General features: G+C 71.2%; 50 protein-coding genes. 21 read left to right on the top strand and 29 right to left on the bottom strand.

Going from position 1 to position 55551, the window contains the following annotated elements; all coding sequences use genetic code 11:
- Positions 1 to 118 precede the first annotated feature (118 nt).
- Positions 119 to 1141, bottom strand: coding sequence for a hypothetical protein (locus ACWD3I_RS39500; protein ID WP_365404860.1), 1023 nt, complete (start codon positions 1139 to 1141; stop codon positions 119 to 121).
- 266 nt (positions 1142 to 1407) lie between these two features.
- Here ACWD3I_RS39500 and ACWD3I_RS39495 point away from each other — a divergent pair, with 266 nt between their 5' ends.
- The 3 genes from ACWD3I_RS39495 (at position 1408) to tgmB (ending at position 3044) form a co-directional block, all read left to right on the top strand.
- Positions 1408 to 1683 carry a YkvA family protein gene (locus tag ACWD3I_RS39495; protein ID WP_365404857.1) on the top strand — a complete coding sequence of 92 codons (276 nt, stop codon included), beginning with the start codon at positions 1408 to 1410 and terminating at the stop codon, positions 1681 to 1683.
- 178 nt (positions 1684 to 1861) lie between these two features.
- Positions 1862 to 2053: a putative ATP-grasp-modified RiPP gene (tgmA, locus tag ACWD3I_RS39490; protein ID WP_046258248.1), complete on the top strand. Its 192-nt coding sequence runs from the start codon at positions 1862 to 1864 to the stop codon at positions 2051 to 2053.
- Positions 2054 to 2069: 16 nt separating this feature from the next.
- Complete coding sequence (tgmB, locus tag ACWD3I_RS39485; RefSeq protein ID WP_365404854.1) at positions 2070 to 3044, top strand: ATP-grasp ribosomal peptide maturase; 975 nt, start codon at positions 2070 to 2072, stop codon at positions 3042 to 3044.
- Between the two features lie 3 nt (positions 3045 to 3047).
- Here the strand turns inward: tgmB and ACWD3I_RS39480 are convergent, their stop codons facing one another.
- Together ACWD3I_RS39480 and ACWD3I_RS39475 are read right to left on the bottom strand one after the other, a co-directional pair.
- The gene (locus ACWD3I_RS39480) at positions 3048 to 3263 is read right to left on the bottom strand and encodes a hypothetical protein (protein ID WP_046258246.1); all 216 of its coding nucleotides are present in this window, start codon (positions 3261 to 3263) and stop codon (positions 3048 to 3050) included.
- A gap of 102 nt (positions 3264 to 3365) precedes the next feature.
- Positions 3366 to 3821, bottom strand: a complete 456-nt coding sequence (locus tag ACWD3I_RS39475) for a hypothetical protein (RefSeq protein ID WP_365404850.1) — start codon at positions 3819 to 3821, stop codon at positions 3366 to 3368.
- Positions 3822 to 4000: 179 nt separating this feature from the next.
- On the opposite strand from ACWD3I_RS39475, the gene ACWD3I_RS39470 reads away from it, so the two are divergent.
- A complete protein-coding gene (locus tag ACWD3I_RS39470) occupies positions 4001 to 4972 on the top strand; it encodes a GlxA family transcriptional regulator (protein WP_365404847.1) in 972 nt (323 codons plus the stop codon).
- Between the two features lie 27 nt (positions 4973 to 4999).
- Here the strand turns inward: ACWD3I_RS39470 and ACWD3I_RS39465 are convergent, their stop codons facing one another.
- A complete protein-coding gene (locus tag ACWD3I_RS39465) occupies positions 5000 to 5254 on the bottom strand; it encodes a DUF5133 domain-containing protein (RefSeq protein ID WP_365404844.1) in 255 nt (84 codons plus the stop codon).
- A gap of 249 nt (positions 5255 to 5503) precedes the next feature.
- On the opposite strand from ACWD3I_RS39465, the gene ACWD3I_RS39460 reads away from it, so the two are divergent.
- Positions 5504 to 5836 carry a hypothetical protein gene (locus ACWD3I_RS39460; protein WP_365404841.1) on the top strand — a complete coding sequence of 111 codons (333 nt, stop codon included), beginning with the start codon at positions 5504 to 5506 and terminating at the stop codon, positions 5834 to 5836.
- 14 nt (positions 5837 to 5850) lie between these two features.
- Here ACWD3I_RS39460 and ACWD3I_RS39455 read toward each other — a convergent pair whose 3' ends face one another.
- The 3 genes from ACWD3I_RS39455 to mftR form a co-directional block, all read right to left on the bottom strand.
- Positions 5851 to 7623 (bottom strand): ABC transporter ATP-binding protein, encoded by a 1773-nt coding sequence (locus ACWD3I_RS39455; protein WP_365404838.1) that lies wholly within the window; start codon positions 7621 to 7623, stop codon positions 5851 to 5853.
- Between the two features lie 72 nt (positions 7624 to 7695).
- Positions 7696 to 8553, bottom strand: a complete 858-nt coding sequence (locus ACWD3I_RS39450) for an aldo/keto reductase (protein WP_365404835.1) — start codon at positions 8551 to 8553, stop codon at positions 7696 to 7698.
- Positions 8554 to 8698: 145 nt separating this feature from the next.
- The gene (mftR, locus tag ACWD3I_RS39445) at positions 8699 to 9346 is read right to left on the bottom strand and encodes a mycofactocin system transcriptional regulator (RefSeq protein WP_365404832.1); all 648 of its coding nucleotides are present in this window, start codon (positions 9344 to 9346) and stop codon (positions 8699 to 8701) included.
- Between the two features lie 223 nt (positions 9347 to 9569).
- On the opposite strand from mftR, the gene ACWD3I_RS39440 reads away from it, so the two are divergent.
- Positions 9570 to 10448 (top strand): Gfo/Idh/MocA family protein, encoded by an 879-nt coding sequence (locus ACWD3I_RS39440; RefSeq protein WP_365404829.1) that lies wholly within the window; start codon positions 9570 to 9572, stop codon positions 10446 to 10448.
- Between the two features lie 6 nt (positions 10449 to 10454).
- On the opposite strand, the gene ACWD3I_RS39435 is transcribed toward ACWD3I_RS39440, so the two are convergent.
- The 3 genes from ACWD3I_RS39435 to ACWD3I_RS39425 form a co-directional block, all read right to left on the bottom strand.
- Entirely contained in the window at positions 10455 to 11423 is a 969-nt protein-coding gene (locus ACWD3I_RS39435) for a phosphotransferase enzyme family protein (protein WP_365404826.1), read from the bottom strand.
- A gap of 49 nt (positions 11424 to 11472) precedes the next feature.
- On the bottom strand, positions 11473 to 11787 hold the full coding sequence (locus tag ACWD3I_RS39430; protein ID WP_365404823.1) for a hypothetical protein: 315 nt from the start codon (positions 11785 to 11787) through the stop codon (positions 11473 to 11475).
- Between the two features lie 70 nt (positions 11788 to 11857).
- Positions 11858 to 12757 (bottom strand): GNAT family N-acetyltransferase, encoded by a 900-nt coding sequence (locus ACWD3I_RS39425; protein ID WP_365404820.1) that lies wholly within the window; start codon positions 12755 to 12757, stop codon positions 11858 to 11860.
- A gap of 218 nt (positions 12758 to 12975) precedes the next feature.
- Between ACWD3I_RS39425 and ACWD3I_RS39420 the strand changes: the two genes are divergently transcribed.
- Positions 12976 to 14061: a PP2C family protein-serine/threonine phosphatase gene (locus ACWD3I_RS39420; RefSeq protein ID WP_365404817.1), complete on the top strand. Its 1086-nt coding sequence runs from the start codon at positions 12976 to 12978 to the stop codon at positions 14059 to 14061.
- On the opposite strand, the gene ACWD3I_RS39415 is transcribed toward ACWD3I_RS39420, so the two are convergent.
- Positions 14048 to 16279, bottom strand: coding sequence for an MMPL family transporter (locus tag ACWD3I_RS39415; protein WP_365404814.1), 2232 nt, complete (start codon positions 16277 to 16279; stop codon positions 14048 to 14050). The two genes, ACWD3I_RS39420 and ACWD3I_RS39415, sit on opposite strands and share 14 nt — an antisense overlap.
- 141 nt (positions 16280 to 16420) lie before the next feature.
- On the opposite strand from ACWD3I_RS39415, the gene ACWD3I_RS39410 reads away from it, so the two are divergent.
- Positions 16421 to 16627 carry a hypothetical protein gene (locus tag ACWD3I_RS39410; protein ID WP_365404811.1) on the top strand — a complete coding sequence of 69 codons (207 nt, stop codon included), beginning with the start codon at positions 16421 to 16423 and terminating at the stop codon, positions 16625 to 16627.
- A gap of 66 nt (positions 16628 to 16693) precedes the next feature.
- Here ACWD3I_RS39410 and ACWD3I_RS39405 read toward each other — a convergent pair whose 3' ends face one another.
- Positions 16694 to 17824 carry a sulfite oxidase gene (locus ACWD3I_RS39405; RefSeq protein WP_365404808.1) on the bottom strand — a complete coding sequence of 377 codons (1131 nt, stop codon included), beginning with the start codon at positions 17822 to 17824 and terminating at the stop codon, positions 16694 to 16696.
- A gap of 91 nt (positions 17825 to 17915) precedes the next feature.
- Here ACWD3I_RS39405 and sthA point away from each other — a divergent pair, with 91 nt between their 5' ends.
- The 3 genes from sthA (at position 17916) to ACWD3I_RS39390 (ending at position 22143) form a co-directional block, all read left to right on the top strand.
- Positions 17916 to 19319 (top strand): Si-specific NAD(P)(+) transhydrogenase, encoded by a 1404-nt coding sequence (sthA, locus tag ACWD3I_RS39400; protein ID WP_365404805.1) that lies wholly within the window; start codon positions 17916 to 17918, stop codon positions 19317 to 19319.
- A gap of 380 nt (positions 19320 to 19699) precedes the next feature.
- Positions 19700 to 21172: an APC family permease gene (locus ACWD3I_RS39395; protein WP_365404802.1), complete on the top strand. Its 1473-nt coding sequence runs from the start codon at positions 19700 to 19702 to the stop codon at positions 21170 to 21172.
- An 11-nt stretch (positions 21173 to 21183) separates the two neighbouring features.
- Positions 21184 to 22143, top strand: coding sequence for a hypothetical protein (locus ACWD3I_RS39390; RefSeq protein ID WP_365404800.1), 960 nt, complete (start codon positions 21184 to 21186; stop codon positions 22141 to 22143).
- A 33-nt stretch (positions 22144 to 22176) separates the two neighbouring features.
- Here the strand turns inward: ACWD3I_RS39390 and prcB are convergent, their stop codons facing one another.
- The 4 genes from prcB to ACWD3I_RS39370 all read right to left on the bottom strand — a co-directional run bounded on the left by prcB (position 22177) and on the right by ACWD3I_RS39370 (position 26109).
- Positions 22177 to 23031 carry a proteasome subunit beta gene (prcB, locus tag ACWD3I_RS39385; protein WP_365404797.1) on the bottom strand — a complete coding sequence of 285 codons (855 nt, stop codon included), beginning with the start codon at positions 23029 to 23031 and terminating at the stop codon, positions 22177 to 22179.
- Positions 23032 to 23140: 109 nt separating this feature from the next.
- On the bottom strand, positions 23141 to 24076 hold the full coding sequence (locus ACWD3I_RS39380; RefSeq protein WP_451084310.1) for a lysylphosphatidylglycerol synthase domain-containing protein: 936 nt from the start codon (positions 24074 to 24076) through the stop codon (positions 23141 to 23143).
- Positions 24073 to 25548: a hypothetical protein gene (locus tag ACWD3I_RS39375; RefSeq protein WP_365413287.1), complete on the bottom strand. Its 1476-nt coding sequence runs from the start codon at positions 25546 to 25548 to the stop codon at positions 24073 to 24075. The genes ACWD3I_RS39380 and ACWD3I_RS39375 overlap by 4 nt, the downstream gene beginning before the upstream one ends.
- Positions 25549 to 25713: 165 nt before the next feature.
- Positions 25714 to 26109 (bottom strand): YybH family protein, encoded by a 396-nt coding sequence (locus ACWD3I_RS39370; protein WP_365413285.1) that lies wholly within the window; start codon positions 26107 to 26109, stop codon positions 25714 to 25716.
- Between the two features lie 84 nt (positions 26110 to 26193).
- Between ACWD3I_RS39370 and ACWD3I_RS39365 the strand changes: the two genes are divergently transcribed.
- Positions 26194 to 26862, top strand: a complete 669-nt coding sequence (locus ACWD3I_RS39365) for a nucleoside/nucleotide kinase family protein (protein WP_365413283.1) — start codon at positions 26194 to 26196, stop codon at positions 26860 to 26862.
- Here ACWD3I_RS39365 and ACWD3I_RS39360 read toward each other — a convergent pair.
- Positions 26847 to 27218 (bottom strand): winged helix-turn-helix transcriptional regulator, encoded by a 372-nt coding sequence (locus ACWD3I_RS39360; RefSeq protein WP_365413281.1) that lies wholly within the window; start codon positions 27216 to 27218, stop codon positions 26847 to 26849. The genes ACWD3I_RS39365 and ACWD3I_RS39360 overlap by 16 nt on opposite strands.
- 97 nt (positions 27219 to 27315) lie before the next feature.
- Here ACWD3I_RS39360 and ACWD3I_RS39355 point away from each other — a divergent pair, with 97 nt between their 5' ends.
- Together ACWD3I_RS39355 and ACWD3I_RS39350 are read left to right on the top strand one after the other, a co-directional pair.
- A complete protein-coding gene (locus tag ACWD3I_RS39355) occupies positions 27316 to 28161 on the top strand; it encodes an NAD(P)H-binding protein (RefSeq protein WP_365413279.1) in 846 nt (281 codons plus the stop codon).
- Positions 28162 to 28171: 10 nt separating this feature from the next.
- Entirely contained in the window at positions 28172 to 28762 is a 591-nt protein-coding gene (locus tag ACWD3I_RS39350) for a hypothetical protein (protein ID WP_365413277.1), read from the top strand.
- A gap of 1 nt (position 28763) precedes the next feature.
- On the opposite strand, the gene ACWD3I_RS39345 is transcribed toward ACWD3I_RS39350, so the two are convergent.
- From ACWD3I_RS39345 to ACWD3I_RS39320, 6 genes are all read right to left on the bottom strand, one after another.
- Complete coding sequence (locus tag ACWD3I_RS39345; protein WP_365413275.1) at positions 28764 to 30593, bottom strand: hypothetical protein; 1830 nt, start codon at positions 30591 to 30593, stop codon at positions 28764 to 28766.
- Between the two features lie 15 nt (positions 30594 to 30608).
- A complete protein-coding gene (locus ACWD3I_RS39340) occupies positions 30609 to 32333 on the bottom strand; it encodes a hypothetical protein (protein WP_365413273.1) in 1725 nt (574 codons plus the stop codon).
- Between the two features lie 2 nt (positions 32334 to 32335).
- Entirely contained in the window at positions 32336 to 33238 is a 903-nt protein-coding gene (locus tag ACWD3I_RS39335) for a carbohydrate ABC transporter permease (protein WP_365413271.1), read from the bottom strand.
- Positions 33235 to 34146 (bottom strand): carbohydrate ABC transporter permease, encoded by a 912-nt coding sequence (locus ACWD3I_RS39330; protein ID WP_365413269.1) that lies wholly within the window; start codon positions 34144 to 34146, stop codon positions 33235 to 33237. Before ACWD3I_RS39330 ends, ACWD3I_RS39335 begins: the two co-directional genes overlap by 4 nt.
- A 120-nt stretch (positions 34147 to 34266) precedes the next feature.
- Positions 34267 to 35586, bottom strand: coding sequence for an ABC transporter substrate-binding protein (locus tag ACWD3I_RS39325; RefSeq protein ID WP_365409668.1), 1320 nt, complete (start codon positions 35584 to 35586; stop codon positions 34267 to 34269).
- A gap of 276 nt (positions 35587 to 35862) precedes the next feature.
- The gene (locus tag ACWD3I_RS39320) at positions 35863 to 36993 is read right to left on the bottom strand and encodes an ROK family transcriptional regulator (RefSeq protein ID WP_365409671.1); all 1131 of its coding nucleotides are present in this window, start codon (positions 36991 to 36993) and stop codon (positions 35863 to 35865) included.
- 279 nt (positions 36994 to 37272) lie between these two features.
- Here ACWD3I_RS39320 and ACWD3I_RS39315 point away from each other — a divergent pair, with 279 nt between their 5' ends.
- The 6 genes from ACWD3I_RS39315 (at position 37273) to ACWD3I_RS39290 (ending at position 46355) form a co-directional block, all read left to right on the top strand.
- Complete coding sequence (locus ACWD3I_RS39315) at positions 37273 to 38211, top strand: N-acetylglucosamine kinase (RefSeq protein ID WP_451084309.1); 939 nt, start codon at positions 37273 to 37275, stop codon at positions 38209 to 38211.
- Positions 38212 to 38379: 168 nt separating this feature from the next.
- Positions 38380 to 40314: a phosphatase PAP2 family protein gene (locus ACWD3I_RS39310; RefSeq protein ID WP_365409677.1), complete on the top strand. Its 1935-nt coding sequence runs from the start codon at positions 38380 to 38382 to the stop codon at positions 40312 to 40314.
- A gap of 92 nt (positions 40315 to 40406) precedes the next feature.
- Positions 40407 to 42080 (top strand): phospholipid carrier-dependent glycosyltransferase, encoded by a 1674-nt coding sequence (locus ACWD3I_RS39305; protein WP_365409720.1) that lies wholly within the window; start codon positions 40407 to 40409, stop codon positions 42078 to 42080.
- 71 nt (positions 42081 to 42151) lie between these two features.
- Complete coding sequence (locus ACWD3I_RS39300) at positions 42152 to 43075, top strand: MurR/RpiR family transcriptional regulator (RefSeq protein ID WP_266819376.1); 924 nt, start codon at positions 42152 to 42154, stop codon at positions 43073 to 43075.
- A gap of 456 nt (positions 43076 to 43531) precedes the next feature.
- Positions 43532 to 43906 carry a hypothetical protein gene (locus tag ACWD3I_RS39295; protein ID WP_266829624.1) on the top strand — a complete coding sequence of 125 codons (375 nt, stop codon included), beginning with the start codon at positions 43532 to 43534 and terminating at the stop codon, positions 43904 to 43906.
- Positions 43907 to 43982: 76 nt separating this feature from the next.
- Positions 43983 to 46355, top strand: coding sequence for a SpoIIE family protein phosphatase (locus ACWD3I_RS39290; RefSeq protein ID WP_365409681.1), 2373 nt, complete (start codon positions 43983 to 43985; stop codon positions 46353 to 46355).
- Positions 46356 to 46597: 242 nt separating this feature from the next.
- Here the strand turns inward: ACWD3I_RS39290 and ACWD3I_RS39285 are convergent, their stop codons facing one another.
- Positions 46598 to 47227 (bottom strand): peptidoglycan-binding domain-containing protein, encoded by a 630-nt coding sequence (locus tag ACWD3I_RS39285; RefSeq protein WP_365409684.1) that lies wholly within the window; start codon positions 47225 to 47227, stop codon positions 46598 to 46600.
- 170 nt (positions 47228 to 47397) lie between these two features.
- Between ACWD3I_RS39285 and ACWD3I_RS39280 the strand changes: the two genes are divergently transcribed.
- Positions 47398 to 49842, top strand: a complete 2445-nt coding sequence (locus tag ACWD3I_RS39280) for a polysaccharide lyase 8 family protein (RefSeq protein WP_365409687.1) — start codon at positions 47398 to 47400, stop codon at positions 49840 to 49842.
- Positions 49843 to 49846: 4 nt separating this feature from the next.
- Here the strand turns inward: ACWD3I_RS39280 and ACWD3I_RS39275 are convergent, their stop codons facing one another.
- From ACWD3I_RS39275 to ACWD3I_RS39255, 5 genes are all read right to left on the bottom strand, one after another.
- Positions 49847 to 50662: an ATP-grasp domain-containing protein gene (locus tag ACWD3I_RS39275; RefSeq protein ID WP_365409690.1), complete on the bottom strand. Its 816-nt coding sequence runs from the start codon at positions 50660 to 50662 to the stop codon at positions 49847 to 49849.
- A gap of 116 nt (positions 50663 to 50778) precedes the next feature.
- Entirely contained in the window at positions 50779 to 52224 is a 1446-nt protein-coding gene (locus ACWD3I_RS39270; RefSeq protein WP_365409693.1) for an HAD-IA family hydrolase, read from the bottom strand.
- 26 nt (positions 52225 to 52250) lie between these two features.
- A complete protein-coding gene (locus tag ACWD3I_RS39265) occupies positions 52251 to 53228 on the bottom strand; it encodes a hydroxyacid dehydrogenase (protein WP_365409724.1) in 978 nt (325 codons plus the stop codon).
- An 80-nt stretch (positions 53229 to 53308) separates the two neighbouring features.
- Positions 53309 to 54232 (bottom strand): carbohydrate ABC transporter permease, encoded by a 924-nt coding sequence (locus ACWD3I_RS39260; RefSeq protein WP_365409696.1) that lies wholly within the window; start codon positions 54230 to 54232, stop codon positions 53309 to 53311.
- A complete protein-coding gene (locus ACWD3I_RS39255) occupies positions 54229 to 55053 on the bottom strand; it encodes a carbohydrate ABC transporter permease (protein WP_451084311.1) in 825 nt (274 codons plus the stop codon). Before ACWD3I_RS39255 ends, ACWD3I_RS39260 begins: the two co-directional genes overlap by 4 nt.
- Between the last annotated feature and the right edge of the window lie 498 nt (positions 55054 to 55551).

The raw sequence follows: 55551 nt of genomic DNA, 5'->3' as shown, positions 1-55551 counted from the left end.
AAGCTCTTCTCTTCGAGCTGAAGTCTTATGAGAAGACTGTATATCGGACTGATACTGAGTATCAAGTCGAGGGTCGACGGCGGTCTGATCACCGTCGGCCGCAGCGCCCGCCGCGCGATCACTCCGCCAGCAGGCGGTCCGCCGCGCTCCGCCTCGGTGTGTGCGAGGCCAGCCGGACAACCAGGGCGGTCAGCGCCGCGAGTGCCGCGCAGACGGCGGCGAGCCCGGCGAGCCAGGCCGGTGCGAGCGTGAGGTCGAGGGCTGCGGACAGCCGGCCCGAGTCGAACCGGCTCGCGTACAGCTGGCCCGCGGCCAGGGCCGCCGGCACCAGGACCGCTCCGGCCAGTACCGGCACCACCGGGCGCACGGTCACCAGCAGACCGAGCAGCAGGCACAGACCGGCCAGGCCGAGGACGAGGCCGTAGCGGCGCAGGGACACCCCGTCCTGGTGCACCGGGAAATGGGCGGCGGCGCACAGGAGTAGGGCCACCGCGGTGAGGCGGGCGGGCCGGCCGGGAGGTCCGGCGGGCCGGCGGCGCACGAGGCCGCGGAGGTCCGCCGGGTTCCGGTCCTGGTCGGCGTCGTCCACGTCGTTCGCCGGCGGGGCCGCTTCCGTGGTCTGCGGCGGAGGGGCTCCCTTGCGCTCCTCGGCCAGTCGGCCGATCAGCTCCACGAGTTCCTCGACGGACCGGCCGGTGGCGGCCGCCCTGACCGCCTCCTGCCCGCAGTGCGGCTCGAGCGGTGCCTGTTGCAGCAGGGCCATCAGCCGGGTCACGTCCTCGACCGGGCGGGTCTCGGCCGCGGCACGGATCGCCTCGTCCGCGCTCGCCACGTCCCGCGGCGGCCGGGTGAGCAGCACGACCAGCCGGGTGACGTCGTCCACGGACCGGTTCCCGCCGACCGCACGGAGCGCGTCGACCGTGGCGCGTGCGTACAGGGGAGACTGTTCGAGCAGCGTGATGAGCTGGGCCACCTCTTCCAGCGGCCGGTCGGCCACGGCGGCACGCACCAGGCCGTCCACCGGATCGCCGTAAGCCGAACCGCTCCCCGCGACGACGGGCGCCGGGCTCAGGGAGCCGGTGATCTCCGTCGCGGGTATGGCGGGATCGTTCGACTGCGGGGTTGACGAGCTAGTGGTCATGCGCGGCTCTCCAAGCGAGGGGATGCGGCCGCTGTTGCGTCCCCGACGCGCGACACGCGACCTTACGGTGACCATTACCGGGCGTCCGCGCCGTGGGCGCCACTCGGGTGCGCCACAGGTATGACTCCCGCTTCGACGCCCCCACCCCGCCACTCCCACTGGTGTTCGAGTGCACCGGTTTGGCCCTGACAGGCAATACCGGCGCCCCGAGCGGGAATCCGATTATTCGCGCGCGTTTCGCGTGCGCACCGGACCGAGGAGGGCCGTTGGACACCACCACCCGATGGATCGCTGTCGCCGTGCTCCTCGCGGCGGTCGTCCTCGCCGTTGCCGTCGCGGTGTTCGTCCGGCTGGTCCGGGCCCGGCGAGGTCTGCGGCAGGCCGGACTTCCGACCGGCCCGCGCTGGGTCTTCTGGGGAGCTCTCGCGTACTTCTTCCTGCCGGCCGACCTGGTGCCCGACCCCGTGTACCTCGACGACATCGGCGTCCTGCTGCTCGCGTTGCGCACAATGCGCAGGCACTCGGGCAGTGAACCTGTCTGAGTTCACCCACGTCTCCCCCATTGTCCGGACCATGAACCGCCAATAACTACGCAGCGTAAGGAAACCAATCACCCGTTCGATTCGTATAAGTCTCAGGAAGCCGACGGGAGTCGGCGGCCCGAGCGACGGCGCAAGGTGACCATCGCTGGATCGGCGCAGGACCCACGAGGGAGAGACGATGCAACCGTTCGCGCTCAACTACGCACGTCCGGCAGCGGAGTCGGAGGTCACCGCTCCGTACGCCTACGACACCGGACTGCAGTTGAACGTGCTCTCGGACGGGCGGATCGCCGCCCACGACCACGCGCTGCTGAGAGAGTTCGGGACCACGACCTCGACCGCGGGGTCGAAGACGCACTTCGACGACTGAACACGGGCAGGCTCTTATGACCGTGTTGATTCTGACCTGTGAGGAGGACGTCACCGCCGACATGGTGGTCGTCCACCTCAATACGACGGGGGTTCCGGTGGTCCGTCTCGACCCCGCCGACCTGACCGAGGGGGTCGCGCTGTCGGGCGAGTACGTGCACGGCGCCTTTAGGGGCCATCTGTCGTCGGGGGGCCGGCTGGTGAGCATCAACGGGCTGCGGTCCGTCTGGGTGCGCCGGCCGGGCACCGCGGCCACCCGGGCTGCCGAGCCGTCCGGATGGCTGACCGAGGAGTCGTCACAGGCGCTGTACGGGATGCTCCGCAGTTCGGGGGCGCGCTGGATGAACCACCCCGACGCCTCTCGCCGGGCCCGGCACAAGCCCTGGCAGCTGCGGCACGCCCAGCGCTGCGGGCTGCCCGTGCCGGCCACGCTGATCACGACCTTTCCGCAGGCCGCCCGCGAGTTCTCCGCGCGCTATCCGGACCTGGTGGTCAAACCGGTCTCCGGGGCGCATCCGCAGGACCCGCCGAGGGCGGTACCGACCAGCCGGGTCACACCGGACACGGACTTCGCCGCCGTCGCCTTCGGTCCCACGCTGCTTCAGCGGCGGGTCGCCAAGCGGGCGGACATACGGCTCACGGTGGTGGGCGACCGGATGCTGGCCGCACGCAAGACGACCGCGGAGGACGACGAGGTGGACGTCCGTTTCGCCTCCCCCGCCTCTCCGTGGCGCCCCACCGACGTGCCGCCACGGGTCGCCGAGGGGGTGCGTGCGTACATCCGCGACGCCGAACTGGCTTACGGCGCCTTCGACTTCGCCGAGGACGCCGACGGGACGTGGTGGTTCCTGGAGTGCAATCAGTCGGGCCAGTTCGGCTTCGTCGAGGTGGAGACGGGTCAGCCGATCGCCCGCTCGATCGCCGAGTGGCTGGCCCGGCCCGTGCCGGACGATGCGGGGCGTGTCAATGGCAGGAACACCGTGGTCCCCTGAGCCTCACCGCTGCCCGGGTCCGGGCAGGGCCGCCCGCTGCCACTGCGGGGCGGGCGGCGCGGAGGGCAGTTCTCCGTAGTGGGAGCGGTCCATGGAGCGGAGGGGCTGCATGACGAACTCCAGTTCCCTGCTGACTCGCTCGGCCTCCCTGCGAACCTGAGTGGGAACGTCGCCGCGCTCCGCGATGAGTCGGTCATAGATGGGGGAATCCTGGAACACCCGTCAACGTGCCTTTCGTGACATGGCCCATATGTATGGGCGCAGCTGCCGAGTCTAGGCGCCCCTGCACCCTGCGGGGTGAATTCCACCGTTCGGCTTGACTCAGGCTCCCGTCGTGGAACCGGGGCGGACGATCATCAGAACGGTGACCGTGGCCCACAGCAGGTTGAAGATCCCGGTGAACATGGCGAGTTGGACGGTGTGGGCGCGCTCGACCGTCTGCCGGACGCCCAGCTCCTCGAGAAGCTCCTCCTGACGGGGCAGCACGAAGGCGACCAGGATCCCGGCGGCCACGGCGGTCAGGGTGATGGAGGTGATGAGCCAGGCGTCGCCCAGGACACCCATCGCGACGGCGGTGGCGAGGCCGAACACGGGCACGGCCACACCGAAGCGGGCGTAGACCCGGCAGATGCGGTGCAGGAGGGCGACGGTGTCCGCCGCCGTCCCGGAGGGGTCCGCGCGGCGCACGGCGGGCGGGAACATGCTGGCCGCGACGGTCACGGGGCCGATGGCGACGATGGCGGCCAGGACATGGAGGGACAGCAGGAACTTCGTCATGGGGTGGCGTCCAGGGTGGTTCGGAGGTGTTCGGCCGCCCACGCTAGGGATCTCCGTACCGCGTCGCCCAGAGGCTGAAACGACAGCTTCCGACGGATTCCCGCCAACCGCCCCGACCTGCTCTCCTTCTCTCGGGCCGCTCTGGTGGGGCTGGCGGGAATCCGCCTATCGTGTCGTTCATGCACACCGTGGCGATCCTGGCTCTCGACCAGGTGGTGCCGTTCGACATGGCGGCGCCCATGCAGGTCTTCGACTGGACACGGCTGCCCGACGGCCGCCCCGCGTACCGGATCCGGCTGTGCTCCGCGTCGCCGGAGGTACGGGCCGACGGCGGCTTCTCGCTGCGCGTCGAGCGCGGGCTGGAGGCGCTGGCGGACGCGGACACCGTCGTCGTGCCGGGCTGCTCCCCGGCGGCCGGACCGACGCCCGCGCCTGTTCTGGAGGCGCTGCGCCAGGCGGCCGCGGCGGGCACCCGGATCGCCTCGGTGTGCGTGGGCGCCTTCGTGCTGGCCGAGGCCGGGCTGCTGGACGGGCTGCGCGCCACCACGCACTGGGTGGCCGCGCAGGAGCTGGCGCGCCGCTTTCCGGACGTACGGGTGGAGCCGGACGTCCTCTATGTCGACAACGGGCAGATCCTCACCTCGGCCGGTGCCGCCGCGGGCCTCGACATGTGTCTGCACATGATCCGCCGCGACTTCGGCTCGGCGGTCGCCGCGGACGCGGCCCGGATGTCCGTCATGCCTCTCGAACGGGAGGGCGGACAGGCCCAGTTCATCGTCCACGACCATCCGCCCGTGCCGCGCGGCTCGACGCTCGAACCGGTCCTGGAGTGGATCGAGGACAATCTGGCCCGGGAGATCACCCTGGGCGCGCTGGCGTCCCGGTCGGGGATGAGCGAGCGGACCTTCAGCCGCCGGTTCCGCGAGCAGACGGGCACCACACCGCTGCAGTGGCTGCTGCGGGCGCGGGTGCGGCGCGCCCAGTACCTGCTGGAGAGCAGCGACCACCCGATCGAACGGATCGCGCAGCAGGCGGGGTTCGGTTCACCGACCGCGTTCCGCGAGCGGTTCCGCCGGGTGGTCGGCACCAGTCCGCAGGGCTATCGCTCGGCCTTCCACGGGAAGTCGGGTTCCCCGGCAGCGCGCGTCTGAGCCTGCGGACCTGGTGCCGACGAGGTCTCACACGGCCAACAGGTCGCCGCGTCCCGCCGGTTCCTCCACCGTGGACGCCGTCCGGCCCACGCCGAGGAGCAGGGCGTCCGCCTTCGCGACCGCGTCGCGGATGCCGGTGGTGCCCATCATGACGCAGAGTGTGTAGCTGACATCTTCCAACTCCCTTGTCGTCACCGGGTTGCCCCGCTCCGCGTCGGCGATCCGCAGCGATGCGTACCGCGTCAGCAGCCTTCTGACGACCTTCGGATCCGGAACGAGCACGGAGAGCCCCTCTCTCGATTTTCCGCTGCGTATGCCCGGGCAGGGGGAGGCCAATCTCATCTCCCGCTCTCCGGCTCGCGATTGACGAGATCCTGTCGCCGGGCACCCGACTGACGCTCGAATCCCACCAGTACGAAACCCACAGGAGTGACGTTTCGGCGGGTACGGCACCGACCCGCTTCCCCCGGGGCCGAGGGCAGTTGAACAGGGGGCAGCCCCTCAGCACGGACGCACGAACGGTGTACGCCCATGAACTGCCCCCAGCGCCTGCTCTGCGCGCTCTACGTCAGCACAAGCTCCGGAGTCGCCCTGACCACGGTCCACGAGTTCCGCCACGGCCCCTGGTGGGCCGCGGGTCTCTTCGCCGCCGCGAGCCTCGTCCCCCTGGTCGCCGTCGTCCGCGAGGCCGAACCCCGTGCGCCGGCGGCCGTACGGCGACTTCGGGGCGTCGGGCCCGGTACGGACGACGAGGTCGTGCGCACCGAGCTCGACGCCGCGTGCTGCGAACGCTGGTGGACGAGCTGCGGCACCGAGCACGACGCGGCCTGCCCGCACCGCGTCCCACGGAGCAGCGCCGCCTGACGGGTGCGGTGCCGTCAGGCGACCTGCCCGCTGTGCAGCGCCGTGTACGCCCCTCCGCGGCGCAGGAGTTCGTCGTGCGTGCCGATCTCCTGGACGCGGCCGTCGCCCATGACCACGATCCGGTCGGCGCCCCGCACGGTGGACAGCCGGTGCGCCACCACGAACGTGGTCCGTCCGCGCAGCAGCCGGGCGAGCGCCTGCTGCACCAGGGCCTCGGAGCGGGTGTCGAGGGCGGAGGTCGCCTCGTCGAGCACCAGCACCCTGGGGTTCCTGATCAGGGCGCGGGCGATGGCGAGGCGCTGGCGCTGCCCGCCGGACAGCCGGGCGCCACGCTCGCCGACGAGGGTGTCCAGGCCCTGCGGCAGCTGCTCCACGAACTCCAGCGCGTTGGCGTCCCGCAGCGCCGTGCGCACCGCACCCTCGTCGGCCTCGTCCTCCATGCCGTAGGCGACGTTCTCCCGGATCGTACCGTCGAAGAGGATCGACTCCTGCGGCACGACCGAGACGAACCGCCGGTAGGTGCGCAGGTCGAGGGTGTTCATGTCGGTGCCGTCGAGCAGCAGCCGGCCCGAGGTCGGGCGGATGAAGCCGATGACGAGGTTGAGGACAGTGGACTTGCCCGCCCCGGACGCGCCGACGAGGGCGATGGTCTCCCCCGGCCGCACGGAGAGGCTGAAGTCGTGCACGGCGGGCCGCTCGCCGTCCCCGTAGACGTGGCCGACCTGCTCGAAGGCCACGGCCCCGCGCACCTCGGAAACCTCCGACTTGCCCTCGTTGTCCTCCAGTTCGGGCGCCTGGAGCACCTCGCCGACCGAGCGGACGGACTCCAGGCCCTTGGTGATGACCGGGGCGAGACCCGCCAACGTGGTCGTGGAGTTGGTGAGCGTGGTCAGGAACGCGCTGAGCATGACGACGTCGCCGGCGGTGACACCCCAGACGTCGTAGTACGACACCAGCGCCGCACCGGCGAGGACCAGCACGCCGACCACGTTGAGCACCACCCAGGCCAGCGAGCCGAAGCGGCCGTTGACGAGGTCGAGGCGCATCCCGGAGGTGAGCAGCCGGTGCAGGGTGCCGTCCATGCGGCGCAGCGCCTTGCCCTCCAGGCCGTGGGCGCGGGTGACCGGGATGAGACGGGTCATCTCGGTCACACGGGAGGACAGGGTCTCGACCTCGTGCCGGAAGTGCTCGTTGTGGGTGCGCAGCCGGGCGCGGAGGCGGGCCACTACGAGGGCGGCGGCGGGGACGACGACGAGGAAGACCGGCAGGAACTCCGGTGTGCGGATGCCGATGATGACGAGGCCGCCGATGAGCACGGTGCCCGCCCCGAGCCCGGTCTCCGCGGTCTGCTGCACCATCTGCTCGACGGTCTCCACGTCCCGCACCACCTTGGCCTGCAGCACTCCGGCGCTGACGCGGGAGTGGTAGCCGATGGACAGCTGCTGCATACGGATGCAGAGCGCGGAGCGCAGCGAGGTGCCCATACGGCGCACGCTGCCGTACAGGAGACGGACGTAGAGGATGTGCAGCGGGTAGTTGACGAGCAGGATCAGCAGGATGATCCCGGTGCTGAGCCAGAGTTCGGTGATCGCCCGGTGCTCGACGACGGTGTCGATGATGGTCGCGGTGATCAGCGGCAGCAGCCAGACGGGGCTGTGCTTGACGGCGAAGATGCCGACCGCCGCGGCGAGGCGGCGGCGGTCGGCACGGAACAGGTAGGCGAGGGTACGGACGGGATGCTCGCCCCGGTAGCGGTGGTCGAGCGGTCTCTCCAACGGCGAGGCCATTGGTGGCGGTTCCTTCCGGGCGTTCGGATCATGGGGCTTTCAGCAAGCGCTTACTCCCCGGGGTGTGCCGGATTACACCGCATCCAGCACGGCGATCTCGTCCGCCGTCAGGACCAGGTCGGCCGCGGCGACCGAGTCGAGGATCGTCTCCGGGCGGCTCGCGCCCGGGATCGGTACGACGACCGGCGACTTGGCGAGCATCCAGGCCAGGCACACACGCTGCGGGCTCACCCCGTACTCCTCGGCGATCCGGGCGAACGGCGCGTAGGCGGAGCCCAGTTCACGGGCCCGGGAGATGCCGCCGAGGGGGCTCCAGGGCAGGAACGCGATGCCGAGCTCGTCGCACAGGCGCAGCTCGGGCTCGCTGGAGCGGAAGGCCGGGGAGAACTGGTTCTGCACGGAGACGAGCCGTCCGCCGAGGATGTCCTGGGCCTGCCGGATCTGCTCCGGGTTCGCGTTGGAGATGCCCGCCAGGCGGATCTTGCCCTCGTCCAGCAGGTCCCGCACGGCGCCGACCGAGTCCGCGTACGGCACCCGCGGATCGGGGCGGTGGAACTGGTAGAGCCCGATGGCCTCCACACCGAGCCGGCGCAGGGACGCCTCGCAGGCCTCCTTGAGGTACCGCGGGCTGCCGTCCAGGGTCCAGCTCCCGTCACCGGGGCGCAGATGGCCGCCCTTGGTGGCGACCAGGACATCGGCGCCCCGGTCGTGGGAGGAGAGCGCCTTGGCGATCAGGGACTCGTTGTGGCCGACCTCGTCGGCGTCGCGGTGGTAGGCGTCCGCGGTGTCGATCAGCGTCACGCCCGCGTCGAGGGCGGCGTGCAGCGTGGCGAGCGAACGGACCTCGTCCGGCCGCCCCTCGATCGACATGGGCATACCGCCCAGACCGATCGCACTGACCTCGACATCACCGATGCGTCGCGTGTGCATGGGCTCGTGACCTCTTCCGGGCTGTCGCGGGACGATGGGCGCCGGCAAGCGGTTGCACCGCACCGGTCGCACACCAGCCTGAACCCGCCTCGGCCCGCAGGTCCAATAGAAGAACGCGAACGTATTCAGCAGCGCGAGGACTGAATCACCGGGGGTGTTCTCCCTGCCCGGCGCCGCCCCGGAGCACGGCGGGGTCGGGCTTGTCGAAGCCCGCGGCGAGCTGTCGCACGGCCTGGTCCAGGAGGTCGCTCAGGTTCGCCGTCTCCTGAGTCAGCCAGTGCTCGTACGCGGTCACGCATGCGGCCAGCGCCGCGTGCCCGATCAGCCGGGGCAGCAGGTCCGAGGGCGCCAGTCCGGTACGTCGTGCGGCGAACTCCGTGACCAGCGCCCGCCACGAGGTGTAGCGCACCGCCGAGTCGGCCTGGAGCGCGGGCACCCGCAGGATGAGGGCCATGCGCTGCCGGTGCCAGGGCACCACCGCCGGGTCGAACCGGTTGAACTCGACGACGGCGCCGCGCAGCGCGTCCATCATCGGGACGGCCGGATCGGTGGCCGCCAACAGCTCCTCCAGTCTGACCAGTTGCTCCTCGAAGTCGCCCCACACGAGGTCGTTCTTGGACGCGAAGTAGCGGAAGTAGGTGCGGCGCCCGATGCCGGCGGCGGCCGCGATGTCGTCGACCGTCGTGGCGTCGAAGCCCTGCCGGTCGAACAACTCGAAGCCGAGGCGCTCCAGTGCGGCCCGTGAGGTCGCTCGCGGGCGCCCCGCCCGGACTCCCGCCGTTCTGCCCGTCACCGACTGCCCCGTTCTGTGTCCGCACCCACGCCCACGTCCCCATCATGCATCGGGCGGACCCTGGCCACGCCACTGCTCGCAACCGGGCGGTCTGCGACGTTTCCGGACGCTCCGGCGCCAGGCCCGGGCATGTCATCGATCTTTCCCCGCATTCCGGTTGCGCGGCCCTCAGGTGCGTGTGGCACTCTCGGGCTGGACCTTCGGGGTGTGGAAAGGCGGGGGCATGCGCATCGGACTGCTCGGCACGGGCTCATGGGCCGAGGGGGCGCACGCGCCCGCCCTGAGCCGGCACCGCGAGCTGGATTTCGTCGGGGTGTGGGGCCGTCGACCGGAGGCCGCCAAGGAATTGGCGGGCCGCTTCGGCACCCGTGCCTACGACGACGTCGACGCGCTGTTCGCCGACGTGGACGCCGTCGCGGTGGCGCTGCCGCCCGACGTCCAGGCCGGTCTGGCGGTGCGGGCGGCGCGGGCGGGCTGCCATCTGCTGCTGGACAAGCCGCTCGCGCCGACGGTCGACGAGGGCCGGGCCGTGGTGGCGGCGGTCCAGGAGGCGGGAGTCGCCTCGGTCGTCTTCTTCACGACCCGTTTCCAGAGCGTGACCGAGGAGTGGATCACCGAACAGGCCGCCGTCGAGGGCTGGTTCACCGCGCGGGCCGAGTGGCTCGGCGCGGTCTTCACCACGGACAGTCCGTTCGGGGCCTCGCCGTGGCGGCGGGAGAAGGGCGCCCTGTGGGACGTGGGACCGCACGCCCTGTCGGTACTGCTGCCGGTCCTGGGCGACGTACGGGAGGTGGCCGCGGCCGTGCACGGTCCCGCGGACACCGTGCACCTGGTCCTCCACCACACCGGTGGCGCGTCCAGCACGCTGACGCTGAGCCTGACGGCGCCGCCCGCGGCGGCGGGTGCGGCGGTCGAACTGCGCGGCGAGAGCGGGGTGACGCTCCTCCCGCGCAGCCCGGACGGTGCGGTTCCCGCGCTCGAACGGGCCGCGGACGCGCTGCTCGCCGCCGCGCGCGGCGGCCGTCCGCATCCCTGCGACGCCACGTTCGGGCTGCGGGTCACGGAGATCCTGGCGACGGCGGAGGCTCTGCTGGGCGGCTGACACCGCTCACCACTCGCTCTCGACCGCCTCCGTCAGCCGGGAAACGGCGGCCGGATCCGGCAGGCTCGCCAGCGTGTCGACGACCTTCCTGCTCGCGAACTCGCGTTGTGCGGTGGTCGCGTTCGGCTCGATCGCGCCCTCGGCCTGCACCTTGACGAAGTTCAGATCCGTCGCGAACAGCATCGAGAACGATTCCAGGCCCTTGACCGTCGCACGGCCGCCGGCCTCCACGTACGCCCGCACGAGCCGACGCGCGGATCCGGCGGTGAAGTCGTTGCCGCCCGCCCAGACGTACAGGACACGGGCGAGTTCGCGGTCCGCCGCGATCGGCCCGGCGTTGTCCCAGTCCAGGAGGGTCGGGCCGGCCGGGCCGACCAGGACGTTCTGCGGCTGCATGTCGAGATGCGACACCACCAGCTCACCGGGGCCGGACCGGGAGACGTACCGTGCGAGTTCGGGCGCCCTGGTGTCGATGAACCGGCCGAGCTCGTCGGCCCACGGCATCCCGGCCCGGCGGACCTCCTTGTGGAGCACCTCCCAGTCGGTGTCCTGGGGGCACTCCTCGTACCAGAGGTGCGGGGTGCCCGTCGCGCCCCGGCCCGCCCGGTGGAGGAGGGCAAGGGTCCGGCCGCACCAGCTCAGGATGTCCGGGTCGGCGGGGTCCGCCTGGGGTCCGGTGACCCAGTCGTAGAGCTTCACGGCGGACCCGTCGAGCTGCGAGACGTGCAGGCCGTCGCGGTTGGGCAGGAGCCGTGGTGCGGAGATCCCCAGATCTTGCGTGGCGTCACGCAGGGCGATCTCGTACTGGAACTTCTCCTCGCTGCCGCCGAAGATCAGTTCCTTCACCGCCCACGAGGTGCCGTTCCCGGTCAGCTTCCAGATCTGCCCCAGGGCGCCGCGGGCGACCGGCGTCGTCGTCCAGGGCCCGGCACCCAGTTCGTAGGTGTCTGCGATCAAGTCCGCGGCGCTCTGCATACAGGTCTCCTCCATGGGGCTCGGCCACCCAAGATCGCAGGGAGGGCACCTATTCGTCGAAGGGTTTGTCACTCCAGCGGAACCAGGCCCGGTCGCCCTCGATGTGCAGCAGGAATTCGGGGACCGGGCCTTCCGGCGAGGTCAGGGACACGCGTCGCCGGACCTCGTCGTAGACCCGCTCCCATTCCTCCCCCAGGTCCTCGGTCAGGGCGAGTTCGCGGGCGAACAGCTCCCGCAGGGTGTCGAAGGCCGGAGCGGCCGTGAAGCGGCCCGACAGCCAGGGGAAGTCGGCCTCGTCGATCAGGATCTCCCCGACCGGGACGTCGCCGCTGTGCAGATGCCACACCTGGCCGTCGAACCCCACTACGCCTCCGTCACCCGGTGCCGACTCTCGTGGACACCTTGCCATCCGGCACTGACAGCGGCGCCCGGGCCTACCGCGCGTCCGCCGGCAGATGGAAGTTGACGCGTTCGCGTGTGACCGGATAGCCGGCCTTGGCGAAGTGCGCGGCCATCGGGACATTGCCCTGGTCCGTAGCGGCGACGATGAACTCGGCGCCCTGCGCGACGAGGTGGTGGGTGCACTCGGTCAGAAGGTCGTAGGCGTAGCCGTGTCCGCGCTGTTCGGGCACGACGCCGATGAAGCCGACGATCGGGGCCTGGTGGTTGCGGGCCGGGATGTGGATCCCCGCCAGCTCTCCTTCCGGCGTGTGCGCGACCTGCCACCACTCGCGCGGCGACGGGCACCAGCGGAAGAAGTCGAGCTCCTCCTGTGCCGCCTTGTCGACGCCGCCCTCCTCGAGGGCCTTGAGCGCGTGGGCGTCCAGGGTGGCGGAGTGGATGCGGCGCAGCGCGTCGAAGAAGACGGCGTCGTCGGGTTCGGCACTGAAGACCAGACGTCCGGGCCGTTCGGGCAACCCGCATGCGGGGGTCCAGCGGTAGTTGAAGCGTTTGACCAGAAGCTCGTACCCGGCCGCCCGTGCGGCGGTGAAGCGGGCCTCGACGGCGCTGCGCAGGGCCGGGTCCTCGCGCCAGCCGGGCGGCAGGCTGAAGTCGATGTCGACCTGCCAGGGCGCCGAGCGCAGGAGTTCCGCGGCCGCCTCCGTCTCGCCGTCGGCCATGTCGAGCCGGTCGACGCAGAGCGGTGCGGTGTCGTCGGGGCCACCCCACCAGGCGGCCCTGGCGACGATCCGGCCGTCGCGCAGCGCCACGCGCTGCCAGTCGGGGCGGTGCCGGGTCAGCGGGTGCGCGGCGCGCACACCGAGCGGGTCGGGCAGGGAGTCGAACTCATGGGCGGTGCTGTCGTCGAGCTGGCGTATGACCGTTCCGGTCATGGATTCCTCCGGGATGCTGCGTGGAGCGCTCCCGGGAAGCTCAAAGACGCACGCCGGGGGCGACGGGAAGGGAGCGCGGGATGTCGGTGTACTGCACGGCACTCGCCTCCTTCCGTCGGTCTCGGGGCGTGACGCGCTCACGCTAGAAGCTCCTGCGGGCGGGCGTCCAGCGAATTTCCCGGCGTGCGCGGCGCACCGGGTCGGAGGACCGTAGAGGCGTGGGAAAGGCGCAGGTCATACGGGACCACCGGGACCGGCGCGGCTGGTTGCACGGCGCGCCGCCGCCCGGCTGGGTGCGAGTGCTGCCCCCCGCCCTGCTCGCGGGGGTGTGCGCGGCGACCCTGGCCAGCCCCGACCCCCTCGACATCGGCTTCCTGCTGGGCGCCATCCCCCCGCTGGCCGTACTGTCCTACGGCCCCGTCGGCACCGCGCTGCTCGGCGCCCTCGTCGTGGGCGTGCTGGTCATCCCGGCGTTCCGGCTCAACGATCCCGGCACCACCGATCTGCTGACCGTCGCCTTCGTCGCCGCGCTGAGCGTGCTGGTGTCCTACGTTCGGAGCCGGCGGGACGCCCAGCTGGTCACCGAACGGGCGGTCGCCGAGGCCGCCCAGCGGGCCGTGGTGCCGCCGCTGCCGGAGCGGGTGGGGCCGGTGGGGTGTGCGGGGCTGTACCGGGCGGCGCAGCGGGGCACGCTCGTCGGTGGTGACTTCTTCGACGTGCGGCTGGGCCCGCACGGTGTGCGTGCGGTGATGGGCGATGTGCAGGGGCACGGGCTGTCGGCCGTCGCGACGGTCGCCTCACTGCTGGGCGCGTTCCGCGAGGCGGTGCTGGACGAGCCGGACCCGGAATCGGTGGCGGCGCGGCTCGACCGCAGGCTGGTGGTGGACTCCGCGGACGTGCCGCACGCCGAGCTGTTCGCCACGGCCGTGGTGCTGGAGTTCTCCGCCGACGCGCGGGCCGTGCGGATCGTGGTGTGCGGGCATCCGGCGCCGCTGCTGTTGCGCGACGGGCGGGTGGCGGAGCTGGAGGTGACGGCGGGCGTGCCGCTGGGGCTGGGTCTTTCCGGGGCCGGCCCGGCGGTGGGGGTCACGGTGCCGTTGCGCGCGGGTGACCGGCTCTTTCTCGCGTCCGACGGTGTCTCCGAGGCACGGGGCACCGACGGTGCCTTCTATCCGCTGCTCGACCGGCTCCCCGGGTTCGCCGATGACGATCCCGCGGTCATGGTGCGTCACGTGTGGCGCGACCTGAGGGGGTACGGGACCGTCCTGGACGATGTGACGATGCTCGTCCTCAGCCCTGCCTGACCTGTTCGTGCTCCCCTTCGGCGTCGATGTGCGGCAGGATCCGGTCCAGCCACCTCGGCGTCCACCAGGCGTGCCGGCCCAGCAGCGTCATGACCGCCGGCACCATGAGCAGTCGGACGACGGTCGCGTCGATCAGCACGCTCACGGCGAGCCCCAGGCCGAGCATCTTGACCACGATGTTGTCGCTGACGATGAACGCCGCGAAGACGCTCACCATGATCAGCGCCGCGCAGGTGATGACCCTCGCGGTGATCTCCAGCGCATGGGCGACCGACGCCTTGGCGTCCCCGGTACGCAGCCAGGCCTCGTGCACCCGGGACAGCAGGAAGATCTCGTAGTCCATGCTCAGCCCGAAGATGATCGCGAACATCATCATCGGGACATAGCTCTCGATGGGCACCTTGCCGGCCACTCCCAGCGCCGGACCGCCCCAGCCCCACTGGAAGACGGCGACGACGACACCGTAGGAAGCGGCGATCGACAGGACGTTGAGGACGGCCGCCTTGATCGCGACGAGCAGACCGCGGAAGACCGCGAGGATGATCAGGAAGGCCAGCGCGACCACGACGCCGATGATCAGGGGCAGTCGGCTGGAGACGATGTCGCGGAAGTCGACCTGGGCCGCGGTCGTGCCGGTGACATAGCCCTGGGCATCGGTGCCGGAGACCGCGGCGGGCAGGGTGTCGTCGATCAGGCGGTTGGTCAGGTCCGTGGTGGCGGCGCTCTGCGGGGACGTCTTGGAGTAGACCGTGCCGATCAGGACGTCGCCGTCCTCGGTGGGCGTCAGCGGGGTGACGGTGGCCGCGCCGGCGACGCCGTCGAGGGTCTTCTGGGCCTGTGAGGTGAGATCGGAGCGGCTGGAGTCCGGTACGGAGGTCTGGTCGATGACGACGGTGAGCGGGCCGTTGGAGCCGGGGCCGAACGCGTCGGTCATCAGGTCGTAGGCGCGCCGGTCGGTGAAGGAGGTGGGGTCCGCGCCGTCGCCGATGTGGCCGAGCTGGATGGAGAACAGCGGGATGGCGAGGACGGCGACGGTTGCCACGCCCGCGGCCAGATAGCGCAGCGGGTGGTGCTCCACGCGGAGCGCGTAACGGTGCCAGGTGCCGTGCGGCTCGGCACCCTCCTCGGCGTCGGTCTCGGCGACGGGGCGGCGCACCCGGTAGCGGTCGATACGGGTGCCGATCAGCCCGAGCATGGCCGGGACCAGGGTGAGCGCGCCGAGCACGGCGGAGACGACCGTCACGGCGGCGGCGACACCGAGTTTGCTGATGAACCCCACACCGGAGGCGGACAGGCCCGCGAGCGCGACGATGACGGTGCAGCCGGAGACGAGCACGGCACGGCCGCTGGTCGCGGTGGCCCGGCCCGCGGCGGTGACCGGGTCGGCGCCGTTCATCAGGAGCTGGCGATGACGGGTGATCAGGAACAGCGCGTAGTCGATGCCGACGCCCAGTCCGATCATCGTGGCCAGGGTCGGCGAGACGGTCGCGAAGGTGAACGCGGCGGCGAGCAGTCCGAGGCAGGCGAGCCCACCGATCACACTGATCAACGCGGTCAGCAGAGGCAGACCCGCGGCGATCACACTGCCGAAGCCGACGAGCAGGACGACGATCGCCACCGCGAAACCGATCAACTCGCTCACCCGGTCGTCGGCGGCGGGCCGCGCCAGCTCGCCGAGCGGTCCGCCGTACTCGACGTCGGCGCCGGCCGACCGCAGCGGCTGCACCGATGTGTCCACCCCGTGCAGGTAGTCGTCACCCAGGGTGGAGGGCTGTACGTCGAAGCGGACCGTGATGTACGCCGTCTTCGCGTCGGAGGACAGCGGCCCGACGGGCGAGGCGGTGGCGGTCAGCGGGTTCTGGACGGCCAGGACGTGCGGGAGCTTCTGCAGGTCACCCACCGTCGTCGACATCTGGGAGTCCAGCGAGGTGAGGGCCTTGCCGCCGTCGTGCACGACGATCTGGCTGCTGTAGCCGCCCGCCGCCGGATCGTGCTTCTTCAGGACGTCCAGGCCCTGTTGGGACTGCACGTCGGGCAGCGAGAAGTTGTCCTCGTACTCCCCGCCGACGGACCGGTTCAGGACCTGCAGAGCGACCAGGGCGACCAGCCAGGCCACGATGACGATCACGAAGTGCCGGGCGCACCACTGGCCCAGCCGTCGCAGTGCCCCCAGGGCTGCGGTCCCCTCGTCCCCTGCGGTACCTCGGGTGGGTGACATGTCCTGGACCTTTGTTCGCTACCCCCATTACACGCCCGCACGATCACCTCGGCATCCCGGGCGCGGCCGCTCCGGATGCACGCGGCGCTCCCCGGGTGAATGGTGATATCGGACCCGATGACGACCCGAGGAGCAGAGATCATGCCGACGTCACAGCCCGACGCGTCCGGGCCGTCCGAGGACCGCACCACCCCGGACGCCCTGCTCCACACCCGCACCGGCACCGAGGTGTCACCCGAGGACCTGGTGCTTGCCACAGGCAGGGACCTCACCCCACGCAACCTGGAGTGGGCCAAGCGCAAGCTGGAGGCCGAGGGACCGGCCGCCATGGAGAAGCTGCTGCCGTAGCGCCTGTCCGGCGGAGCGGCTCTGGCTCCGTCCTTGTCCGGGCCCGGTGCTTTTCGGCCGGGCCCGTCAGTCCGGTGCGTCCTCGTCCAGGCAGAGCACCGGAACCCGCTGTACGAGGTTGTTGGCGAACCCGCCCCGGTTCCAAGGCTGGTCCAGTGGCTGGGTGTGTCCCGCGGCGTCGGTGGCCCGCGCGCTCAGCAGGTGCTCGCCGGGCGTCGCCGTCCAGGTGAGACACCAGCGGCGCCACGCCCAGCGGTGCCCGCCGTCCGGCTCCAGTGCGGTCTCGTGCCAGGTGCGTCCGGCGTCCGCGCTCACCTCGACCCGGGTCACCGGCGCCCGCCCGGACCAGGCGCGCCCCTCCAGCGGGACCTCGCCCGGCCGCACCACCCGGGTCCGTGACATGAAGTCCGGGAAGCCCGGCGGCACCAGCAGGGCGCGCGGCGCGATGCGCGTGACGGGTTCGCCCGGGTCCTCGGGGCGCTCCCGCAGGCGGTAGGCGACGGCCTGCTGGAACCCGGTGAACGGCTCGTCGACGACGGTCACGTCGCGCAGCCACTTCACCTGGGCCATGCCGTACCAGCCGGGCACCACCAGCCGCAGCGGACGGCCGTGCTGCGGCGGCAGCGGGGCACCGTTCATCGCGTACGCCACCAGCACCTCGGGCTCGCTGCCCGTGGCGGCCTCGACGGGCAGGGAGCGCTGGTAGTCCTGCTCGACCCCGCGCTCCACCCCGTGATCGGCGCCGGTGAAGACCACGTCGACGGCGCCGGGCTCGAGGCCGGCCTCCGCCAGCAGCAGCCGCAGCGGCACACCGGTCCACTCGGCGGTGCCGACCGCTTCGACGAGCCAGGGCTGGCTCACCGGCCGGGGCGTCAGCAGGGCCCGCCCGTTGCCGGCGCACTCCAGCGTCACCCGGGTGGTGACCTGGGGGAACGCCCGCAGGTCGGCCAGGTCCAGGCGCAGCGGGCGGCGGACCAGGCCGCCGACGGTGAGCTGCCAGGCGGTGTCGTCGGGGACGTAGGGGATGTCGTAGTGCGTCAGCACGTAGTGCAGGCCCGGCGGGGTGAGGTCGTGGCGCAGGGCTTCGAGCGGCAGTCCGTGGTTGCGGGTGGCGAGGGCGAGTTCGTCCGGGCCGATGCCCTCGTCGGGGCCGGCCAGCCGGGCGGGTGCGCTCGCGTCACCGAGTCGATGACCCATGACACCAGTGTCGCGCGGCGAGCCAACCCTTGCACGGTGTCTGCCGGTTCACCCTTTCGAATCGGGCCCTCGTACTGCCAGACTGCGGAAGGTGCCCGACTTCGACATGCTTGTCATCGGATCCGGTCCGGGTGGCCAGAAGGCCGCCATCGCAGCGGCCAAGCTGGGCCGCCGAGTGGCCATCATCGACCGCCCCGACATGGTCGGCGGGGTCTCCATCCACACCGGCACCATTCCCTCCAAGACGCTGCGCGAGGCGGTGCTCTACCTCACCGGTCTCACCCAGCGCGATCTGTACGGGCAGAGCTACCGGCTGAAGGAGGACATCACCGTCGCCGACCTGACCGCCCGCACCCAGCACGTGGTCGGCCGGGAGGTCGACGTCATCCGCAGCCAGCTCTCCCGCAACCACGTCGCCCTCTACGCCGGAACCGGCCGTTTCGTCGACGCCCACACCGTCGCCCTGCGCGAGGTGACCGGCCATGAACGTCTGCTCAGCGCCGAGCACATCGTCATCGCCACCGGCACCCGGCCCGCCCGGCCGGACACCGTCGAGTTCGACGAGCGGACGATCCTGGATTCGGACAACGTCCTCGCCCTGGAACACGTTCCGCGGTCCATGGTCATCGTGGGCGCGGGGGTCATCGGCATGGAGTACGCGTCCATGTTCGCCGCGCTCGGCAGCAAGATCACCGTGGTCGAGAAACGGGCCGGGATGCTCGACATGTGCGATGTCGAGGTGATCGAGTCGCTCAAGTACCACCTGCGGGACCTCGCCGTGACGTTCCGGTTCGGGGAGACGGTGGCCGCGGTCGAGCGGCACCCCCGGGGCACGCTCACCATTTTGGAGAGCGGCAAGAAGATCCCCGCCGACGCGGTGATGTACTCGGCGGGCCGACAGGGGCTCACCGACGACCTCGATCTCGACAAGGCGGGGCTGGCGGCGGACCGCCGGGGCCGGATCACGGTCGACGAGTTCTACCGCACCGAGGTGCCGCACATCTACGCCGTCGGCGATGTCATCGGCTTCCCGGCGCTGGCCGCGACCTCGATGGAGCAGGGCCGCTCGGCGGCCTACCACGCCTGCGGGGAGACCGTCGGGCGGATGCACCACCTCCAGCCGATCGGCATCTACACCATCCCCGAGATCAGCTTCGTGGGGCGGACGGAGGATCAACTCACCGAGGACAGCGTGCCCTTCGAGGTCGGTATCTCCCGCTACCGCGAACTGGCCCGCGGACAGATCATCGGCGACTCGCACGGCATGCTGAAACTGCTGGTCTCCCCCGAGGACCGCACGCTGCTCGGCGTGCACTGCTTCGGCACGGGCGCCACCGAACTCATCCACATCGGCCAGTCCGTGATGGGCTGCGGCGGCACGGTCGACTATCTCGTCGACGCGGTGTTCAACTACCCGACGCTCGCGGAGTCCTACAAGGTCGCCGCCCTCGACGCCACGAACAAACTCCGCCAGATCGACCGCATCGGGGACTGAAGGAACCCGGCGCCCAGACGCCGACTCGGTCCTCGTCTCGGTCCTCTTCGGTGTCCCGATCCGCGCTTCCCGATCTGCCCTTCCGCACCACGGTTTTCCGTCACCGAGCCTCGACAAAGCCCCTGACCTGCGGCGGAGTTGGATGCGGGAGGTTACCCTCCGGTCAATCTTGAAAGGGGATCCGGTAGGGCTATCATCACTCGCACACACGGTGTGTGACCGTCTGCCGACGCGACGCTGAACGGTGTCCGCCGCCCCCCAATGTGCCGCCACTGGCCGAGGCCATCCCTCTTCGGTCCGAGGCGGGTTCCACCCCCCACCCCTTACGCCGTCGAGGCCTGGTCGTCCTCGCGTCGTGCACGACGGAAAGCAGCTTCAGCATGAGCAACAGCAGGGGCAGAGGGTTGCAGGCCAACGCCCTCGGCACGTTCGACACAGTGGTGATGGCGGTCGCGGGAAGCGCTCCGGCCTACTCGATCGCCGCCACCACCGCCGTCCTCGTCGGCGCCGTGGGTCTCGCCAGCCCGGCCGCACTCCTGTACTGCGCGATCCCGATGCTGGGCATCGCGCTGGCGTTCAGCTATCTCAGCCGCATCGACGTGAACGCGGGCGCCAGTTACTCATGGGTGGGGCGAACTCTCCACCCGTTCCTGGGCTTTCTCAGCGGCTGGGCGCTGGTGGTGTCGGCGACCATCTTCATGGTGGCCGGTTCGCTGCCGGCCGGTTCGATGACGCTCGCCCTGTTCGACGAGGGCCTCGCCGACGACACCGCGCTGTCCACAGTCGTCGGCGCCGCCTGGTTCGTGGCCATGCTGCTGGTCGTGCTCGGCGGCGCCCGGCTCACCGTCCGCGCCCAGCTCCTCATGTCCGGCGTCGAACTCGCGATACTGGCCCTGTTCGCGGTCCTGGCCTTCTTCCACACGGACAACGCCCGCGCCTTCGACTGGTCCTGGTTCGGTTTCGGCCAGTTCGACGGCATGGCCGGCTTCGCGTCCGGTGCGCTGATCGCCGCGTTCTACTACTGGGGCTGGGACGTGACCAGCAACCTCAGCGAGGAGACCCGCAACAGCCGTCGTACGACCGGACTCGCGGGCCTGATCGGGGTCGGCATCGTCTTCCTGCTGTTCGAGGTGTTCACCATCGCGGTGAACGTCGTGCTGTCCTCGACACAGGTCCGGGAGAACGAGGCCAATGTGCTCGCGGTGCTGGGCGAGGAGATCTGGCCGGGCTGGGGCGGCAAGCTGCTGATCGTCGCGGTGATGCTGTCCACCATCGCCACGCTGGAGACCACGCTGATCCAGGTCACACGTTCGCTGTTCGCGATGGGCCGCGACCGTACGATGCCGTCCGCGCTGGGCAAGGTGCACCGCGAGTGGAACACGCCCTGGGTCGCCATCGTCGTGGTCGGCGCGGTGGCGCTGGTGATGTTCATCGCCTCCAACGCGCTCGGCTCGGTGGGCGACATCCTCTCCGACGCGATCTCGGCGATCGGACTGCAGATCGCCGTCTACTACGGTCTGGCGGGCCTCGCGGCCGTCGTCGCCTACCGCAAGATGCTGCTGAAGTCCGCCGCCAACTTCTTCTTCGGCGGCCTGTGGCCGCTGCTGGGCGCCCTGTTCATGTTCTGGATCTTCATCGAGTCGCTGGGCGAGCTCAGCCGGGCCGCGGTCACGATCGGCATCGGCGGACTCGCCGCCGGGGTGATCCCGATGCTCTGGTACTGGAAGAAGGGCAGCGACTACTACCGGCCCGCCAAACTGGACGCCACCCACACCGTCGAGGCGGACTACGTCCCCGCCGGCGCCGTGCCCGCGCAGTCCCGTGCCCACGAGGGTCTCTCCACCGATTTCTGAGGGGTGTGGCGATGACGCGGGATCGCTTCGCTCCCGACTTCGACCCCGACTGCGGGGACGTACCCCTCACCACGGCCCGCCAGGACATCGTCATCGGACGCTGGCAGGGTCTGAGGGAACTGCTGCGGGCGACGGGCCCCGACTGGCCGGTCCGCGGCCACCGGGTCCGGCTGCTCGCCCAGGCCTGCGCGGGCAGTTCGACGGCGGAGTCGTGGCTGGCCGCCGAACCGCACAGCGCCGACGCGCTGGTGCTGCGGGCGGCGACCGAGACGGCCCGGGCGTTCAACCTGGCGATCGCCGCGGGCCGCGGTGTGCCGATCGACCAGCACCGCGTCGACACCGCGGTGATGGCGAGCCTGCAGGCCGCCGACGCGTATCCGGACGACCCCACCCCGTGGATCTCCCTGATCTCCGTGGCACGGCTGTACCCGGCGGGCGTACGGAGGCAGGAACTGGCGCGCTGGTGGGACGAGTTGCACCAGCGCGACCCCTACAGCGTGGAGGGCCATCTCCAGGTGCTGCACTACTACTCGTCCCGCTGGCACGGCACCCACGGCCTGATGTACGACTTCGCCCGCGACGCGGCCGGAGTGGCACCGCCGGGCTGCGCGCTGCCGGTACTGGTGCAGTACGCCCGGGTCGAGGAGTACCGGTTCGCGCTGGACGCGGCCAAGGGCCGGCGGTCATCGGTGGCGCTCGCCCAGCACTGGAGCAACGACGGGGCCGTCAGCGACGTACGCCGCACCTGGCAGCGCTGGATCGCCGGCCGGCCCGAGGCCGCGGTCGCACCCGCCGAGCTGCGTGACCTCAACTACCTGACGCACGCGGCCTGTCACGCGGGCCTCACGGATGTCGCGGGCCCGCTGTTCCGGATGCTGGGGCGGCGGGCCACCCGTACTCCCTGGTCCTACACCGGGGAACCGGACAAGCAGATCGCCAAATGGCGCAAGGAGGTGGGGCTGCGCGCCTGACGCGCTCGCCCCGAGTGGGGCCGGGGCGGTTCGTCAGGGCGTGGCGTTCGGGCCGTCCGGCCGACTGCTGCGCTGCTCGACCATCTCCCGGGTGAGTCGCTCCGTCTCCGATTCGGGCAGCCGCTCGAAGCCGTCCTCGGTGATGACCGAGACGATCGGGAAGATCCGCCGGTTGATGTCGGGTCCGCCGGTCGCGGAGTCGTCGTCCGCCGCGTCCCACAGGGCCTGGAGCGCGGCGAGCGCGGCGTCGCGCCGGGACATGCCCTTGTGGAACAGCTTCTTCAGCGCGCCCCGGGCGTAGGGCGAACCGGAGCCCTCGGCGTGGAAGTCCGTCTTCTCGTACAGGCCGCCGGCGACGTCGAAGCTGAAGATGCGTCCCTTCTCCCCGTCCTCGGCCGTGTGGTCGTAGCCAGTGAGGAGGGGGACGACGGCGAGGCCCTGCATGGCCTGGCCGAGGTTCTGCCGGATCATGCCCGCCAGGCGCCGGGCCTTGGCGTTGAGGGACATCGGTGCGCCCTCGATCTTCTCGAAGTGCGTGAGCTCGACCTGGTACAGCTTCACCATGTCCAGCGCGAGACCGACGGTGCCCGCGAAGGCGACGGCGGTGTGGTCGTCGGCCGGGTGCACCTTCTCCAGGTCGCGCTGGGCGATGAGGTTGCCCATCGTGGCCCTGCGGTCGCCGGCGATCAGCACGCCGTCGCGGTAGGTGAGGGCCAGCACGGTGGTGCCGTGCGGGAACTGGTCGGGGGCGGCGCGCACGCCGTCGGGAAAGGGTCTGCGGGTGGGCAGCAGGGCAGGCCGGTGGGCGGTGAGGAACTCGGTGAAGGACGCGCTCCCCGGAGTGAAGAACTCCTCCCCCAGCCGTCCGCCGTGCTCGCTCTCCGTCATGACGTTCCCCCTCGTGTCCCCGGTCCGACATCCGAGTCCTACCTGAAGCGGATGGACGGGAAACACCCGGCCCGGATCACAACTCACGCCTAGGACGCACCTGTTGTGCTCACAAGGCCTTGCGTCGCACCAGCACGCCGAGCACCAGCAGGCCCGGCACCAGGGGCAGCCACACGGTCAGGAGCCGGTAGCCGAGTACGGCGGAGGCGGCCGCGGCGGGCGGGGCCCCTGCGGTGGTGAGGGCGAAGGCCAGGGCGGCGTCGAGGGAACCGAGCCCGCCTGGGGTGGGCAGCAGGGCGGCGGCGCTGCTGGCGGCGAGATAGAGCAGCGCCACCCGGGCCGGCGGCAGGGAGAGCGCGACGGCCTGCGTGACGGCGATCAGGACGAGGGCGTGCAGGGCGGCGAAGGCCAGCGAACCGCCCCACAGAGCGGCTGCCCGGGGCGGGTTGGCGTGCACGGCCCTGATGTCGGCGGCGACGGCGGCCAGGGCGCGCCGGCACCGGGACCACGCCAGCACGGCCGCCACACAGACGGTGGCGGCGAGGAGGGCGACGAGGATCGCTCCGGACAGCTGCGGGAACCGCAGCACACCCGGGCAGGCCAGCGCGAGCGCCACGATCAGGACGACCCGCACCACTCCGGCGGCGGTGCCCTTGACGGCGAGGGCGGTCGCCGCGCGGCCGGCCGGCAGCCCGCAGCGCATGAGGAAGCGCAGGTTGACCGCGCCGGCGCCGAGCCCGGCGGGCAGCAGATGGTTGGCGGCGGAGGCGGCGAACTGCGCTGCCACGAGCCGCCCTTGGGGAAGGCGCCGGACGACCGCGCCCTGCTGGGCGAGCGCCGCGCAGACCCAGGTCGCGGCGGCGGCCGTGCCGCCCACCAGCAGCCAGCCCTGGTCGGCGACGGCGAGCCGCACGGCCCCGCGCTCGAGAACCGGCCAGTGCCGCTGGGCGAGGCAGACCGTGCCCACCAGGACGACGAGGGTGAGTGCGGTGTGCCAGTAGACGCGTCTTCGACCGGGGGCGACGACGACCGGTTCGGACGTCATGGGCCACCGTCCTCCCCCGCGGGTCCGATCCGTACCTGGAGCCCGTCGATCCGGTACGCGGTCCAGTCGCGGGCGTACCCGGCCGGGCCGCCGTGTGCCGGCACGAGGTGGGCGACCGGGATCCGGCGGGCGGTGTCCTGGATCTCCGCCGCCGTGGAGTTGGTGTTGGGCCCGCTGACCGCCGCGGAGGAGCAGCCGGTGTAGTAGGCGATGGGGAGCGCCTCCTCTCCGGTGAGCAGACAGGGCGGCCGGATGCCCAGGCGGTGCAGGTCGGCCGCGGTGCGCTCCCAGGCCAGCCGGTCGGCGGTGCTGCGGCTGACGGTGCGGTCCAGGACCGCGTACTGCACGGCCAGGTGCCCGGCCAGCCCGAGCGCGACCAGGGTCGTGGCCACCGGTCGCCACTTGCCGCCCGGTGCGGTGACCAGGTGGAGCAGCCCGTCGGCGACCGGGATGGCCAGCAGCGCGTAGACGGGCAGGAGGAAGCGGGGGGCCGCGTAGCCGATCAGGAACAGGTACGGGAAGGCCGCCGACGCGGCGCAGGCCAGCGTGACGAGCGTGCGTGCGGTGCGCCCGGCCCGGACGGCGACGACGAGACCGAGGAGGGCGAGCAGCGGAAGGACGTACCACCACGCGGTGATCGCGGGGTGGGGCATCGAACCGGTGCACGGCCGGCACAGGGTGCGCCCGACGAGGCTGCGCATCTGGTCGTCGACGGCGAGGTTCCAGCCGAGTCCGCCCTGGATGCGGGAGCCGTCGTGCAGCCGCTGCGCCAGACCGCCGTAACTGACGTACGCCTCCACCACCCACTGGGCGGCGCCGAGGAGGGCTCCCGCGAGGAGGGCGACGAGCAGCCGCCAGTGGCGTAGGGCCACCGCGAGGGCGAGGAGGGGCAGGGTCACCCAGACGGCGTCGGTGGGCCGCATGAGCGCCATGAGGGCGGCACCCGCCGCGACACCCCACAGGTTGGCCGGGGCGCGCAGGAAGGAGCCGACGCAGACCAGCGCGCCGATCGCCACCCAGTAGTTGGGCATGGCCTGCGGGCCGTAGTAGACCGTCACCCACAGGGAGGCGAAGAGTGCCCCGGCGCCGGCGAGGACCCGGGCCGGGAAGACCCCCCGCCAGACGCGCAGGGCGAGGTAGAGGCCGATGCCGGACAGCACGGCCAGGTAGACGCGCAGCAGTGAGGTGGACGTCGACCAGGACGCGATGGGTGACACCAGCAGCGAGATGCCACGCGCCCGTGGTGCGCTGAAGTAGGAGGGTGGCGCCTGGGCACTGACCTGGCTGACGTAGACGGTCTCGTCCCAGCCGAGGCCCATCCAAGGGCGTACGAGGACCAACTGGGCGAGGACGAACGCAGCGGCCACCACGGCGAGCAGCACGTCACCGTGCCTCCGCCGGGCCGCACCGGGCACGGTCGCCGTGTCGCGCCGTCGCACACTCACGAGCGTCGCGTTCGCGCCGTGCACCATCGTCCACCCCTTACCCCTACGCGTTGCAGGGTTGCCGAGACCCCACCGCCATGAGCTGGGGAAATAGAGAAAACACGGACAAACTAACCCGCGTCCGGTCTGTGCGCAGCGCGAAGTTCGGCCAGGTGCCTGATATTTCGTCCGATTATCGGCACAACCGTTGCGTCAGTCGTGCGGGAACGAGTGGTGCTCGTGGGCGACGAGCCAGCGCCCGTCCTGTTTGCGCAGCCCGAACGTCAGGCGCAGCCGGAGGCCGGGGTGTTCGGCGAGTTCCTCGGGGGTGGCGCAGCGCAGGAGCGCGTGGGCGTAGCCGACCTCGGGGCCGGCGGTGACGTCGAGGTACTCGATGTCGAAGCAGGCGCCCTGGGCCTGCCAGGCGAAGAAGGGCGGCCAGGCGGCGCTGTACGCGGCCAGTCCGTGGATGCCGTGGTGGGGCGGCGGGACGTCGTACATGACGATGTCCTCGGCATGGTCGGCCACCACACCGTCGAGGTCGCCCCGGTGGACGGCGTCGGCCCAGTTCGTGATCAGGGCGCGGATCTGTGCGGCGTCGTCGGGCACGGTGGCGGCTCCCTCCTGTGTCCCCTCGCCATCCTCCCTGTCGCCCTGGGTCCCCGCGCGGCGGTGGGTGACACACTCTGCGGTGTGCCGCTGACATTCGACGACCTGCTCATCCGCGCCCGGGCCCTCGCGCGGGGCGACCGGCGCGCGATCCTCGGCATCGCGGGCAGCCCCGGCGCGGGCAAGACGACACTCGCCGAGACCCTGGTGCGGGAACTCGACGCGGGCGGGGAGCCATGGGTCGCGCACGTCCCCATGGACGGCTTCCACCTCGCCGACGGGGAACTGGACCGGCTCGGACTCCGTGACCGCAAGGGCGCGCCGGACACCTTCGACGCGGCGGGATACGCGGCGCTGCTGCGGCGGCTGCGCGCGGAGGACGAGGAGGACGGTGCCGTCGTGTACGCGCCCGGCTTCGAGCGGGTGATGGAGCAGCCGATCGCGGGCGCCGTGCCGGTGCCGCCGACGGCCCGCCTGGTGGTGACCGAGGGCAACTACCTGCTGCTGGACACGGGCGCCTGGGTACGGGTGCGGCAGCAGCTGGACGAGGTGTGGTTCTGCGAGCTGGACGAACAGGAGCGGCTCCGACGGCTGGTGGCCCGGCACGAGCGGTTCGGCAAGGAGCACGACGAGGCCGTGGCCTGGGTGCTGCGCACGGACCAGCGCAACGCCGACCTGGTCACGGCGACCCGCGACCGGGCGGACCTGGTCGTTCCCACCCGGGCCCTGGAGCGCCGTCAGGCAAGGTCGTAGGCGCACCTCGCCCGCTCGACCTCGTCGAGGTGGTCGGCGGACCACTCGGCGAGGTGCGCGAAGAGCGGGGCGAGGCTGCGGCCCAGCTCGCTGATCTCGTACTCGACCCTGGGCGGAACCTCGGCGTGATACGTGCGCACGACCAGCCCGTCCCGCTCCAACTGCCGCAGCCGCTGGGTGAGGACCTTCGGCGTGATCTTGGTGATGCGCCGCTCCAGCTCGACGAAGCGCTGCCGTCCGTGCGCGTGCAGACTCCACAGGATCGGGGTGGTCCAGCGGCTGAACACGATGTCCACGACCGGGCCGATGGGACAGGCGAGTGCGGGGTCGGTCGTCACCTCGACCTTCATACGCATCCCTCCGGGATAGTCACTATCCTCTAGGTACCTACTATACCCACGCTGTTAGCGTCCCTTCATCGGCAACAAAGCCGATTTCACAGGGGAGTTACTCATGATCGTGGTGACGGGGGCGACGGGCAACGTCGGCCGGGAGCTCGTTCGGGCGCTGGCCGAATCCGGTGCCGAGGCAATCGCAACATCCCGGCAGATCACGTCCGCCGACGTTCCGGACGGTGTACGACACCGACCGGCGGACTTGGTCGACCCGGAGAGCCTGCGCCCCGTGTTCGACGGCGCGGACGCACTGTTCCTGCAGAACGGGGGTCCCAGCGCCCATCTGCTCGATGTCCCGCACCTCTTGGACGTCGCCAAGGCCGGCGGGGTCGAGCGGGTCGTCCTGTTGTCGTCGCAGGGGGTCGTGACCCGCCCGGAGTCGGACTCGCACGGAGGCCTCGGGCACGCCATCGAGGAGGCCGTACGGCAGTCGGGCCTGGACTGGACGTTCCTGCGCCCGGGCGGCTTCCACTCCAACGCGTTCGCCTGGGCCGGGTCCGTGCGCGAACGACGCACCGTTGCCGCGCCGTTCGGTGACGTCGGACTGCCCACGGTCGACCCGGCCGACATCGCGGCAGTGGCCGCGGTGACGCTGCGCTCTACCGAACATGCCGGGCAGGTCTACGAGTTGACCGGCCCGGCCCGCGTCACTCCCCGACAGCAGGCCGCGGCCCTCGGCGAGGCACTGGGCGAGCCGATCGGGTTCGTCGAGTGGAGCCGTGACGAGGCCCGCGCGCAGATGCTGGGGTTCATGCCCGAGCCCGTGGTGGACACCACCCTCGCCATCCTGGGCGCCCCCACCCCTGCGGAACTGCGCGTCAGCCCCGACATCGAGCGCGTCACCGGCCGCACCCCGGGCACGTTCGCGGACTGGGCGCGACGCCACGCCGCCATGTTCCGGTAGGACTTACCGCATGGGGTTGGACATCACCGTGCTCGCCGTCGACTGGGAGCGGCTCGAGGCGACACCGTTCGCGGAACGGCTCGGGCTGCTCGAGGACGCGGCGCTTCCCGAGGACGAGATCGACTGGGACGCGGAGCCACGGAAGGGCTGGGTGTTCCCGGCGGCGTCGAACGTGCCGTGGTGCGGGCGGTACGAGTTCCACAGCACCACCGGCTCGTACAAGGCGCACTTCTGGGCGGGACACGCCTGGGAGGACGTACGGGACTTCGCCGGCCCAGCGCTGCGGGAGCAACTGAACGCCTTCCTGGGCCCGTTGCTCTGGGACGAGGACGACACCGGCCTCTTCCCGGCCGACCCCGATCCTCGGCGCCCCGAACTGCTGCTCGTCTGTCCCCCGCCGACCGTCTCCGCGCTGGCTGTCCACTGGGCCCTGGCGGAACCGCTGTTGGAGAGCCTGCGCGAGCCGTTCGCCGCGCACGCAGCATCTCCGGGACGGTGGATCGAGGACTTCGACGAGTTCTCGGTACTGCTGCGCGAGTGGGCGGTGGTGGTGGGCGAGGCCGACCAGCGGGGCTGGGGGCTGGTCGGCCTGCCGCTGTGATTCAGAGGTGCAGCGTCAGCTCCGGTTCGCCGTGGGCGTCGCCCGCGATGTCACCGATCACGGCGGTGAACGCCTCGGTCCGGACCGTCAGGCCCTCGGTGCCCTGCTCGACCGTGGCCGTGAACGTGCCGCCGGGGCCGTAGCGCACCGCGAAGACATGCAGGTCATCAGGGGCGTCCGGGACCGGGTCGGCCTCCAGGGCCGTCGAGGAGACCAGGTGGCTCCAGCCCTCGTCGGGGTCGCCGTAGCCGCGGGGGTCGGCGGCGAGCGCGAAGGCGGCCTGCTGCTGGGTGGTCTCCGAGCGGGCGTCGAAGTGGTCGGCGCCCTCCGACTGCGGGTGGGTCAGCCGGAGTTCGCCGACGGAGGCGACCTGGGCCTCGGCGGTCCGGCGGACCCGGTCGCCGTCGTCCGTGGCGTACGGCATCCCGGCGAGCAGATACGGCGTGCCGGGCAGGCGTTCCACGGCGACCGTCACCCACAGGCTCGTGCCGTCGGTGACGTACAGGGACCGCACGTGCCGCAGGACGTGGTCGCGGCCGACGACCGGCTTGGTGACCAGCTTGGCCGCGAGGCCCTCGGCACGGACGTCGCGGACCCGCACCTCGCCCATCGGGCGGCAGAACACGAAGCCGTCGACGACCGGGCCGTACCCGTGCTGACGGTCGACGGCGGCGGGCAGGTGGTACGTGCCGTCCGCCTCGATCACCGACGGCGTCATGTGGCCGTCGAAGGCCACCGACACGGTTCCCGCCCGGAGTTGATGACGGACGGGGGCGGCCGACGGCGTTCGGTGCCAGCGCGTCGTGTCCTCGATCTGCCAGACCAGCATCCACGCGAAGTGCCCGTCGACCCCGCCGTCCGCCTTCACCGCATGCCGGGCCCAGCGGCTGTCGCCCCGGTAGCGGCCCAGGTCGGAGCCGATCCGGTCACCGAAGTAGCGCAGGCCCAGGACCGACTCGAACGCGGAGTGCTGCTCGCTGTAGCGGGGGCCGCCGTTGTCGAAGCCGCCACCCGTCAGACGGGCGTCGATGTAGCGGGCGAGGGCGTCGCCGTCCTCCGCGAAGATCTCCTCGCCGCTGACCCGATGGGCCTGGGCGAGGAAGGACAGGGAGATCGGGCCGTAGTTGTTGTCGTAGGCGCCACCGTGCTCGGGGGGCAGCAGGGCGCCGCGGTCGCGGACCCGGTGGGCGCGGATCCTGTCGACGTACAGGTCCACGGCGCGCCCGCGGACCGACTCCCGTTCCGGGGACGGCAGATGGCTTGCCAGCATCAGCCCGCCCACGATGCAGCCGATCGCCTGGTTGCCCGCTTCCTGCGGGTTGAAGAACGTCGCCTCGGTCAGCCAGCGCCAGTAGCCGCGGGCCACCTCGACCAGCTCGACGCGCTGTGCGTCGTCGACGAGACCGTCCGCGGCGTCCAGCAGATTGACGGCCTGGAGCAGCGCCCACACCGTGCTGGGCCAGTCACCGATGGGGTGTGCGCCCGCCGCCAGGGTGTAACGGGCGTACGGCAGACCGGAGTTGCGGACCCTCAGGTTCGGATAGCCGGGGTTGTCCTCGACGTACACCCGCTCGCGCAGATGGAAGGCGAGGCTGCGGCGCACCGCCTCCGGCAGCCGCGGGTCCTTGGTGCGCTGCCAGGCGAGCGCGAGGAGCGAGGTGATGCCGAGTGAGGTGTCGCCGATGTCGTCGACGCAGTCGGGGTGTTCGAGGTTGCCCTCCGGCGTGAGCCGGGCGAGGGCCTGCTCGACGACGTCGGCGAGGACGGCGTCGTACGCCTCCGGGGTGTCCGGGAGGTCGTGCAGCGGGCCGCGCTGGTGGAGGAGGTGCACGGGTGGATCAGCCCTTCATGCCTGAGATGTGGCGCGCAGTGTGAGGGTCAGTGTCTGCGGTCCGTGCCCACCGAGGTAGACGCGGTTCCCGGTCGTCGCGTCGGTGCCGCCGACCACGGTGTAGTCCTGCCCCGGGTCGTAGCGCAGTACGTCGGTCCGGTCCGGTCCCGCGAGCGGTTCGCCCGTCTCGACGGCGGCCTCGACCCGGATCTCGTCGTCGCCGACGCGGTAGGTCAACGGCTCGGTCGTCATGGCCCAGCTTCCGTCGCCGAGCGGTACGGCGCCCTGCGGCTCGCCGCCCGGCCGGAAGGTCAGTTCGAGGGCCCAGGGCACTGATGGGCCGCTGATGTCGATCCGCAGGTCGGCCCCGTCCTCCCGCAGGTCGACCTCGACCCGGGTCGTGTGGGAGACCTCGTCCTGAGGGCGGTCGGGGAAGGCCATCGCCGCGGAGAAGCGGCCCTCGTCCACCAGGCGGTAGGCGCCGTCGTCGCGCCTCCGGTCCTTCGGGAGCGGCTGGTAGTAGGCGGTTGTGAGGGTTTGGGTGAGCCGGTACCGGTTGTCGGCGAGCTGTTCCATGTCGGCGGCACGGAACGGGCCCAGGTCGAAGAACACCCGCGAGAGGCGGACCGCGTCGAGGACGGCGGCACCGGCGAACAGGCGCAGGAAGGTGGGGTTGCAGGCGAGGCCCGAGCGGATGCGCCGGTGCTCGGGCACGTCGGAGCCGCCGTACACCACGGTGTGCGCGGTGGCCGAGACGTGTGCGGCGAGGCGTGCGGTGGGGAGGTACCGGTCGCTCGGGAGCTTCTCCGCGTCCGGGGCCGGCAGGGCGCGGCACAGATCCGGGGTGAGGAGGGTCTGGGCGAGCAGGTCGGGGTCGTCGATGCCGTCGGCGGCCGCCAGACGGGCCGCGCGTGCGAAGTCGCCCCGGCCGGTGCGGATCGCGAGCAGCCGGTAGTGCGGCAGGTAGGGCCACAGCGCGAACGAGAGCCTCTGGTCCTGGCGGCGCGAGTGGACGGTCTCCACCGTGCCGTCCGGCCTGATCAGGTCCAGGGTCGCGGCGAGGTTGCGTTCGACGGCGTCCAGCAGGTCGGTACGCCCGAGCACCTCGGCCAGCAACAGCAGCGCCGGGTTGGTCACGATGGACGCGTAGACGGCGCTGCGTTCCGAGTACAGGCCCTCCGTGTCGATGTCGACGCCCTCGGCGAGCCACTCCTCGACGCGGTCGAGCAGCCGGTCGTCGGGGAACGACCGGTGCAGACGGGCGAGCGCCGCGGACAGCTCCCAGCGGTGGTTCGGGGTGTGCACGCCGCCGGTGAGGAGACGGCCGGTGGCGGCGTCGGCGATCTCGGCGAGCGCCTCCGTGACCTCGCGCAGTTCCGGACCCGCGCCTGCGGCGAGGACGTGCGCGTCGCACACGTCGTTGACGGTGAACGCGGAGTCCGGGGGTGACTGCACGTTGTCGCCGCCCGCGAAGAGGCCGGAGGCCGTCTGCGCGGCCCGCAGGGCACGGAGGTGGGTCATCGCGGCGGCGACGGCCCAGCCGCTGCCGTGCAGGGTCGAGTCCGGGGAACGGTACGCCGCGATCAGGGTCTTCACCCGGCGGGCCAGCACGCGGTGGGGCACGTCGACGGGTTCCACGTCCGGGTCGGCCGCCAGCAGGCAGGCCGCCAGCGGGGCGGCCTGCCGGTCGGCCGCGCGGGCCACCGCGCGGCCGAACTCGTGGTCGAGCGGGACGGGCAAGATCAGTCCTTCAGTCCGGCGTTGATGTCGGCGTTCATGACGTACTTCTGGAACACCAGGAAGACGACGATCAGCGGGATCATGGAGATGACCGAACCGCCCAGCAGCACCGACCAGTTGATGTTCTGCGCACCGACGAGGCTCTGGATGCCGATCTGCACGGTGAACTTGTCGGGGTCGTTCAGCATCAGCAGCGGCCAGATGTAGTCGTTCCACCGCCACTGGAACGACAGGATGGCGAGCGTCAGCATGATGGGCCGGGAGAGCGGCACCATGATCCTCAGGAAGATCGACAGCTCCTTCGCGCCGTCGATACGGGCGGCCTCGATGAGTTCGTCGGGGACCGTCAGGAAGAACTGGCGGAACATGAAGCAGCCGGTCGCGGTGAGCAGGGCCGGGAGGATGATGCCGGAGAGCGAGTTGTAGAAGCCGAGGTCGCGGACCACCAGGAACAGCGGGGCGAGCATGACCTCGGCCGGCAGCATCGTGGTGGCCAGGATGCAGACGAAGAAGGCCTTGAGCCATTTGTTGTCGTACTTGGCCAGCGCGTACCCGGTGCAGCAGCTGACTCCCACCGTGAGGATCGTCGCGATCACACACACGAGGGTCGTGTTGATGAAGTACTGGGCGAAGTTGGCGCTTGCCCACGCTTCCTTGTATCCCGACACGGTGGGGTTGTCCGGGAACACCGTCAGCGGAAGGGAGAACAGGTCTCCCGCCGGCTTGAAGGAGCTGAGGACGAACCACAGCACCGGAATCCCGTAGAGGCCCGCCATGAACCACAGCAGAGTCGTCGGGGCAATCGCGCGCCGAAGCCCGCCGGTTGCCGAGCCACGGGGCCTCTTCTTGGAGACGGCCCGTACGGAGTCGGCGTCGGCCTTGCGCGGCATGTCTGTGGTTGTCATCGGTTCTCCACCCGCCGGTTGACCATCATCTGGATGGCCGCGACGCCCATCAGGATGAGCATGAGCACGAACGACGCGGCGCTCGCGTAGCCGATCTGGCCGGACTTGAAGCCGGTCTGGTAGATGTACTGGACCAGCAGGTTGTTCGACGTTCCGGGTCCGCCGTTGTTGAGGGAGGCGAACACCGCGTATTCCTTCATCGCGTGGATCGTGTTGAGCAGGATGACGATGAAGGACGTGGGCGCGATGCTCGGCAGGGTGATACTGAAGAACTGGCGCCACGGGCCGGCGCCGTCGAGCGCCGCCGCCTCGTAGTACGACGTCGGTACGTTCTTGATCGCCGCGATGAACAGCAGCATCGAGAAGCCCGTCCAGGCCCAGGCCGCCGCCACCACGACCACGATCAGCGACAGGTCCGCGTTCGACTGCCAGGGAACGGCGCTTCCGCCGACCTTCTCGATGACGTAGTTGACCAGTCCGAAGTTCTCACCGAACAGCCACCGCCACAGGACACCCACGATGATGGGCGACAGCAGCCACGGGATGAAGAAGAAGATGCGGGCGACCGACGCGCCCTTGGCGTGCTTGCTCACCAGCAGGTTGGCGATGAGCAGCGAGAGCACGAAGTTCAGTGGCACGAAGAGCACGGTGTACAGCAGCGTGCGGATCAGCGCGTCGTAGAACGTGGAGTCCCCGGCCAGGTTCTGGTAGTTGTCCAGTCCGATGAACTGGAACGCCCCCACGCCTGTGTAGTTCGTGAAGGAGTAGACCAGCCCGATCACCGCCGGCCAGACGAAGAACAGCGCGAACAGCACGACGTTGGCCGCGATGAGGACGAGCGGCGCGACGGTGTACTTGCTGCGGCTCCTGGGCGGGCTCACGGACACGTCCGAGGCGCGTTTTGTCATCTTCCTGACTCCGTGCTGGTGGATTGGATTGCGGTGGGCTCACGCCATGAGCCCGGCATCACATGGGTGGCCGGCGGCCGGGCGGCGGCGTGTCGACGCCGCCCGGCCGCCGGCCCACGATCAGCCGCCGACCTGCTGGTTGTAGCCGGCCACGATGTTCTCCAGGGCCTTGTCGGCCGACTGCTCACCGTTGATCGCCTTGCCGATCTCCGCCTTGGTCGGGTCGTCGGCGAGGCTCTTGCCCTTCAGCACCCAGTTCGTCTGGGCCTTGTTGAAGTAGCCGGAGATCGGGTCGTAGAGCGGGATCGACTCGTTGTAGAGCTTGAACGCCGCCTGCGCCGCCTCGGACTTGAAGGGGTACGTCGGGTTCAGACCGGTCTCGACCGGCAGGAAGCCGGACGCCTCGCACAGCGCCTGGTAGTGGGCCGGCTCGTACAGCCAGGACAGGAACTTCTTCGCGGCGGCGGCCGCGTCGGCGTTGTTGTTGAAGCCCACCGTCATGCCGCCGCTGTTGACGTCACTGGCCTGGACCGGCTGGGCCGGGGTCGGGACGCTCGCCCACTCGAACTTCGTGATGCTGTCCGCGAAGGAGGCGACCTGCCACACGCCGGACCAGTAGGCGACGACGTCACCGCTCTGGAACATGGCCGACGGGTCGGCGCCGCTGGTCCACACCGACTTCGGCATGACCTTGTCGTCGTTCCATCCGACGAAGGTGTTCACGGCCTTCTTGGTCGCCGCGTCCACCGAGAACTTGCCGGAGTCGTCGGCGTGGACGTACTGCCCGCCCTTCTCGTACACCATGGCGCGCAGCCGGGACGGCGACTGGTCGAAGGTCAGGGAGTACTTGGCGTCGGTCTTCTCCCGGACCTCGTTCGCCGCCTTGATGAACTCGTCCCACGTCCAGGTCTTGTCGGGCGAGGTCGGGTAGTCGACGCCGGCCTTCTCGAAGAGCGACTTGTTGATGAACATGCCGGACGCGGTGACGTCCGAGGGGATGGACAGCGCCTTCCCGGACGAGTCCTTGGCGACGAAGTTGGCGTTGATCTTGTTCGTCTTGTTGTCGGCGATCTCGCTGAGGTCGATCAGCTTGTTCGACCAGATCGGGTCCAGCGCCGGCACGGCCGCCACGTCGGGCAGCGAGTTCGCCTGCGCGGAGTTGCGCAGCTTCGTCGCGTAGCCGTCGTAGGGGATGTTGACGAGCTTGACCTTGACGCCGGTTTCCTTCTCGTACGCCGCCACCGACTTCTTCCAGCCCGCGTCCTGCCCCGGAACCGTGGAGATCCAGAACGTCAGCGACTTGGAGGTACCGCCCGAGTCGGAGCCTCCTCCGCAGGCGGTGAGCAGCAGGGCGCCGGCCGAAGCCACGGCAGCGAGGGGAACCATGCGGCGCATGCCGCGGCCGAGTCGGCTGGAGCGCCGCACACCTACATTGGTCATCTTCGATCCCTTTTTTCGTCGCAGGGGACGGAGCACGGCGCCGATCAAGGCGGCACGGGTGCATCTTGCAGGAGAAGTCGCTCTCCGGGGGCGCGGCCTCGCCCGGCCGCGTCATCCTGACGGGCGAGGATCCCCGGCCTGTGGCCGTCACCGCACGGGCACGCCCTCGTGCGGTTGCCGTACCTCTGAGTACGGGCGGGACGCTCGCTCCAAGCCGGCGTCCCGGCCGACTTAGAAAGCGCTTGTCCGGACATTGGCAGACCAAGCCGGAACCCGTCAATCCTTGGCCCGCGCCACATCGGTCACGGTTTGGACTCCCCGGGCGACGGCGAGCCGGGAGGCACCCACGACGGTGCCGAGATCACCCACCGTGCTGCTCACCACCTCGGTGGGCCAGCTCAGCCGCGCCATCTCGGCCCGCACCCCCGACAGGAGCTGGGGATCGGCGCCGGTGCTGCCGCCCAGCACGATCAGCCCGGGGTCCAGTACGGCGGTCACCGCGGCGGCCAGGCGGCCGATGTCGGCGGCGTGGCGGTCCACGACCGTACGGGCCGCCGCACGGCCCTCCTGGGCCAGCGCGAAGAGCTCGTCGGGGGTGCGCGGGCAGGGCCCGTCGGCCTCCGGCCAGGCGTCGGCGGCCCGGCGTACCAGCGAGCGGGCGCCGATGTACTCCTCCAGGGCCTCCTGGCGGGGCTCCACGCCGTCGTCCCAGGGGTAGGGCAGCCGGGCGAGCTCACCGGCCGCCCCGTTGGCCCCGCGCAGCACCTGGCCGCCGACGACGATGCCGAGACCGATACCGACACCGATCCGCAGATAGCCGAAGGAGGCGCGGCCGCGGGCGGCGCCCTCGTGCAGCTCGGCCAGCGCGGCGCAATTGACGTTGTTCTCCAGATGGACCGGGACGCCCTTCGGCAGAGCGACGGCCATGGCGTCGAAGACGGGCCCGGCCTTGGCGGTGGCGGGGCGGGCTCCCGCGCCGTCCTGCTCCGCGGCGACGTCACCGACGGCGACGACGATGGAGCGCAGCGGAGCGCCGTCGGGCAGCGCGAAGACGGCCTCGCGCACGACGTCGGCGGCCTCGTCCCGGGAGCCGGTGGCCTGGGCGAGCAGGGTGCCGTCCAGGGCGCAGCCGCGCACCCGGGTGAGGGCGGGGCCGAGATCGACGGCGAGCACCGCTCCGGCGGCCGGTCCCAGGCCGTATACGGCGGCTGAGCGGCCGGTGGCGCCGGAGGCGGTGCCGGAGTGGGCGGCGAGGCGGGCGCTCTCGAGTTCCGCGACGGCGGAGGACACCGTCGGCTTCGACAGGCCCGCCAGGCTCGCGAGCTGCGGGCGGGTAGCCGTGCCGGCCTGTGCCAGCACGGCGAACACAGCGCTGGCGCTCTCGGTCAGACGGGGGGCTTCCGCCACGTCGTGTTCCACAGTTCTCCCACGGAGGTCGAGCGCCGCGCCCCGGGTCGAAGCGTCTTCACGGGGTGCGGCGATGGGATGCCATGACGTCACGCGTTCCCGCCCCGCAGCGGCCCTGCGGTGGTCGAGTGCGCGATTTCTCTTGACGCACTGTACTTCGTTAGTTAACTTCCTAACGAACGTCACGGTACTCGCCTGCCGTGGTCCGTCAGAGGCCCGTCCCGGGGCTTCCCTAGTTTTCAACTGCCCTTCCTCCGGCACGGTTTCGCCCGCCGTCGCATGCTTCAGCGCACCGACGAAAGAGGATCCGTGCAGGACGCCACACTTTCCGGCCCGCTCGTGGTCGGTATCGACGTGGGCGGCACCAAGACGCATCTGCGCGCCTTCGCGGGCGACACCCCGGTCGCCGATCACGTCCGCTCCAGCAGCGGCTGGCGGCCGCACGACCCCGTGACCGCCGCCGGCTGGCTCGCCACGCTGGCCGCCGACGCCCTGCCGACGGGCGCCCGCCCGTCCGCTCTGGCGGTCGGCGGGCATGCCTGCGAGACCCCTCGCCAGTGCGCTCAGATCCGCACCGCCCTGCAACTCCACTTCGACGCGCCCGCGCTGGTCGTGGGCGACGCCGAACTCCTCGTGCCCGCAGCGGGCCTGGACAAGGGGGTCGGCCTGGTGGCCGGTACCGGTTCGGTCGCGGTGGGCCGCTTCCCCGACGGACGCCCCGCCCAGGTCGGCGGCTGGGGTGCGGTCCTCGGCGACGAGGGCGGCGCCGCCGGACTCGTCCGTGAGGCCGCACGCGCCGTCTGGGCGGCCCATGACCGCGGCGAGGAGCCCGACGCGCTCGCGCACGGTCTCGTCGCCTCCTTCGAGGTCGCCGAAGTCCCCGCGATCGGGGCGGCGATGGAAGCCGCCAAGGACATCTCCGCCGAGTGGGGCCGGCACGCCCCGGCCGTGTTCGCCGCCGCCGAGGCGGGCTCACCGCTCGCCCTCGCGGTCATCGAGGAGGGCGGCCGGTCGCTGGCCGCCCTCGTCGGGCGACTCGCCGCACGCGGAGTCGCGGTGGACGACGTGGTGGTCGCGGGCAGTACCGTCCTCGCCCAGCCCGTCCTCTACGACGCCTTCACCTCCGCCCTCTCGGACAGGGTGCCCGCAGCCAGGCCACAGCCCCTGCGGGTACCGCCGGTCGAGGGGGCGGTGACGCTGGCGCGTTCACTTCTGTGACACCCGCCGGACGCCGGGCCCGCCCCCGTCCGACACAACTCGCCCGTAGATCTTCGCTCGTAAGCCTCATGGGGCACCTCGCGGCTCGCTCCTCCTCCCGCGCCCCACGGGCTGTCATCGCTCGACTCCCCCGGCCGCACGGCCGAAGAACTCAAGAGAGGCAGCAGCATGCCGTCAACCGCCGGGTCCCGCTCCACGTCGTCGGTCAGTGAACTCGCCGTGAACAGAAGGGGGTTCCTGAGGACCTCCATCGGTGTCTCGGCCGGTGTCCTGGCCGCGCCCACCTTCGTTTCGTGGCTCGGGGCCGCGGACGCGAAAGCCGCCACCGGTGCCGCCGCGTTCGTCGACGACTACAAGACCAACATCACGGCGAACCAGACCGCCGAGACCAACGCGGTGCTGCGGATCCTCGGCGGCTTCGCCGAGATATGGAAGACCGGCGCCGCCTGGAACACCGGCACGCCGCTGCTGCCCGAGATCCTGCGCGCCAACATGCGCTACTGCGCCCGCCTCACGCAGGCGCGCACCGAGGCGCAGGCCAAGGAGGCGTTCGTCTACGACCGCCAGCACCAGAGCTACGCGATGATCGGCGCGCTCGGTCCGCTCGCCGACCTGTACAGGTCGGGTGCCAAGGCGGTCACGTCGATCACCAGCGCGCCGGATACCACACCCGCGACCACCATCAGCGACGCCGTCCCGGCCGGCGCGCCCGCGGGGTCCGCGATCGGCGCCGGCTCGTACACCTCGGACCTCGGCCAGGTGGCCAAGCTGGTCGACACCGTGCGCGGCCCGTTCGCCTCCGGCAACCCGGCCAAGTTCGCCTTCCAGTACCCGCGTCCGTGGCGGATGAACGAGGACAGCGAGGTCGTCGACACCGGGAGGACCGACGCGCTCGGCTTCCCCGTGTACGACTCGGACGTGGTCGTCGTGACCCAGCTGCTGCGTCAGCGCGGCACCAACGCGGCCGAGGACGGCGGCTTCCCCAGCGGCCACACCAACGCCTTCCACCTGGCGGCGCTGGCGTTCGCGTACGCCGTTCCCGAGCGGTTCCAGGAGCTGGTGACCCGCGCCTTCGAGCTCAGCCACACCCGGATCATGTCGGGCATGCACTCCACGGTCGACGTCCTCGGCGGCCGCGTCATGGCCACCGCCCTGGCCGCCGCCGCCCTCGCCGACCCGGCCAACGCCGACCTCAAGGCGGCGGCCCGAGCCCAGGCCCTCGCCTACTTCGGGGCGCAGACCGGCTCGACGGCGGACACCCTCTTCGCCTACGCCCACGCGGACGCCTCAGACGCGTACGCCGACCGCGACGACAACGCCTGCCTGGTCGAGCCCAAGCTGACGTACGTCCTCACCCGTCGGGGCCGCAGCACACCGCTGACCGTGCCGAAGGGCGCCGAGGTGCTGCTGGAGACGCGTCTGCCCTACCTGGACGCCGAGCAGCGGCGCGAGGTGCTGCGCACGACCGCGCTGCCCTCCGGTTACGTCCTGCTGGACGGCTTCGAGCAGTGGGGCCGGCTCAACCTGTTCGCCGCGGCGGACGGTTACGGCTCCTTCGACACCGACGTGACCGTCGCGCTCGACGCCTCGGCCGGTGGCTTCGGCGCCGCCGACACCTGGCGCAACGACATCGACGGCGACGGCTCCCTCACCAAGCGCGGCACCGGCACCCTCACCCTGACCGGCCACAACCGGTACACGGGCGGCACCGTGGTGCGCGAGGGCGTCCTGTCCGCCGGCTCGGCCCACGCCCTCGGCCACGGCGACGTGCGGGTGTCGGGCGGCACGCTGCGGGTGGCGACCAAGTCGTCGGTGCAGATCCACGGGACGTACGCCCAGGAGTCCTCGACGCTCGACGTGACGCTGCGTTCGGGCCGCGGCCCCGCCCTGGAGGTGACCCGGCGCGCGGTGCTCGGCGCGGGCAGCGTGCTGTCGCTGCGGCTCGACGCCGACAAGCCGCCGGCGGCCGGGAGCGTGGTGCGCGTGCTCGGCGCCGCGGGGCTGCGCGGCCGGTTCGACCGGGTGGAGCTGAACTCCGACACGCTGCGGGCCGTACCCGTCTACACGGCGGAAGGTCTGTCGGTACGACTCCTGAAGCGATGACGCCCTGAGGGGCGGGAGCTGATGCAGAGTAGGCGCATGAGGCGTCCTCGCATCGCTCCCGCCCCCGCGCGGCCCACGTCATCGCGGTGCGGATGATGGCGCGCGAACTGCACCCGGTCCTCGAACCGGAGACGCCCCCCGAAGTACCCGCCCCGCGGCCGGCGGGACGGTCGGGCAGGCCCTGGCTGGTGCCGCTCCTCGTCGTGCTGCTGCTCGCCCAGATGGCCGTCGCCATGGTGACCACCGCCGTGCAGCAGACACCGACCATCGACGAGCCGGTGTACGTGGGCACCGCCGCCGACTCCCTGCACGAGCACGCGATCCGCTACAACCCCGAGCACCCTCCGCTGGGAAAGCTCGTCATCGCGGTCGGGGTGGCCCTCGCCGATCCGCGCTACGACCCCTCCTTCAGCGGCGATCAGGGGCAGGTCGGGCGGCATCTGCTGTACGAGTCCGGCAACGACCCCTGGCAGGTCATGCTGTGGGCCCGGCTGCCGGTGATCGTGCTGACGCTGGCGTTCGGGCTGGTGGTCCTCGCCTTCGCCCGTGAACTCGTCGGCCCGGCGGGCGGCGTCGTGGCACTGGCCCTGTACGCCTTCTCCCCCGACGTGATCGCGCACGGCTCGCTGGCCACCCTCGACGTGCCCACGGCCGGCTTCCTGCTGACGTCGGTGTGGCTGCTGTGGCGGGCGCGTCGACGGCCGCGGCTGTACGTACCACTCGCCGGGCTGGCCGCCGGGGCGGCGCTGGCGACGAAGATGAGCGCGCTGGCAGCCGTTCCGGTGCTGCTGGCACTCGCCGCCTGGTCGGTGTGGCGCCACGACTCGCTCGACCGTCGCAAGGCGCTGGCGCGCGCGGCCGCGGGGGCGGGTGTCGTGGCGGTGGTCGCGATCGCCGTCGTATGGCTCTCTTATCTGGTGGTGGATCCGCGGCTGCGCTGGAGTCCGCAGCAGCATGTGCCCGTCGTGCACGGTCTGCGGGCGCTGCTCGTCGATCTGATGCCGTTCCCGGAGGCCTACCGGGACGGGATGCGGGTGCAGTTCGGCTTCGAGAACCATCCCTGGCAGGGGTTCCTGTTCGGGCGGCTCTACACCGGCTCCCTCTGGTACTACCTGCCGGCCGCGCTGCTGGTGAAGACCCCGCTCGGCATGCTCGCCCTGTGGGCCGCGGGTGCCGTCGCGGTCGTGGCGGTACGGCGGTTGCGGCCCGCGGCGCCCTATCTGCTGGTCCCCACCGCCGTGCTGCTCGCCGCGGCCATGACCGGCTCCCGGGACTTCGGCACCCGGTACGCCGTGTTCGTGCCGATGTTCCTGGCGGTGGCGGCGGCCGGTGTGCTCGCGGTGCGACGGCGGTGGGCCGTTGCCGTGGCGGGGGCGCTGGTGCTGTTCGTCGCGGTCAGCTCGGTGCGTACGTTCCCCTACTATCTGCCGTACTCCAACGAGGCGTTCGGCGGACCGGCCCAGACGCGTCTGCGGCTGCACGACTCCAACGTGGACTGGGGCCAGGATCTGGGCCGCCTCGCCGACCGGCTGCGCGAGCGGTATCCGGCGGAGCGGATCTGGCTCGTCTACAAGGGCAGTGGTGTGCCGTCGTACTACGGCATCGACGCATCCGATCCGCGCGGGGTTCCCGTGGAGGACGTCCACGGACTGCTGGTGGTGTCGGACTCCTCGGTCGCCAAGGCCACGGGCCGACTGGCCGAGTTGATCGACAGCAGCCGCTCGATCGATCAAGTCGGTCACTCGATCACGATCTATCGACGGTGACCGCACAACCCCTGGTCACAACAGTGTGTGGGCTATGTTGAGGCACTGTGGAAGACAAAGGAGGCGCACCCGTGCCATCGCCGCAGCAGGCACGCGCACAGGCATCCGCGATCACCTCGGGCAAGTCGGTTCCGGAGGCCGAGGCCTCCCCGACCTCCCAGCTCAGGGCCCTCTTCGACCGGCCCCGACTCTCCCCGGGGCAGCGCCGTATCGCCCAGTACCTGATCGAGCACATCACCGAGGCGGCCTTCCTTTCGATCACCGATCTCGCCGAGCGGGTGGGCGTGAGCCAGCCCTCGGTGACCCGGTTCGCCGCGGCGGTGGGCTTCAGCGGTTACCCGGCACTGCGGGAGAAGCTCCAGTCGATCGCCCTCGGCACCCTGGCGGGAGGTCCGGCGGCGGCCGAGGAGAACAGCGGCAACGAGTTGCAGGCCGCGGTCGACGCCGAGATCGAGAACCTGGAGAACCTGCGGCGCGACTTCGCCGACCCCGACCAACTCATCGACCTCGGCCGCAAGCTGTCGCAGTCGACCCCGCTGACCGTGCTCGGGGTGCGCATCTCGGTGTCGCTGGCGGAGTACTTCGCCTACGCCGCACGCCGCGTCCATCCCGACGTACGGCTGGTGACCCTGGGCGGCAGCGTCGCCTACGACGCACTCCTGCAGTCGCGTGAGGCGGGCGGTACCTGGGTGCTGGCATTCTCGATGCCCCGGCACGCGCAGGAGACCCTCACGGCCGTGCGGGTCGCGCGCAGCGCGGGGCTGCGCGTCGCCCTCATCACGGACCTGGCGCTCGGCCCGGTCGCCGACGAGGCGGACATCGTCTTCGCCACCGGCACCGGCTCCCGCCTGGTCTTCGACTCCTACGCCGCCCCCGGGGTGATGGCCGCCGCGCTGCTCCAGGCCATGACCGACGCCGACCCCGAGCGGACCCAGGCGCGGCTCGAGGAGTACGAGCAGATCTCCGACCAGCACCAGTTCTTCCTGCGCGACTGACGCGGCGGACCGACACCGCCCCTTCCGGCCCTCTCCGGCCACACCCGACGAACCACATCGCAAAGGGACCAACCGTCCCATTTCACGCATGAATGTTTTCATACGTCTTGCAAACCGGACGGCATATATAAATACTGCTCACGGATCGCCCCCGGCCACTCCCGGGACACGTTCCGCACCCCCGTCCCCACCCTCGCAACAGCCCGCAGAAAGCCGACGGTCCGCCCATGCGCACGCTGCACCATCCGCCGCGCGGGCGCCGTCTGCCTTCCGGGCCCCTGCGCGAACACCCGAAGCCGCCGCCACCTACCCGCGACGGCGCATCGGGTGTTCGGTCGGGCATCGCCTCGGCGAGCGCCCGCGGCGGCCCCGGTCATCCCCTAGGCCGGGGCCGCCCATACCCGTCGGACCACCCCTCCTGACGCCGCACACCCGGAAGAGATGGCCATGACTCCCATGACTCTGACGACCACGCGCATCAGCCCGGACTGGCCCTGCCAGGTCAAGACCCCCGGCAGCTACGACTGGGAGCGCTCGGCGGCCAAGTGGCTGCGCGAACTGGTGCCGGCCCGCTACGCCAGCTACCCGGCACTGATCCGCCACCCCGTGCTGCTGGCCCGGCACGCGCAGATCCAGGTCCAGCAGGAGATCCGGGTCGCGCGCACCGCCCTCCAGACCGCCCGCGCCGACCTTCCGGGGCTCGGTCTGCCCGAGTCGGTCATCGAACACACGATCAAGCTGTACGCGGCGGAGGTCCTCCAGCTGCAGCACATCGCCCGCAGCGTACGGGCGGTTTCCCAGGCTCTCGTCGAGCACAGCGCCGGACGTTGACCAGGGCGCACTTTCGAGTGAATCCGGTCCTGACAAGGCGGCGATCGCACCGGGCTCCGTGTGCGATGCTCGTCGCGTGACGAGCGAGCCCACCGGCCCAGCGGAGTCCGGCGCCCCCGACACGGTCGCGCTGGCCAAGACCGTCGCCCGCCAGCGAGCCGAGATGGACCGGCTGCGCGACCAGGCGGCGACCTCGGCCGTCGTGGAACGGGCCAAGGGCGCCGTGATGGCACTGACCGGGTGTTCCCCGGACGCCGCCGGCGAGGAACTGCAACAGCGCGCGAAAGCGGCACGCCACACGCTGCTCGAGGAGTGCTGGATCACCCTCGGCGACCTGGTCCCACCGGCCCCGACCGCCGGCTCCGCGGACGCACCGGAACAGGACGCCGTCGTCCACGCCTTCCGGGACCCGGAGGCCGGCGACGCCCGCGACCTCAGCCGCCTCGGCCGGGCCCTCGTGCGCGTCGGCACCCCACAGGACCTCGCCCGGTGCCTGCTCGAGCATCTGACGGCCAGCACGGAGTCGGACGCGGTGATGATCTTCGCCCGGTTGCCTGCCGGGGGGCTCGAACTGGTCGGGCACGCCGGCATCGACGAGACCCTGGCCGCCCAGTGGCGCCAGGTGCCGCCGCTGAGCGGGATCGCCGCGCTGGACGCGCTCCGCGCAGGGGAGCCGCGCTGGCTGGAGGACATCGAGACGAACCGCGAGCGGTACCTGCTCATCGGGGATCCTCCCGAACGCTGGCTCTCGCGCGCCTGGATCCCCGTGGTCACCCGGGACCGGGCCGACGTCTGCGTCGGGGTCCTGCGCACCCGTGGTGGAGAGTTCACCCCGGCCGTCCGGGAGCATCTGCTCGCGGTCGCCCGGCTGTGCGCCGGCCGGCTGCGCGCCTTCGATCCACGCCGGGGACCGTCCACCGACGCCGCCGTGGACGCCGTACAGACGGTGTTCGACGCGCTGCCGGGCTCGACCATGCTGCTCACCCCGCTGCGTACCCCGTCCGGTGAGGTCGAGGACTACCGCATCGAGGCCGCGACCGAGGAGACGTTCGACGCCCACGGACGAACCGGCCGGGACCTGCTCGGGCTACGACTGCTGGAGTGCTTCCCCACGCTCGCGGACGATCCGCTGTGGGAGGGATGCCGGCACACGCTGGCCACCGGAGAGGCGTACGACGGGGAGCCGTTCGCGCAACAGGAGGTGGTGGCGGGCGTCGCGGAGTTGTCCACCTACACCGTGCGGGTCACACGCCTGGGCGGCGGACTGGCCGTCAGCTGGCTGCGGCACGACTCCTCCGACCGGCAGGAGCAGCGGCTGGCAGACGTCCAGCGGCTGGGGAACCTGGGCTGGGCGAACTGGAACCTGATCACGCACGACGTCAGCTGGTCGTCGCAGGTCTACACCGTGCTCGACCGGGATCCCGCGGCCGGTCCGGTGCGCCTCACCGCACTGCGGGACCTCGCGGTGCCCGAGGACGCACCCGCCCTGACCCACGCCGTCGGCGAACTCGCGCGCCGGGGCCGGCCGTGCTCCATGCCGTTCCGGATCAGGGCCACGGACGGTATCCGGCATCTGCGGATCGTCGCCGAGGCGGTCACCGACGTCCACGGCACGCCCGTCGAGGTGCACGGCTTCGTCCAGGACCTGACCGCGCTGCGCACCGCCGAACTGGCCCTCGTCGAGAGCGAGCAGGCGATCGTGACCCAGCACGACGTCCTGCGCGCCGAACGCACGCTGGCCGCCCGGCTCCAGCACGCCCTGCTGCCCCTGCCCACCCGGCCCGTCCAGCCGGCCGGGCTACAGGTCGAAGTCGCCTATCTGCCCGCCCAGTCCGGGATCCATGTCGGCGGCGACTGGTTCAGCGCCATCGAACTTCCCGACGGCGACGCCCTGTTCGTGGTCGGTGATGTCGCCGGACACGGCATCGACGCCGTCGCCACCATGGCCCAGCTCCGCTTCACCGCCAAGGGCATGGTCATCACGGGCTCGTCGCTGACCGGTGCGCTCACCCGGCTCAACACCCTGCTGCTGCACTCCCGCGACACCCACGGCACGGCCACCATGATCCTGGCCCGCTACACCCCCGACCGGCACCGCCTGGTGTGGGCGCAGGCCGGGCATCCCGCGCCGCTCCTGCTGCGGGCCGGCGAGGCCCGCTATCTGGACCGGCCGCGCGGCATGCTCCTCGGGGCGAGCTCCGCACCGCACTTCCAGGAGGCCGAGTGCGTGCTCGAACCGGGCGACCGGCTGCTGCTGTACACGGACGGGCTGGTCGAGCGGCCCTCGGAGGGCATCGACCGGGGCTTCAAGCGACTCGCCGACGCCTTGGTGACCCACCATGGCAACGAGTCCGGCTCCCTGGGGCCGATGCTGGCGGACCTGCTGGAGGGTGAACGGCGGGACGACGTGTGTGTCGTCGACATCGGGGTGCCGTTGGCCGACTTCTAGAGCCCGCTTCCCTTCCTCGTTCCAGAGGGCCGCCGGGCCCGCTTCACTCGTCGCCTCGGTACCGCCAGTACCACAACGCGCCCACGACGAGGGCCAGCAGGAAGACGGCGGGCAGTACGAGGCCCGGGATGCGGGAGACGCTCATCGGCATGGCTTTCGGCTCGGACGGTTGCGTCCATCGTGAGGCCCGTCAGCGCACGGTCCCGAGCTCTTTCCCCTTGTGTTACCGGACGTTCGAGAGGTCAGCCCGTACGGGACTCCAGTGCGAGCCGGGTGTCGTTGCCGTAGACGCCGCTCTCGTCGCCCCGGATGCCGTACCAGACCTGGAAGCGGGCGACGGCCTCGGTGAGGACGGCGTCGTAGGTGCCGCCGGTGGAGCCGTTCTCGTAGACGTTCGGGATACGCAGCAGGCGTTGCTGAAGGTCGGCCACCTCGGGGCCGCTGGCCCCCTCGCGCAGGGTGCCGGGCCCGTCCGGGTCGGTGGCGGCCGGGGTGGTCGCGGCGGAGGGGGTGGGAGTGGCGGAAGGCGGAGGCGCCGCGGTGGCGTCGCCGCGCCCCGGCAGCAGGAGGGCACAGCCGAAGCCGACGAGCGCCGCCGCACTCACGCCGAGCACGACGGCGGCGCGCCGCAGGCCGGGGCCGAAGCCGAAGGGGCGGGCGCCGTCGTGGGCGGGGACCGGCGGCAGTTCCTGTGTCTCGTCCTCGGAGCCGGACAGCCGTCGGGGCATCACGAAGGACTCGTAGCGGGTGCTCTCCTGCGGCGATTCCCTGAAGAGTTCCGCCAGGGCATCGGTGCGACGGGGGCGCAGCACCCGGATCGGTTCCAGGGGCAGGGGGTCCTTCGACTGGCCGCGCTCGGGCGGTGTCGGCATCTCGCTCTCCTTCCGTCCCGTACCCAGGGGCCGGGTCCGTCCCCTCGCGGAGTGATACGCGGCCACGACCCGGTGAGTTCAGCGGATCCACCCACCAACAAACGATCGATACGATCAGATTGGCGTGAACTATTGAGCGTTTGATCGATGCCGTGCTAGAAACCGCCGTCATGACGACTCGTTGGTCACGCCGCGGCTTTCTGGCCGCAAGCACCGGTACCGCTGTCGCCGTCGGTCTCCCGGCACAGTCGAGCGCAACCCCCGCGTCCGTCCTCCGGGTCGCCGAGGCGGACGAGTTCACGACGCTGCGGGCGAAGTGGCGCACCCTGCTCCTCGGTGAGGGATTCAGTCCCACCGCCGAGCCGTTCAAGAGCCGGCTCACCGAACTGGGCACCACCGCAGCCCAGTTGCGGTCCTCCATGGCGCCGGTCGCCGGTTCGCTGTGGCCGGATCTGGTGTACGCGGATCCCGAGCCCGACACCGATCAGGAGTCGTACGGCTACTCGGGCAACATGAACGTGAGTTACAACCGGCTGAGCACGCTCGCCCAGGCGTACTGCCGGCAGGGCACGGGGCTGACCGGCGACGCGAGCCTGCGGACCGCGATCCTCACCGGCCTCGACCACCTGCACTCCGAGGTCTACAACGCCGGCCGGACCCGCTACGGCAACTGGTACAGCTGGCAGATCGGCGCACCGCAGGCCCTGCTCGACGTGTGCGTGCTGATGTACGACCAGTTGTCGGCGACGCAGATCTCCGACCACATCGCCGCCGTGGACCACTTCGTGCCCGACTCCGCCGTCGCGAGCTACACCGGCACCAGCACCGGGGCCAACCGCGTCGACCTGTGCCGGGTGCTGGCGCTGCGCGGCATCGTCGGCGGTTCGTCCGCGAAGGTCGCGCTCGCCCGCGACGCCCTCTCCCCCGTCTTCCCGTACGTGAACGGCGGCGACGGTCTCCACACCGACGGCTCGTTCATCCAGCACACGACCGTGCCGTACACCGGCTCGTACGGTTCGGTCATGCTCGGCGGCCTCGGGATGCTGTTCGCGCTGCTCACCGGGTCGAGTTGGGCGGTCACCGACACGAACCGGCAGATCGTGTTCGACGCCGTGGAGAGCGCGTGGGCGCCCTTCCTCTACAACGGGCTCGTGATGGACGGGGTGTCCGGCCGGGCGATCAGCCGGGGCCTGTCCGCGACCGACACGAAACAGATCCAGCAGAACGATCACCTGCGCGGTCATCCGATCCTCGCGTCGATCGTGCTCCTCGGACAGGGCGCGAGCAGCACGGAGAACGCCCGCTGGCGCGGCCTGGTCAAGGGCTGGATGCGGCGCGACTACTACAGCCCGCCGATGAGCAACCCCTCACTCGGCCTGACGAGCCTGGTCCGGCTCAAGGACGTCCTGGACGACACGTCCGTCACCGCGCTCGCGGAGCCGTCCGCCCACCGCCTGTTCACCAGCATGGCACGGGCCACGCACCGCAGACCCGGCTGGGCCGCGTCGATCAGCATGGCCGACCGGCGCATCACCTACTACGAGACCGGCAACGGCGAGAACCTGCGCGGCTGGCACACCGGTTCCGGAATGCTCTACTGGTGGGGCGACACCTACGCCAACGGCCAGTACAGCGACGCGTTCTGGCCCACCGTCGACCCGTACCGGCTGCCCGGCACGACCGCCTCGCGTCTGGCCCTCGCGGACGCGGCCGGCGGAGACTGGGGCGCCTCCCTGCCGGACGTGAACTGGGTGGGCGGCGCCACGGACGGACAGCGGGCCGCGATCGGCCAGTACCTCAAGGGCCTTCGGTCCACGCTCCTGGCGAAGAAGTCGTGGTTCTGTCTGGACGACTCGATCCTGTGTCTCGGCGCCGGCATCAAGAGCACCGACGGGACGGCCGTGGAGTCGACGATCGAGAACCGCAACCTCGGCCCCACCGGCAGCCACTCCTTCACCGTCGACGGCACCGTCAAGACGGCCGCCTATCCCTGGTCCGAGACGCTCACCGGCGCGACCTGGGCGCACCTCGGCGGCATGGGCGGCTATGTCTTCCCCGGCGGCGCGACCGTCCAGGCACTGCGCGACTCGCGCGAGGGCACCTGGAGCGCCGTCAACAAGGGCGGCTCCACGACGGCCCTCAACCGCAAGTACCTGACGATGTACGTCGACCACGGCACCGACCCGACGAACGGCACCTACGCCTATCTCCTCATGCCGGGCGCCACGGCCGCCCAGACCCAGGCGCGGGCCGCCGCCACGACCTGGCTCACCGTCCTCGCCAACACCGACGACCAGCAGGGCGTGTCCGTTCCCTCGCTGGGCTTCACCGGCGTCAACTTCTGGTTCGGAGGCACGGTCGGAAGCCTCGTCGCGAGCGATCCGTGCTCCGTGATGATCACCGAGAGGAGCGACGGCACCGCGGTGATCTGCGTCAGCGATCCGAAGCGGATGAACACGGGCCTGACCCTCACCTGGAACCGGGCGGTGTCCGCGGTGGTGTCGAAGCCGTCCACGGTGACCTCGGCGACGACGGGATCCGCCCTTCAGCTGGTCTTCGGGGACATGACCGCGTCGGCCGGTGCCACCCAGAGGATCACCGTCAGGCTGGGGTGACTCCTCACGCCCCGAGGAACCGGTGCAGGGACGCCTTCATCGCCGCCACGAAGGCGTCCCTGCCGCCGTCGGTCAGCGCGTCCAGGGACAGATAGGGGTTCAGGTCCTCCAGCTCGACGAGCAGCAGCTCACCTCCGGGCGCACGGCAGGCGTCGACACGCTGGATGCCGTGGCCGATGCCGTTCCAGTCGATGAACCGGCGGGCGAACTCAAGGTCGTCGTCGGTGGGTTCGTACGGTTCCAGCTGCCAGCGCCGGTCAGGACGCGGCGCGTACAACGCGTACTGGAAGTCGTGGTCGACGAAGTAGAAGGACACCTCGTAGGCGAAGTCGACGCACGGCTGGACGAGCACGCCCTCGCCGGCGAGGTCGCGCACCCGGTCCCCGGTGACGATCTCCAGACCCATCGAGTCGGCACCGAGCTTCGGCTTGACGACGTACCGGTCCGTCCGCGGCAGCCGGTGCAGGTCGTCGACGCTGTCGACCGTGGGGATCACCGGGTACCCGGCCGCGCTCAGGTCGAGCAGATACTGCTTGCCCGCCATGTCGGCCTTGCCGGACAAGGGGTTGTAGACGCGGGTTCCGGTCGCGGTCGCCCGCTCGCGGAAGGCGTCGTAGGCGTCCTGGTGGGTGAGGACGGGCCCGCTGTTGCGGACGACGACGGCGTCGAAGGCGTCCATCAACGCCGCCGCGTCCCGCGGGTCGCACAGGGCGAGGTCGAAGTCCTCGCGCAGTCGTGAGGTGAGGAAGATGTCCTCGTCGCAGTACCGGCGCCCGCGAGCCTCGTAGGCCAGGTCGGTGACGTACAGGATGCGGGGCATGCGGGTCTCCTCGGCGGCTACGGCGAGGGGCGATCGTATGCGGCCCGTATCGGCCGAACAAAATTCCGGCCTGCGAGGTCATGCGGGGTCGTGCGGGGTCCGCGCGCTCTGCGCGTTCACAGTCCCGCCGTCCACAGTTCCCTGCGGCCGATTCCCTTCAGGTCGGGGACCACGGTCCGCCGGTGCGCGGGATCGATCGCCGCGTACGAGGGGACGGCGAGCACCCGGCACCCCGCCGCCTCGGCGGCCCGCACGCCGGTGGGTGAGTCCTCCACCGCGAGGCAGGCCGCCGGGTCGACGCCGAGCGCGCGGGCCGCCGCACGGTAGGGGTCCGAGGCGGGCTTGGTGCGGGGCGTCTCGCCTTCGGCGACCGTCGTACGGAAACGGTGGGCGCCCAGCACGTCCAGAACCGCGTCCACGACGGCGCGCGACGAGGCGGAGACCAGGGCCGCGGGGATGCCGGACTCCGCGAGGAGGTCCAGGAGGTCCAGGGCGCCCGGCAGCGGGGTGACCTCCTGCCGGACGGCAGCCAGGAAGCGTGCCTCCAGGTCGGCGGCGAGGGCCCGCGGGTCGACGCCGGGGCGTGTGCGCAGGTGGGCGACGGTGTCGGCGACCGAGCGGCCCAGGACGTGGGTCACGTCGACATCGGGTGCGCTCTCGCGGACGGTACGCAGCCACAGCGACTCGGTGTCCACGAGGGTGCCGTCCATGTCGAGGAGAACGGCATGCGGGCGGGCGGCGAAGGGGCGGCCGTCCAGCGACCAGTGCCGGTCCGGATGACGGCCGACGGAGACCAGCGCCTGGGCCGCGACATCCACGTGGCGCACGACGGACGGCGGCGCGCCGATACCCGGGCCCGCCGCGATCAGCCACGCCGTGCGCTCCTCGGTCGTACGGCCGCCGTGGCCGCCCGCGTCGGCGTGGCCGTGGTCGGTGACGACGAGGACGGTCCAGCGCTCGCCGGCGTACGAAGGCCGGGAACGCACCGCCGCCAGCAGTCGGCCGAGGCGGGCGTCGGCCTGTCGTATCGAGGTCTCGTACTCCTCGCCGCAGCCCAGGAAGTGCGCCGTCTCGTCGGGTGCGCCGAGGTAGACGAACGACGCCCGCATGTCCTCCTCGGCGAGCACGCGCGTGGCCGCCGTGGTGATCTGCTCGTCGCACTCCCCCCAGGCCGGCGGGGTGTCCTCGGTCGGTGCGATGTAGACGGACCGGGACGGGGCCCGGAAGAGGGGGCCGCCGCTGCGGACCTGCATCAGGGGCTGCCAGCCGGCGGCCACGAACGTACGGCTGCCGTCCTTCTCGGCGAGGCGGGTGGCGAAGTCGGGGAAGACGTCGAGCCGGTGGCCGGTGAAGTTGTTGCTCCACACCCCGTGCTTGGCCACCGACACGCCGGTGACGACGGTCGCCCAGCACGGGCCCGACATGGTCGGGGTGTCCGCGTCCACCTCGATGGGGGTCAGGAAGCCGTCGGCCGCCAGAGCGTCGAGGTGCGGGGTGGGCAGGCGCCGCATTACGTCGAGGCGTACGCCGTCGATACCGACGACCAGAACACGATCCTGCACTGGATTTCCCTTCAGGTGTGGGGCGTTCAGGCCGAGCGCGACAGTTCCTCGGACCCGACCTCATGGGCGAACGGCAAGCCTTGCGCGTATCGGGAGACCTCGTCGATGGCCCAGTCGGCCATCCGGTGCAGCTCGTTGCCGAGGGAGCCGGCCATGTGCGGGGTGAGCAGCACGTTGGGCAGCGTGTACAGCGGCGAGTCGGCGGGCGGCACGTCCGGTTCCGTGACGTCGAGGACGGCGTGGACACGGCCGGTGAGCAGGTGCTCGGTGAGGGCGGCGGTGTCCACGAGGGAGCCCCGCGCGGTGTTGATCAGCGTGGCGCCGTCCCTGAGGAGTGCGATGCGGCGAGCGTCGAACATGTGGCATGTCTCGGGGAGTTGGGGAGCGTGGATGGAGACCACGTCGCTGCGGCGGGCGAGTTCGTCGAGGCCGACCGGCTCCGCTCCGAGGACGTGGGCCTGCTGTTCGTCGACGTACGGGTCGTGCAGGAGTACGTCGAGGTCGTGCGGGCGCAGCAGCTCGATGACGCGGCGTCCGATGCGGGAGGCGCCGACGATGCCGACCGTGCGGTGGTAGTTGCCGTGACCGCTGAAGTACGGCAGCAGGTCGGGCTGGGCGCGGGCGGTGGCGTAGCCGCGAGCCACCTCGAGGACGCGTTTGTTCGCGAACAGGATGGCGGCCAGGGTGAATTCGGCCACCGGCAGGGCGTTGGCGGCGGCCGCGGAGGAGACCGTGATGCCGCGTCGCCACACGGCGTCGGTGACGTGGTGCTTGACCGAGCCGGCCGCGTGCACGACCGCGCGCAGCCGTGGCAGTCGCCGCAGGGCCTCCTCGGTGAGCTCCGGTGCGCCCCAGTGGGTGAAGAGGATCTCGGCCGCGGCGAGTTGACGGGCGTCGGCGGTGGTCAGGTCGGTGACGACGGAGGCCGTGTCGACGCGGGCGACGGAGGGGAGCCGGTCGAGGCCGCCTTCGGCCAGGAGCCGCTGGTGGATGGTGGCGCCCATGGCGAGCAGGGTGTGCGGGCGGGGCAGGGCGGTCGGCGGGTGGATGCTGTTCAGGAGGGTGCCTTCCGGGGCGGGCGGCGTCACTTGACGGCGCCGGCGGTCAGGCCGGAGCGCCAGAAGCGCTGCAGGCAGACGAACGCGACGATCAGCGGGACGACGGCGACGAGGGAGCCCGTGATGACGAGTGAGTAGAACTCGGGCTGCTGCGCGGTGGTGCTGTTCCACATGAACAGACCCAGGTTGACCGGGTAGAGCTTGTCGTCGTTGAGCATGACGAGGGCACCGAAGAAGTTGTTCCAGCTCGCGGTGAACGAGAACAGGAAGATCGTCATGAAGCCGGGGGCCAGCATGGGCAGCGAGATCCGCGCGAACATGCCCAGTTCGCCGGCTCCGTCGACCCGGGCCGCCTCCAGGACCTCGTTGGGTATGTAGCCCTCCGAGAAGACGCGGGCGAGATAGACGCCGAAGGGGTTGACGAGGGCGGGCAGGAGCAGCGCCCAGTACGTGTTGACGACGCCCGCCTTGGTGGCGAGGAGGTACATCGGCAGCTGGATGACCGTGGTGGGGACGAGGACGCCGCCGAGCACCAGGCCGAAGAGTTTCTCCTTGCCCTTGAAGTCGTACTTGTCGAAGGCGTAGCCGGTGGCGACGCACAGGAACGTGGACGCGGCGGAGCCGACCACGGAGTAGAGGACGCTGTTGCCGAACCAGCGCAGGTAGATGCCGTCGTTGAAGGTGAAGAGGCGCTCGAGGTTGGCGAAGAGGTTGAAGTCGCCGAACGCGAAGCCGGAGGTGGCGAAGAGGTCGCGGTGGTCCTTGGTGGCGGCGAACAGCAGCCAGCTGACCGGCATGAGCGTGTAGAACGCGGCGACGAGCAGGATGCCGTTGACGGCGCCCTTGGACAGGAGGGTCCCTGCGGAGCTACGGCGGCGAGAGCGCACGGGGGTGCGGCGATCCGCCTCGTGCCGGGTGGCGGGTGGGGTGTCGTGGGTGAGGGTGCTCATGACGTGGCCGCCTTCCACCGGTTGCCGAGCCGGGTGACGAGATAGGAGAGGGCCACGCCGAGAGCGGCGAGCATCAGGGACGCGGCGGCGGCCAGGCCGTAGTCGTGCTGTACGAAGCCGGCCTTCCAGATGAAGAGGGTGGGCGACCACTCGGTGTCGATGGAGGGCGCGCCCCGCTGGCCCAGGAGTTTCGGCTCGGTGAAGATCTGGATCGCGCCGACGCAGGTGAACAGAACGGTCATGACGACCGCGGAGGCGATCATCGGCACCTTGATCTGGAGGGCGGTACGGAGGGCGCCGGCCCCGTCCACCACGGCCGCCTCGATCACTTCGCGCGGGACGGCCTGGAGGGCGGCGTAGAAGATGACCATGTTGTAGCCCATCCACTGCCAGGCGCACAGGTTGACCATCGACGCGAGCACATGGTCGTTGCTGTAGAAGTCCCAGGACCCGCCGAGCGCGCCGATCCAGTCGATCACCGGGCTCAGACCGGGGGTGTACAGATAGATCCAGATGATCGAGGCGATCAGTCCGGGGATGGCGTGCGGCAGGAACAGGGCGAGTTGGAAGAAGCGCTTGGCGCGGGCGAGGGCCGAGTCGACGAGGAGTGCGAGGGCCAGCGAGCCGCCGATCATCACCGGGATGTAGAGGGCGCAGTAGAGCGCGATGTGCGCGAAGCCGCTCCGGAACCCGGCGTCGCCCAGGGCGTTGGCGTAGTTGGCGAAGCCGGCGAAGACGCGCTCGGTGCCGCCGAAGCCGAGTCCTGAGGACCGCTCCTGGAACAGGCTCATCCACACCGCGTAGCCGATGGGCGCCGCCATGACCGCGGCGAACAGGACGAAGAAGGGAACGATGAAGAGCGCGGCGGTACGACGCTGACTGCGCCGCAGCTTCGAGACGCCCGGCGACCGGTCCGGGGGCCTACGCACGGCCGACCGGCTGGCGGGTCGGGCGGAGGAGAGTGCCACGGGGGCTCCTTGACGGCGGGGTGGGTGCGGCTTGTGCGGGGTGCGGGCGAGAGGCCGGACCTGGCGAGCACGGCGGGCCGGCCGGGGTGGACGGCCGATCGGGGCGGGACTGGACTGGAGGGCACCGCCCGTGTCGGAGGCGGCGGGGCGGTGGCCGGGCCGGTGCAGCCCGCACCTGGAGTGGCCGGGCCAGTGGCCAGAAGGTGAAGCCGGGGCCGGAGACGGCCGAGCAGTGGCCGGGCCGGTGCAGCCAGTGCCTGGAGTGGCCGGGCCAGTGGCCGGAAGGTGAAGCCGGGGCCGGAGACGGCCGAGCAGTGGCCGGGCCGGTGCAGCCAGTGCCTGGAGTGGCCG

The sequence above is a fragment of the Streptomyces sp. NPDC002817 genome (assembly GCF_053592055.1).
This window is presented reverse-complemented; position numbering and strand designations above follow the sequence as displayed.

Coding starts and splice junctions, on each gene's coding strand:
- ACWD3I_RS39375 (WP_365413287.1), bottom strand. CDS start 25,548: ATGGTGCACGGCGCGAACGCGACGCTCGTGAGTGTGCGACGGCGCGAC.
- ACWD3I_RS39380 (WP_451084310.1), bottom strand. CDS start 24,076: ATGACGTCCGAACCGGTCGTCGTCGCCCCCGGTCGAAGACGCGTCTAC.
- ACWD3I_RS39255 (WP_451084311.1), bottom strand. CDS start 55,053: ATGGCGGCGCCCATCGGCTACGCGGTGTGGATGAGCCTGTTCCAGGAG.
- tgmB (WP_365404854.1), top strand. CDS start 2,070: ATGACCGTGTTGATTCTGACCTGTGAGGAGGACGTCACCGCCGACATG.
- ACWD3I_RS39305 (WP_365409720.1), top strand. CDS start 40,407: ATGATGGCGCGCGAACTGCACCCGGTCCTCGAACCGGAGACGCCCCCC.
- ACWD3I_RS39325 (WP_365409668.1), bottom strand. CDS start 35,586: ATGACCAATGTAGGTGTGCGGCGCTCCAGCCGACTCGGCCGCGGCATG.
- ACWD3I_RS39470 (WP_365404847.1), top strand. CDS start 4,001: ATGCACACCGTGGCGATCCTGGCTCTCGACCAGGTGGTGCCGTTCGAC.
- ACWD3I_RS39335 (WP_365413271.1), bottom strand. CDS start 33,238: ATGACAACCACAGACATGCCGCGCAAGGCCGACGCCGACTCCGTACGG.
- ACWD3I_RS39360 (WP_365413281.1), bottom strand. CDS start 27,218: ATGCGTATGAAGGTCGAGGTGACGACCGACCCCGCACTCGCCTGTCCC.
- ACWD3I_RS39330 (WP_365413269.1), bottom strand. CDS start 34,146: ATGACAAAACGCGCCTCGGACGTGTCCGTGAGCCCGCCCAGGAGCCGC.
- ACWD3I_RS39440 (WP_365404829.1), top strand. CDS start 9,570: ATGCGCATCGGACTGCTCGGCACGGGCTCATGGGCCGAGGGGGCGCAC.
- ACWD3I_RS39285 (WP_365409684.1), bottom strand. CDS start 47,227: ATGCCGACACCGCCCGAGCGCGGCCAGTCGAAGGACCCCCTGCCCCTG.
- ACWD3I_RS39450 (WP_365404835.1), bottom strand. CDS start 8,553: ATGCACACGCGACGCATCGGTGATGTCGAGGTCAGTGCGATCGGTCTG.
- ACWD3I_RS39405 (WP_365404808.1), bottom strand. CDS start 17,824: ATGGGTCATCGACTCGGTGACGCGAGCGCACCCGCCCGGCTGGCCGGC.
- ACWD3I_RS39460 (WP_365404841.1), top strand. CDS start 5,504: ATGAACTGCCCCCAGCGCCTGCTCTGCGCGCTCTACGTCAGCACAAGC.
- ACWD3I_RS39355 (WP_365413279.1), top strand. CDS start 27,316: ATGATCGTGGTGACGGGGGCGACGGGCAACGTCGGCCGGGAGCTCGTT.
- ACWD3I_RS39275 (WP_365409690.1), bottom strand. CDS start 50,662: ATGCCCCGCATCCTGTACGTCACCGACCTGGCCTACGAGGCTCGCGGG.
- ACWD3I_RS39350 (WP_365413277.1), top strand. CDS start 28,172: ATGGGGTTGGACATCACCGTGCTCGCCGTCGACTGGGAGCGGCTCGAG.
- ACWD3I_RS39295 (WP_266829624.1), top strand. CDS start 43,532: ATGACTCTGACGACCACGCGCATCAGCCCGGACTGGCCCTGCCAGGTC.
- ACWD3I_RS39310 (WP_365409677.1), top strand. CDS start 38,380: ATGCCGTCAACCGCCGGGTCCCGCTCCACGTCGTCGGTCAGTGAACTC.
- ACWD3I_RS39260 (WP_365409696.1), bottom strand. CDS start 54,232: ATGAGCACCCTCACCCACGACACCCCACCCGCCACCCGGCACGAGGCG.
- ACWD3I_RS39435 (WP_365404826.1), bottom strand. CDS start 11,423: ATGCAGAGCGCCGCGGACTTGATCGCAGACACCTACGAACTGGGTGCC.
- ACWD3I_RS39415 (WP_365404814.1), bottom strand. CDS start 16,279: ATGTCACCCACCCGAGGTACCGCAGGGGACGAGGGGACCGCAGCCCTG.
- prcB (WP_365404797.1), bottom strand. CDS start 23,031: ATGACGGAGAGCGAGCACGGCGGACGGCTGGGGGAGGAGTTCTTCACT.
- ACWD3I_RS39475 (WP_365404850.1), bottom strand. CDS start 3,821: ATGACGAAGTTCCTGCTGTCCCTCCATGTCCTGGCCGCCATCGTCGCC.
- ACWD3I_RS39395 (WP_365404802.1), top strand. CDS start 19,700: ATGAGCAACAGCAGGGGCAGAGGGTTGCAGGCCAACGCCCTCGGCACG.
- ACWD3I_RS39425 (WP_365404820.1), bottom strand. CDS start 12,757: ATGACCGGAACGGTCATACGCCAGCTCGACGACAGCACCGCCCATGAG.
- ACWD3I_RS39410 (WP_365404811.1), top strand. CDS start 16,421: ATGCCGACGTCACAGCCCGACGCGTCCGGGCCGTCCGAGGACCGCACC.
- ACWD3I_RS39265 (WP_365409724.1), bottom strand. CDS start 53,228: ATGGGCGCCACCATCCACCAGCGGCTCCTGGCCGAAGGCGGCCTCGAC.
- ACWD3I_RS39390 (WP_365404800.1), top strand. CDS start 21,184: ATGACGCGGGATCGCTTCGCTCCCGACTTCGACCCCGACTGCGGGGAC.
- ACWD3I_RS39315 (WP_451084309.1), top strand. CDS start 37,273: ATGCTTCAGCGCACCGACGAAAGAGGATCCGTGCAGGACGCCACACTT.
- ACWD3I_RS39500 (WP_365404860.1), bottom strand. CDS start 1,141: ATGACCACTAGCTCGTCAACCCCGCAGTCGAACGATCCCGCCATACCC.
- ACWD3I_RS39280 (WP_365409687.1), top strand. CDS start 47,398: ATGACGACTCGTTGGTCACGCCGCGGCTTTCTGGCCGCAAGCACCGGT.
- ACWD3I_RS39455 (WP_365404838.1), bottom strand. CDS start 7,623: ATGGCCTCGCCGTTGGAGAGACCGCTCGACCACCGCTACCGGGGCGAG.
- tgmA (WP_046258248.1), top strand. CDS start 1,862: ATGCAACCGTTCGCGCTCAACTACGCACGTCCGGCAGCGGAGTCGGAG.